Below are 54,009 nucleotides of genomic sequence, written 5' to 3'. Positions count from 1 at the left end.
CTGCGCTGAAGGGCGGGATTGCTTTGATCGTGACCTTTGTAGGCCTGTTGGTGACTGATCTGATAACCGCTGGGCTGACCGTAGGTGGAGTTGCGAACCTGTTGGGAGCAACGCTGTTGGTCTGGCTGGGGGCGCTGATCGCCAGCGTTGTGCTGCCGATCTACGTGTTCAAAGAACTGCGCGAAGCCAAGAAGTAATCACAGCGCGTTCAGGCTGGCCTCGATGGCTTGCCACAGTTCTTCTACAGGTTCGCATCCGACGGACAGGCGGATGAAGGCGGGATCGACATCGTCGCCCCATCGCGCGCGACGTTCGGCTGAACTGTGGACCCCTCCGAAAGAAGTGGCGGGGCGCAGAAGGGGGCAAGCGTTGATGAAGGCTTCGGCTTTCTCTTCACTTTCCAGTGTCAGGGACAGCAGAAACCCGAAGCGTGCCGTCTGTGACTGTGCCAGTTTGTGGGATGGATCGCCCGGCAGACCTGGATAGCGGACCTGTTTCACTGTGGGATGTGACGCCAAACGTTCGGCCAACACCTGCGCCGAGCTGCACATACGGTCAAAGCGTACATCCAGCGTTTCCAGCCCGCGATGCAGCAGCCACGCCTCATGCGGTCCGGGGATTGATCCGGACACTTTTCGCCATTCCTCGACCCGTTCCATGATATCGTTGTTGCGGCTGGCCACATGGCCCATCAGCATGTCGGAATGCCCGCCCATCGCCTTGGTATCTGACGATACAACCACATCGATGCCCAGTTCCAGTGGGCGTTGACCCAGCGGGGTCATCGTCGTGTTGTCGGCAATGGTCACTCCCCCGGCTGCGCGCGCCTGTTCAGCAACCGCTGCCAGATCGATCATATCCAAACCGGGGTTCGAGGGGCTTTCTACAAAGACAACATCGAACCCGTCAAAACCGCCGTTGGTAAAGGCGGCAGTGGGTCGTTCCTCAACGGTCACGCCCAGACCTGAAAGGAAACGATCCGCCAGCAGGCGTGTCACGTAGTACCCGTCCGACGGGATCAGCAGGCGTGATCCGGCCTTCAGGGTCGCGAACAACGCTGCCGAGATCGCTGCCATCCCCGAAGGGAATGTCAGGCAGGGTGCGTCCTCCAGATGGGCCAGAACATGTTCCAGATGCTCCCAGGTTGGGTTGTCGACGCGGCCATAGGTGCGCAAACCTTCCGTCACGCCGGGCAGGTGGTACATGCTGCTTTGGGTCAGTGGCAGGGTTACCGGCTCACCGGCGTTCAACGCGTTGCCGCGCAGGTGCAGCATCTCTCCGGTTTTAGAAGCCATAGCTCAGCGCCCCGGAATTTCGTCGCGGGGCGGGGCGGGTTCCCAGTTCTCGATGATCTCGACCGCCTCTTGCGCGGTGTCGACGAACCGGAACAGGTCGAGGTCTTCTTCCGAGATGGTGCCGGCATCGGCCAGCGCTTCCCAATTGATGACCTTTTCCCAGAATTCGCGGCCAAACAGCAGGAAGGGCACGCGGTCCATCCGCCCGGTCTGGATCAGGGTCAGGGATTCGAACAGTTCATCCATGGTGCCAAAACCGCCGGGGAAGATGGTGATGGCGCGGGCGCGCATCAGGAAATGCATCTTGCGAATGGCAAAGTAATGGAAGTTGAAGCTGAGGTCCGGCGTCACATAGAGGTTCGGCGCCTGTTCATGCGGCAGCACGATATTCAAGCCGATCGAACACCCACCCGCGTCCTGCGCGCCACGGTTTCCGGCCTCCATCACACCGGGACCACCGCCGGTGACGATGACGTTCTCACGGCATCCGGTTTCGTTTGACTTTTCGGTCATTAGCCGCGCGAACTCACGCGCCTCATCGTAATATTGTGACAACCCGGCCAAAGTCTCTGTTCGCGCCGTGTGTTTCTGCGACGGTTCCGGAATGCGCGCGCCGCCGAACATCACAATGGTCGAGGTGATCTCGCGCTCGATCATGATCATCTCGGGCTTCAGCAATTCCAGTTGCAGACGCACCGGGCGCAATTCGTCCCGGCACAAGAATTCGTCATCGGCAAAGGCAAGGCGATAGGCAGGTGAACGCGTCTGCGGCGTGTCCGGAACCTCACTCGCGGTCGAGCGGTCGGTCTGCGCGTCGCGGAACGGATTGTGGCGGTCTTCTCTCATAGGTGATCGATCCCTGCTTGCGTGTTCATGAAACAGCTATAGGGTTCGCGATCAGAGCGCCAGTCACGGAAAGACAAGAATGAATTGGAAAAGTGAAATTTCAAAAGCCCGCGACCGTATCGCCGGATATGCACAAGTGACCCCAGTGATGGAAAGCCGCATTCCGGGCTATCCGATCGAGCTAAAACTCGAGCACATGCAGCACACTGGCAGTTTCAAGGCACGGGGCGCGTTCAACACATTGCTCAGCATGGACGTGCCACAGGCAGGCGTTGTGGCCGCGTCCGGGGGCAACCATGGTGCGGCGGCTGCTTATGCTGCGCAGACGCTGGGCTATCCCGCCAAGATATTCGTACCGGAACTGGCAGGTCCGTCGAAAATCGCGCTGATCCGGCAAACTGGCGCGGATCTAAGCGTCGTGTCCGGCGAATACGCCAACGCGCTGACCGCGGCGCAAGAACATGAGGCAGCTACTGGTGCCATGCAAATTCACGCCTATGACGCCCCGGCGACAGTGGCGGGGCAAGGGACCTGTTTTGCCGAATGGGATGCTCAGGGGTTGCAGGCCGATACGGTTCTGGTTGCTGTGGGTGGCGGCGGTCTTATTGCCGGTGCGCTGGCGTGGTTTGACGGCGCGCGCAAGGTCGTTGCAGTCGAACCTGAAACCTCGTGCGCGCTGAACGCTGCGTTACAGGCGGGTAAGCCGGTGGATGTATCTGTCTCGGGTATCGCTGCAAATGCGCTGGGCGCGCGGCGGATCGGACAGATCTGTTTCGATCTGGCGCAAGGCATGAGCTCGGTTCTGGTATCGGATGACGCGATTGCGGATGCGCAAAAGGCGCTTTGGCAGAGCCACCGCATTTTGGTGGAGCCCGCAGGCGCAGCAGCCTTGGCTGCATTGGCGTCGGGTGTCTACCAGCCTGAACCGGATGAGCGTGTTGCCGTTCTGCTGTGCGGCGCAAATATTGCACCGGACCCGTTTGCAGGGTGAATTATCGGCTTGTGAACGGGTAGGGCGGATTTTATCTATAATCCATGTCCGCTACGATTTCCGACACGATCTACCAAAACCTGAGCCAGCAAATCATCACCGGAGAGCTTGAGGCCGGGGAAAAGCTGCGGCAAGACCATATTGCCCGCCAATTTGACACCAGTCACGTCCCTGTACGTGAAGCCCTGTTGCGGCTTGAGGCGCATGGATTGGCCCGGCATGAGCCTCGCCGCGGGATGCGCGTCACCGCGCTGGACCCGGCAGAAGTGCGTGAGGTGATAGAAATGCGAGTGGCGTTAGAGACCCTTGCGTTGCAGCAATCCGTGCAGAACATGTCTCCGGTCGCGTTGGACAAGATCGATCGCGCACGCATCGCCTGTGATGAGGCGCAGACGATGCCGCAATGGGAAGCTTTGAACCGAGCGTTCCATCGTGCCATTCTGACACCTTGTGGCCTACCCCGGCTTTTGCACGCCATTGACGATCTGCATATCGCAAGCGCGCGCCACCTGTTCGCACATTGGCGGTCAAAATGGGTGCAGCAGGTAGACAAGGATCACGCCGCGCTGGTTCAGGCCCTCAGGCGCAGGGATCTGAGCACCGCCAAGGGCATCCTGACCCGCCATATACGCCGCGCAAGCTGACGAAAGGCCGTTTCAGACGCAAAATGATCCATGTTCGTCGCATTGCACCATTGTTTCCACTTGCGTATAGGCCAAACCGACACGAACAGATTCTGTAGGGAGACGCCCCATGTCCAACGCGCAACTGGAAGCCGCCATCGAAGCCGCCTGGGAGGCGCGCGACACAATCACGCCCGCCACCACCGGCGAACAGCGTGAAGCGATCGAGGATACGCTGAACGCGCTGGACAGCGGATCGCTGCGTGTTGCGGAAAAGCTTGAAAATGGCGACTGGCACGTGAACCAGTGGGCCAAGAAAGCGGTTCTGCTGGGCTTTCGCGTCAAGGATATGGAAATCCAGTCCGGTGGTCCGCAGGCTGGCGGCTGGTGGGACAAGGTGGACAGCAAGTTCGCCGGTTGGGACGCAAGCCAATGGCAAGCCGCCGGGTTCCGTGCTGTGCCGAACTGCGTTGTCCGCAAGTCTGCCTATATCGCACCCGGCGCTGTTCTGATGCCGTCTTTTGTGAACCTGGGCGCTTATGTCGATGAAGGCACCATGGTTGATACATGGGCCACCGTTGGATCCTGTGCGCAGATCGGCAAGAACGTTCACCTGTCGGGGGGCGTCGGCATCGGTGGTGTCCTTGAGCCCATGCAGGCCGGACCGACCATCATCGAAGACAATTGCTTTATCGGTGCCCGTTCCGAAGTGGTCGAGGGTTGTATCGTACGCGAAGGTTCGGTTCTGGGCATGGGCGTGTTCATCGGCAAATCCACCAAAATCGTGGACCGTGAAACCGGCGAAGTCACCTATGGCGAAGTGCCGCCCTATTCGGTGGTTGTTGCCGGTTCGATGCCTTCCAAGAACAACATCAGCCTGTACTGTGCCGTGATCGTGAAACGGGTGGATGAAAAGACACGCTCGAAAACCGGCATCAACGAATTGCTGCGCGACTAAATTGCCGTATATCCTCCAAGAAGGGCTGTAGCTTGCGCTGCAGCCCTTTTTTGAGCCTTATGCCTTCACCGGATAGCGGTCTGGTTCTTCAAAAACGTCAATCACACGAGAACCCGCTTTGATCTTGCCACCGTGTTCGACACCCGAAGGGATCGAATAGCTGTCGCCCGGGCGGTATATTCTGGTCTCGGTGCCGATGGTCAGTTCGACCTCACCCTCGACGACAGTGCCCCATTGGGCTTTGTGAGAATGTGCGGGCAGTTCAAAATCCTTGAGAAAAGTAAAAAACGCCACCAGCCCAGCATCCGACCGGATCACAGCGGTCTGAACTACATCTTCGGGGAAAGGGACGTCGAGGCTGGGAAATGCTGTGATGAAATCGGGATATGTCATGAAATGGTCCTGTGTTGTCATGGTTCGGCTGTTTACCGGTACTATGGACGCCAGATTGCCCGTCTGCAATTCTGGGCTTCTTGACCGTCGGCGGGCACGCAGCTATGGCCCTGCGCATGGAAAAGCAAAAGAAACCTTCGCGTCAGCAAGTTTATACTCTTCTGGTCCAGATCGGTCGCAAGGATGGTGACGGGCTGCCCGAAGGGGCGACCGGCGCGGCGTTGATCTGCTATGCCAGCGGAGTCGACGAGGCCGAGGCCGTGCGCGAAACGGTGGCCATTCTGAAGCAAGCCGATACAGCGCCGCTGGATGTCACTGGGTATGGCACTTTGGCGGAACGCGAAGCGCAAGGGCATGACATAGAGCCGGACGAGCGTGCCCTAATGCAACGCGCATTGGACGAAAACGCCGTGATCGTCGCGCAGATGACACCGTTTTATGGCGACGAGGCTGAAGCCTAGTTTCGTGTACCGAACCACTTGCGGTAAATTTCGTCGTAAGTTCCATCTTCGCGCAGTGACAGTAAAGCCTGATTGACGTCCTCGACCAGCGGCGATCCTGTCGGGAATGCGATGCCATAGTTTTCGCGCAGGAAGATGCCGCCTGTCATGGACGCAATACGCCGCCCCTCATGCGAGGCGAAATAGGACAGGACTGGCGCGTCAAATACGACTGCGTCAAGTTCCTCGGCCTTGAAGGCGTCCAGCATCTGCTCCAGTCCGGGATAGCCGGTGAATTCGATCTCACGCCGGTTTAGAAAACTTGCCGCGGTCGAGTTGGAAATGGTGCCGACATTTTTGCCGTAAAGATCGTTGACCGAGTTCACGCTGCCGGTAATCGCGTCTACCGTCATGACCGAGGTTATGCGTGCGGTGAAAACCGACACAATGAACAGCGACGACACAACCAGCACGACCCCCAACATTCGCCCAAATGGGGTGCGGGGCATCCGCTCTTCGAAGCCGCCATTCACAACCAAGTTGAGCGCCCACCAGAATGACGGGAACCAGGCTTCGTTCAGTTTGCGGTCGAAATAAGGTTGGGCGCGGCGCTCAAAGCTCCACATCAACATGCCGCCGCCCAGTAGAATGGCAAAGGCCAGACCGATAGCAATGAAGAGTTCTTTGGACAGCAACGCCTGCAACAGCGAGGGCCGACGAACCGCGTCTGACGGCACCATGATCTGCAGCCCGGCCTCAAAGATCGGCTGACTGAAATCCATCTGTGTTTCACGCATCGCCGTGATCGAGATATTGGCGATGGCTAGGTCGGCAGACCCGTCTTGTACGGCACCCAGCATTTCGGAAAAGGCGTCCACACGGTTGACGGAATAGTCCCAGCCCAGCGACTCGGCCAGTGCCGCAAGCAAGTCCATCGAGAAACCCGTTTCATCCCCGTCCTCGACATAGGAAAACGGGGGGCGTGTCACGGTCGTGACGGAAAGGGTCTGTGCCAGGCTCTGCTGTGCGATGACGGCGAAAGTCAGGCAGATCAGAGCGTAAAACGCGCGTTTCATTTTCTTTTCACCTGTTTCGCGGCCCTGTAACGCGATTGTGTGACACACGGCAAGGTGGTCGCTGGGTAAATTGCCATGTTTTGTTGGGGTCTCGCTTTGACACGTCCGGCGTCGGAAGATTGATTTTTTTGTGGATTGGGGTTGGAAAACCGGGCAATTCGTTGAATCTGTGCGCGAACCCGCGAAAGACAAAGCTCCAGAGGCCTCCGCATGACCGACCCCGTTCAATTGACAGCCGACCTGATTCGTTGCCCATCGGTCACACCGGAAGAGGGCGGCGCGCTTGAATTGCTCGACTCGGTTCTGACTGGCGCGGGCTTTGAGTGCACACGTGTCGACCGTGGCGGCATCAGTAACCTGTTCGCGCGGTGGGGCCAGAAAGGCCACGCGCGCAGCTTCGGGTTCAACGGCCACATAGATGTTGTTCCGGTAGGCGACGAAGAGGCTTGGACGATGCCGCCTTTCGGGGCCGAGGTGCGGGACGGTGTGATGTACGGGCGCGGTACCACCGATATGAAATCCGGGGTCGCGGCGTTTGCTGCGGCTGCGATAGACTTCGTGCGCGACACACCGCCGGACGGGGCCGTCATCCTGGCGATTACCGGCGATGAAGAAGGTGATGCGCTGGATGGCACCACCGCCTTGCTCGACTATATGAGCAGCGCAGATGAGCGCATGTCGGTCTGCCTGGTAGGTGAGCCCACATGCCCGAACACGATGGGCGAGATGATGAAGATCGGCCGTCGCGGTTCGATGACGGCATGGTTCACGATCACTGGCGTTCAGGGGCATTCGGCCTATCCGCATCGGGCTAAGAACCCACTGCCTGCGATGGCGCGGCTGATGGATCGGTTGGCAAGTCACGAACTGGATCAGGGCACGGGTCACTTCGACGCCTCAACTTTGGCAGTGGTCACGATCGACACGGGGAACGCTGCCACCAACGTGATCCCAGCCCGGAGCAGCGGCGCGGTCAATATTCGTTTCAACGATCTGCATTCCGGTGCGAGCCTAAGCGATTGGTTGCAATCAGAGGCGGATCAGGTGGCTGCCGAGTACGGCGTTGAGGTGGACGTAAGAATCAAGATTTCTGGGGAAAGCTTTCTGACCCCGCCGGGGCCACTGTCTGATCTGGTGGCCAAGGCGGTCGAAGCGGAAACCGGTGTCACGCCCGAGTTGTCCACAACAGGAGGCACATCGGATGCGCGTTTCGTCAAAAATCACTGCCCGGTGGTTGAGTTTGGGCTGGTCGGGCGCACCATGCATCAGGTGGATGAATGCGTCGAGGTGGCACAGGTCGAACAGCTCAAGTCGATCTACACGCGCATCCTGACGGAATACTTTGCCTGACCCATGCCGCGCACATTGGTGATCATGGTCAAGGAACCCCATCCGGGTCGGGTGAAAACACGGTTGGGTCGCGACATCGGCATGGTGGGTGCAGCATGGTGGTTCCGGCATCAGACCCGGTCGTTGATCCGGCGTCTGCGGGATCCACGCTGGCAGATCGTATTGGCGGTGTCCCCGGATGCAGAGGGTCTGAACAGTCGGGTCTGGCCGGCTGATTTGCCGCGCGCCGCACAGGGGCGTGGCGATCTGGGGGATCGGATGGGGCGAATGCTGCGGGGCATGCCCAAAGGTCCGGTTTGCCTGATCGGTGCCGATATTCCGGGAATTTCGCGGGCTCACATTGCCAGCGCTTTTGGTGCACTGGGGCGGTCTCAAATGGTCTTTGGCCCTGCACCGGATGGCGGTTACTGGTTGGTTGGCGCGCAACGCTATGCGGCTTTGCCAGCAGGTCTGTTTCGCAATGTGCGCTGGTCGACGGAACACGCTTTGGCGGACACGTTGGCCACGGTTCCCGGCGCGCGGGTCTCGTTGCTGGATCACCTGCGCGATGTGGATACGGTGGCCGATCTGAAAGCCTGAAGTTTTTTTGATCATGACGCGGTCGCAAACGCGTGATAGGCCGAAGATATGACTCGCATCCCCACCAAGCAGGAGGTCCTGGACTGGATCTCGGCGAACCCCACTCTGACGTCGAAACGCGATATTGCCAAGGCCTTTGGCATCAAGGGCGCAGATCGGATTGATCTCAAGCGCATCCTCAAAGAACTTGAGGCCGAAGGGCATCTTGAAAAGCGCAAGCGCAGCTATCGCGACCCGGATCGCCTGCCGCCGGTCAGCGTTTTGCAGGTCAAGGCACCGAACCAAGATGGAGACCTGTTTGCCCGTCCGCTGGAGTGGCATGGTGAGGGGGTCGAGCCCATCGTGCTGATCATTGCCCGCGCCAGTGATCCGGCGCTGGGCGAGGGCGACCGCATTCTGGCGCGTCTGACCGTGGTGCATGAAGAAGATCATAACTATGAAGCTCGCCTGATCCGCCGCATCGGAACCAACCCGCGCAAAATCGTCGGCATCTTCCGCAAGGGCGCCGAAGGGGGGCGGATCGTGCCCATCGACAAGGCCGGATCCACCGAATGGCTGGTTGCCGACGGGGCACTGCTGGGCGCTAAAGACGGCGAATTGGTCGAAGCTGAGCAGGCGGGACCCAAAAATCGCATGGGTCTGCCGCGTGCGCGCATTGTTGAACGTTTGGGTGATCCGACCGCGCCCAAGGCTGTGTCACTGATCGCGATTCATCAGCACGGCATTCCGGATGACTTCCCTGACAAGGTGATTGCCGAGGCGGACAAGGCCAAGCCAGTTGGTTTGAAGGGCCGCGAAGACCTTAGGGAAATGCCTTTGCTCACCATCGACCCTTCGGACGCGCGGGATCATGACGATGCATGCTATGCGCACGCCGATGACGACCCGAAGAACCCGGGCGGGCACGTGATCTGGGTCGCCATTGCAGATGTCGCCGCTTATGTGCAGCCCGGAACTGCCCTGGATCGTGAGGCGCGAAAGCGGGGCAACTCAAGCTATTTTCCTGATCGGGTGGTTCCGATGCTGCCGGATCGTTTGTCGGGCGATTTGTGTTCCCTGCACGAGGGTGTGCCGCGTGCCTGTATCGCTGTGCGGATGCAGATCGACGGAGATGGGAACAAGATTGGACATCGCTTTGTCCGCGGACTGATGCGGTCGGCTGCCTCGCTGAATTACTCAGAAGTACAAGAGGCCATTGACGGCACTCCGAATGATCGCACCGGGCCGTTGCTGGAGCCAGTGTTAAAACCGCTCTATGCCGCGTACGCTGCCTTGAAAAAGGCCCGCGCGGTGCGGCAGCCGCTAGAGCTTGATTTGCCCGAACGTAAGATCGTTCTGTCAGAAACCGGCGAAGTGACGAGCGTGGCGTTCCGCGACCGTTTGGATGCCCATAAGCTGATCGAGGAGTTCATGATCCTCGCCAATGTCGCCGCTGCTGAAACCCTGATTGCCAAGCGCCGCCCGCTATTGTTCCGTGTGCACGAGGAACCCGCGCCTGAGAAGCTTGAAAGCTTGCGGGAAACAGCACAGGCGGCGGGTTTGAACCTGGCCAAGGGGCAGGTATTGCAGACCCGGCATCTGAACGCATTGTTGAACGCGGCTGCGGGGACAGAGGACGCCGAACTCATCAATCTGACCACTCTGCGGTCAATGGCGCAGGCTTATTATAACCCCGAGAACTTCGGGCATTTCGGATTGGCGCTGCGGAACTATGCGCATTTCACATCACCCATCCGCCGCTATGCCGACCTGATCGTACATCGCGCTCTGATCTCGGCCCATGGCTGGGCCAAGGACGGGCTGACTGAAGATGAAATTATGCGCTTGGACGAAATCGCCACGCACATCTCGGACACAGAGCGCCGTTCGATGATGGCGGAACGGGACACAACCGATCGTTATCTGGCCGCCTATCTAAGCGAGCGGGTGGGCAATGAGTTCTCTGGCCGGATCAGCGGCATCGCCCGTTTCGGGGCCTTCGTGAAGATGGACGAAACCGGCGCGGACGGGCTGGTGCCGGTGCGGTCTTTGGGGCGCGAGTTCTTTCATTTCGACCGCGAGGCCGGGACACTGATGGGGTCGGACACCGGCCTGATCATCGCCATCGGTCAGCGTGTCACCGTTCGCTTGACCGAAGCAATACCTGTTACTGGCGGTCTGGAACTGGAACTTTTGTCGATCGACGATCAGGCGCTGCCGCGCGGACGGGGTCATTCCAAGCTGGCGACCCGCCGAAAGGCTGTCAGCACCAAGCGCAAGAAGGACAAGATCAAGCGCAAGGTGGAACGCAAGCGCCGTCAGAGGTGATAGGTCAGCGCCCGGGCGATCAGCCACCCGTGGCGGTTCGGATCTATCTGATGCGGGTCGTCGAACAGAAGGGCACGGGTCCCGTCAATGCGATCTTCATTCGGGAAGGCAGAGGTGAAATCACCCATCAATCGGCTTTGACAATGCACGAACAGTGCAAAACTGGCCGACTTGTGTGCCCCCAGCCGGATCGTTGATCCTTTGGGCGCAAGATACGCAGGTTGGCCCCAGCGCAGCTCCTCTCGCAGCGGGGTGGCCGCGGGCAGAGTTGTTGCCGTATCAATGATCAGGTCACGCAGCGCAAAGGCCCCTGCGCGCGCGGGCGGTGCCAGGGCCTCGAATGCTGCGGCGACTTTGGGGTTATCAAAAGGTTTCAAACGGGTATCGCCTGTTCCATCCGGTCCACGTAACTGTTCAACACCTTATCCTGTTTGATGCGCTGGGTCAGCGGGGTATCCGCAGGCGTTACGCGCATTGCAGCCAGCATCGGACCGACGCTCATATCCGCAGACGTCGGCCTGTCCCCCAGCAAGAACGAGGATTGCCAAAGATAGGCCGAGATCGCTTCAAGATCGCGTTCAACCCTGTCCAACCGTTCGGACAGCGAGAACCGCCCAATCCCTTGAGACGTAATCCCCTTCAGAACAGATTTTCGGATTGCGTTGGACGCAGGCTTGCGGATCAGGGCCGGTATCCCGGTAAAGAAGGTTTCGCGTAGGATCGGCCACACGTCGTCATTGCCCCAACGGTCCAGAACGATGTGAAAATACAGGTGTTCTTCGGCCATGCGTACCAAAGCGCGGGAATGCGCCTTTTCCACATCGGTCAGCCCCTGATCGAAATTTGCGCCGTTGGTTTCCAGCCAGTCGCGGATCAGGTCGCTGTCGGGGATCAGACGCTCGGGTGTGCGCAGAACGGGTAGTTTCTGATGCGGCATCTTTCGGGGATCAAGCATGTCAGAGCGCTGCCATTTCCGGCCGGAATGTTGCAGCATCAAAGCCGTCTTGACGCAGAACGGGCTGGCACTGAACAGGCCGAAGGCAGAAGGATAGGTGAGAAGGGTCAGCATCACTGGGCTCCGTTTGTGGGGATGCTTGATACGTAGTCGGCACTGATGACAGTTTCTGACATTAGGTTTAAGCTAGGGTGCATCATGTCTCGCACCGCCCGACTCTTCCAATTGATGCAGGCCCTGCGTTCTGGCCCGTCGCCCAAAACCTCAGCGCAACTAGCGCAGGATCTGGATGTGTCTGCCCGGACCATCCATCGCGATATCGATGCGCTGCGTGGTCTGGGGGCCGTGATCGACGGCGAAGCGGGGTTTGGGTTTACTCTGATCGAGGATACAACATTGCCCCCGCTGGGCTTCACCGATGATGAGCTTGAGGCGCTGGTTCTGGGCCTGCGTGAAGTTCAGGTTATTGGTGATCCGGCTTTGGCAGAAGCTGCCAATGTTGCCCTTCGAAAGTTGCAGGGCCGCTTGCCCGCGCGTCAGTCGCACCGATTGAGTCACGCAATTTTGGCGGCCACCCGGTTTGACCGACCCCCGGCACCGACGATTGACGCGGCAACACTAAGACAGGCGGCTTGGGATGAGCGTGCAGTAGAGTTTTCGTATGCCGACGCAAAGGGAGAGGCCACGCGGCGGCGCGTAGATCCGCTTAGCATCGTCTATATGGACCGTTCGAACGTGTTACTCAGCTGGTGTCATCTGAGGCAGGATTTCCGCGTTTTTCGCCTCGACCGGATGCAGGATATGTGTGTGACGGATCAAAGCTTTAGGCCAAACCGGGTGCCGATGCTGCGCGATGTGCTGGCCCGCATACGCGCAGACCGGGAAGCACAAGACTGCGAGGCAGGTACCTGAGCGCTTTGTGATTTACCGATTTTGCGCTACCCTAAGGGTGAGCAGTAATCAGGAAAAATCGGTATGCATAAATGCGTAGGCGGCGTCATGACCGTCGCATTATGGGCATCCATGGTGCAGGCGGACACAACAAAAACTGGAAAATGGTCGGGCGGCAATATGCTTGGCGAAACGATACAGCTGGCCTCGGCAGACTTGGCTGTTTCGCTTCGACCCGTTCCGCGACCATCAATCGAGGCGCTGCAGGTGTCTGCGGCTGCGGCAGCGCGGTTTCAGGTTTGGCTGAGCGCGTTTCAGGATAGGGCGCGACAGCAGGGCATATCGCAAGGAACGCTGTCTAAGGTGTTTTCGGACATAACGTTTGACGAAGACATTATCGCGCGGGATCGAAATCAGGCGGAATTCTCGAAACCGATCTGGGAATATCTCGATTCCGCCGTCTCGGATACGCGCCTGTCCAATGGTCGGGCCGCAATGCAACGGCACCGGCAGGTGCTGAAGCAGATCGAGGCTGAATACGGAGTCGAGAAAGAGGTGGTCACGGCAATCTGGGGGCTGGAAACCTCGTTTGGGTCCTACCGTGGCAGTAGCCGCACGCTCAGGTCTTTGGCGACACTGGCTTTTGATGCACGGCGTGCTCAGTTCTTCGAAACTCAGTTAATCGCTGCCCTAAGGATCGTGCAGGCAGGCGACGTAAGCGCTGCAAATATGTTGGGCAGTTGGGCGGGCGCGATGGGCCACACGCAGTTCATGCCGACCTCGTATCTGGATCATGCGGTCGACTTTGACGGAGATGGCCGTCGCGACATTTGGTCAGATGACCCAACGGATGCGCTGGCTTCGGCGGCGTCGTATCTGGCGCAACACGGCTGGACTAAGGGGCAACCTTGGGGTGTCGAAGTGCGATTGCCTGCGGATTTCGATTACGCGTCGGCGCGGCGCGACTTCACCCAGATGCCGTCCGAATGGGCCGCGCAGGGTGTTGTGGGAACCGATGGCAAAGCAGTTCCGGATCACGGTCAGGCCGCGATTCTGCTTCCCGCAGGCGGGCGGGGTGTTGCCTTGATGATCTTCGACAATTTCAAAGTGATCGAGGCGTATAACGGGGCCGACGCGTATGTGATCGGCATCGGGCATCTGTCCGACCGGCTGGCCGGAGGTGTACCGTTTCGATCCGACTGGCCGCGCGCTGACCGCGTGTTGAGTTTCACCGAGAAAAAGGAACTGCAAACCCGCCTGACCAATGCCGGGTTTGATACAAAGGGTATAGATGGGCGCGCTGGGCCAAACACGATCAGCGCGGTGCGCGCATACCAACTGGCGCAAGGTTTGCGGCCAGATGGGTATCCAACTGAGGAATTATTGGAGCGGCTGCGATAAGGCAGTCGTAAAACCCAGGGCCGGCTCAGTTTCAAACGCGGGCGCTGACTGCGTCTTTCACGATTTGGCATTGTGAAGCCTCCCGTCTGCCACCACTCACACGGCAGACAGGAGGTAGACCCTGCGGGATGGCAGGTTGCGATACAGGCCGAGGTAATATTCTTCCGAATCGCATTCGAATATTTGAAGCTGACGTGGGTGAAATCAAGTTTTTTGTCGCGCGTAAACTTATGGTAGCTGTTGGCAAGAGGTCTCGTAACTATTGACGACTGTCTTCTCAAAGGTGGCAACGTGCAGAGTTCTACGTCTGGGTTTGCAGTAAGAAACGTAAGTTTGAAGCCAAATAAGAAAAGGGACGCTGTTCAAAGCGTCCCCTGACTCTATAACTGCGAAATGGCTTACGAGGCCGCTTTCATCAATCCTTGTGCGATGATCTCGGCCTGCGCCTCATCCAGCGATTTGTGGATTCGCACGAACATCTCGTCGATATCTGCGGGGGTCAGGATCAGCGGGGGTGATATGATCATCCGGTCGCCGACATGGCGCATGATCAGGTTGTTGGCAAAGCACCGGTCGCGACAGATATAGCCGACAGTGCCTGGCTCGGACGCGAATTTGGCGCGGCTGGCCTTGTCTGGTGTCAACGCGATTGAGGCCATCATGCCGACAATCTTTGCCTCACCGACCAACGGGTGTTCGGCCAGAGCCTCCCATTTTTCCTTCAGGTAAGGGGCAGCTACATCGCGTACATGCTCGACGATTTTCTCTTCTTCAAGAATGCGCAGATTTTCCAAAGCTACGGCAGCGGCGACCGGATGGCCGGAATAGGTGTAGCCGTGGTTGAACTCGGTGCCGCCGATCACTTGGGCAATCTCGTCGTTCACGATTGATCCACCGATGGGCGCATAACCGGAGCTCAGGCCCTTGGCGATGGTCATGATGTGCGGCTTGATCCCGACGGTTTGCGAACCGAACCAATTGCCGGTACGGCCAAATCCGCAGATGACCTCGTCGGCGATCAAAAGGATGTCGTACTTGTCACAGATACGCTGGATTTCCGGCCAATAAGTATCCGGCGCGACGATCACGCCGCCTGCGCCTTGCACGGGTTCGGCGATAAAGGCTGCAACGCGGTCTTCGCCCAGTTCCAGAATGGCTTCTTCCAGTTCGCGTGCGCGGGCCAGTCCGAATTCTTCGGGCGACATGTCACCACCTTCGGCCCACCAATTGGGTTGGTTGATGTGGTGAATGTTTGGAATCGGGATGCCGCCTTGCGCGTGCATTCCTGCCATACCTCCCAATGAGGCCGAGCCCACGGAAGACCCGTGGTAGGCATTATGGCGGCTAATGATGATGTTCTTATTCGGCTGGCCTTTTTCGGCCCAGTAAGTTCGGACCAGACGGATATTGGTGTCGTTGGCCTCGGACCCGCCCGCCGCAAAGAAGACGTGGTTCAGATCGCCAGGCGCCAACTCGGCAATCTTTGCGGCCAGCGCTATGGCCGGAACGTGGGTCGTTTTGAAAAATGTGTTGTAATAGGGCAGTTCACGCATCTGACGTGCGGCTACTTCGGCCAGTTCGTCGCGACCGTAACCGATATTGACGCACCACAAGCCAGCCATGGCGTCAAGAATCTCTTCGCCCTCGCTGTCGGTCAGATAGACCCCCTTGGCGCGAGTGATCACGCGTGCGCCTTCCTGACCCAGCGCGCCGTTGGCAGAAAATGGATGAAGGTGATGCGCGGCGTCCAGTGCCTGTAGTTCGGCGGTTGGCATATGGTTGGTGATGGTGGACATCTGAGGCTCTCCCACAAAAGCAGTGGTGATCACAATATGATCAAATTTTGGACTGTCAATCGAATCGGACGAAATCAGCCTGATGTGAGCGACTCCGAGATCAATTCCATACCCTGTTCAATGTCCTGAGCGGTAGCTTTTGCCGCCTTTTGAGCGTCTCCGTTTCGTAATGCGCTGATTATATCCTTATGCCGATCAGGCAGGCTTTGCGTGCCAAAGCGACCGCACACCACACGCAGAGACGGGCCAAAACGCAGCCACAGTCTTTCGGCAAGATCACTGAGAATCGCTGCATTGGCGTGGGAATATAGCGATTCATGAAAGGCCTGGTTCAAACGCAGATAGCCCCCAACGTCGCCATCTGCGATCATATGATCCAGCTGTTTGTCGATACGCTCAAGATGATCTATGTCGTCTGCCTGTAAATTCGCAGTGGCGAGTCTGGAAAGCTCTGATTCTATTGAGATTCTGGCGAAAATCATCTGCTCAATGTCGTCGGAGGTCAAAAGCGGAACGCTAACGCGGCGGTTACCTTGAAATACCAAGGCCCCGTCCGAAATCAGCCTACGGATTGCCTCGCGGACCGGGGTCATTCCAACACCCAGCGAATCAGTCAGACCCTGGATTGTGACGGGTTGCCCAGGGACCAATTCCCCAAACAGGATCTGCGACCTGAGGGTTTGATAAACCTGCTCGTGCGCGGGCTGTTTCCCGCTTTCGGCTTGCGGCGAAGATGCCTTATTTTTGATCAAATCCAATTGGTTCATCCTATTTCGACATACCCTGACTTGTCAGGTGACAGACCTCGTGAAACCATACGCTGGATCAGGGAAAAACGCAAAACTTGATCAAATCCAAAAAAACGGGAAAATAGCCGTACACTTGCAGGGAGAAGAATATGACAATCAAAACGCTGACCATGACAGCGGTCATCGCATTGGGGACTTCAGCGGCTTTCGCTGAAGAGGTGCGTGTCTACAACTGGTCCGACTACATCGACGAAGAGCTTCTGAGCAAATTCGAGGAAGAAACTGGTCTGACCCTCATCTACGACGTGTTTGACAGCAACGAGGTTCTGGAAACCAAGATGCTGGCTGGTGGTTCGGGCTATGACGTGGTGGTGCCTTCTGGCACGTTCCTTCAACGTCAAATTCAGGCAGGGGCGTTTCAGGAACTGGATGCGGCCAAATTGTCGAATGCGGGCAACCTTTGGGACGTTATTCAAGAGCGAACTGCTGGATATGACCCAAACAACGCCTATTCGATTAACTATATGTGGGGCACCACGGGCATTGGTGTGAATGTCGACAAGGTCAAAGAAGCCTTGGGCGACGATGTGGCACTGAACAGCATGGATCTGGTTTTGAAGCCAGAGAACATGGAAAAACTGGCGGCGTGTGGTGTTCATTTCCTTGATGCGCCAGCCGAAATGATACCAATGACCTTGCAGTACATCGGTGAGGACCCCGACAGCCACGATCCGGATGTGATCAAAAAAGTTGAAGACGTTCTGACAAGCGTTCGCCCTCATATCCAGAAATTCCACAGTTCGGAATATATCAACGCGCTGGCGAATGGCGATATTTGCGTTGCCGTGGGTTGGTCAGGTGACATCCTGCAGGCACGAGACCGCGCAGCCGAAGCCGAGAACGGTGTGAACATCGAATATCATCCGTTCGCGGAAGGATCGCTGATGTGGTTTGACCAAATGGCGATCCCGGCGGATGCACCGAATCCGGAAGGCGCGCATAAGTTCCTGAATTTCATCCTGGATGCCAACAACATGGCTGCCGCGTCCAATTACGTCTACTACGCCAACGGCAACGAAGCTTCGCAGGAGTTCCTCGAGGAAGACGTGATCGGCGATCCGGCGATTTATCCGGATGAGGCCACGATGCAAAACCTGTACATCACGACGCCATATCCCGCGAAAACGCAGCGCGTCGTGACTCGTCTTTGGACCAAGATCAAGTCAGGTACCTGATCGGAGTGAACAAGCGCGGGGCGGTCAGGAAACCGCCCCGCTGCAATATTGTCCTTTAAGACAAGCGGGGGCTGCCTTGAATTCTGACGTCTTTGCGCCGTGGGATGACCCACAGGCGAAACCCTTGATCCAGTTTCAGAACGTGACCAAGCGCTTCGGTGAGTTCACGGCGATCGACAATCTGTCACTGGATATTTTCGAGCGTGAATTCTTTGCCCTGCTTGGTCCGTCGGGATGCGGCAAGACAACGATGATGCGGATGCTTGCCGGGTTCGAAACCCCAACCGAAGGTCATATCCTGTTGGGCGGTCAGGATATTGACCCTATTCCCCCCAACAAGCGCGCTGTGAACATGATGTTCCAGTCATATGCTCTTTTCCCGCATCTCAGCGTCTGGGAAAACATCGCGTTTGGTCTGCGTCGGGACAATATGCCGAAACACGACCTTGAAGAACGGGTTGAAGAAATGCTGCGCCTGACCCGATTGGAGCAGTTTGCCCGCCGTAAGCCGCATCAGATTTCAGGTGGACAACGACAGCGCGTTGCTTTGGCGCGCTCTTTGGCGAAGGCTCCAAAACTTCTGCTGTTGGATGAACCGCTGGGCGCGCTCGACAAGAAACTGCGCCAAGATACGCAGTTCGAATTGATGGATATTCAAGAGAAAACCGGCACCACATTTGTGATCGTCACCCACGATCAGGAAGAGGCCATGACAGTCGCCAGTCGAGTGGCGGTGATGGATCAGGGACAATTGATGCAGGTTGCCACGCCCGACCGGATCTACGAGAACCCGGCCTCGGTTTATGTCGCTGATTTCATTGGAGATGTGAACATTATCGAAGGACGCGCAGCCCCTTCGGGTGAGGATACTTATCAGATTGATTGGGCCGAAGGTCAGGCTCCTATAACGGCATCATCATCAACGGGCTTCTCAAACGGTCAGTCCTGCCATCTGGCGATCCGCCCCGAGAAGGTGACCATCTCAGCCGAGAGGCCAGCCGATGCGGTCAACGCTGTTCAGGGCAAGGTTCATGACATTGCCTATTTGGGCAATCTGTCCACCTATCACGTCGAATTGGCAAACGGCACAATCATCAAGGCGCAGACGGCCAACACCCGCCGCATCTCGCGCCGTTCGTTCACTTGGGAAGACCCGGTCTGGCTGTCGTGGACAGCGACGGCTGCGGTTTTGCTGGCGAACTGATGCGCCGCGCCGTTCTAATCGCCATCCCTTATGTCTGGTTGCTGGCACTGTTTCTGGTGCCATTCTTCATCGTTCTGAAGATATCGCTGTCAGACACCGCACTTGCCATCCCGCCTTATACTCCGACCCTAGATATGTCCGCCGGCTGGGCGGGGATCAAAGAGTTTTTCAGCGAACTGGATTTTGAGAACTATGTCTGGCTGACCGAGGATGACCTGTATTGGAAAGCCTACCTGTCCAGCGTAAAGATCGCTTTGATCTCGACCTTCTTTACCTTGCTGGTCGGCTATCCCATCGCCTATGGCATGGCCCGCGCGCCTCAGGAATGGCGGCCAACGCTGATGATGCTGGTGATCCTGCCCTTCTGGACCTCATTCTTGATCCGGGTTTACGCGTGGATGGGTATTCTTTCGAACGAAGGGTACCTGAATCAGATTTTGCTTTGGACGGGTCTCATCTCGACCCCGCTGACGATCCTGAACACCTCGACCGCTGTCTATATCGGCATCGTTTACACCTATCTGCCCTTCATGATCCTGCCTATCTACTCGGCTTTGGAGCGCTTAGATGGATCACTGATCGAGGCAGCCGAAGATCTGGGATGTTCCCGTTTGCAAGCGTTCTGGCTGGTGACGATTCCGCTGTCCAAACCCGGAATCATCGCGGGTTGCTTCCTTGTGATGATCCCAGTGATCGGTGAGTTTGTGATCCCCTCGCTTCTGGGCGGTTCAGGTACGCTGATGATTGGTAAGGTTCTGTGGGAGGAGTTCTTCTCGAACCGAGACTGGCCGGTGGCCAGTGCTGTGGCTATCGTGTTGCTGTTGATCCTAGTGATTCCCATTGTGCTGTTCCAGCGGAACCAGCAGAAACAGGCGGAGGCCGACGGATGAACAGATTAAGTTGGTTCAATACGGTTTCGCTGACGTTGGGATTTGCGTTCCTTTACATCCCAATGATCATCCTGATCGTTTTCAGCTTTAATGAAAGCAAGCTGGTCACGGTCTGGGCAGGGTTTTCTACCAAATGGTACGGAGAGCTTCTTCAGAACGAGGCGTTTTTGGATGCTGCCTGGGTCACGATCCGGGTCGCGGTGTTTTCGTCGACACTGGCAACGATTCTGGGAACGGCTGCCGCTTATGTGCTTGTCCGAAGCGGGCGGTTCTTTGGCCGGACGCTGTTTTCCGGCATGATCTATGCACCGTTGGTGATGCCCGAAGTGATCACCGGTCTGTCACTGTTGCTGCTGTTTATCGGGATCGGTCTGGATCGAGGAATCCTGACTATCGTTCTGGCCCATACGACCTTTTCGATGTGTTTCGTTTCGGTTGTTGTGTCCTCGCGCCTCATCACTTTTGATCGCTCGTTAGAGGAAGCTGCGCTGGATTTGGGATGTTCACCGGCGCAGGCGTTCCGCCTTGTCACCCTGCCGATCATCGCACCGGCGGTGATCTCAGGTTGGTTGCTGGCCTTCACCTTGTCGCTGGACGATCTGGTGATTGCCTCTTTCACCTCGGGGCCGTCGGCCACGACATTGCCGATCAAGATCTTCTCGGCCGTGCGCCTTGGCGTCAGTCCGGAAATCAACGCGTTGTCCACGATCATGATTGCCGTGGTGACAGTTGGGGTGATTACGGCCTCGCTTGTGACCAAACGGGCGATGGTCAGGCAGCGGCAGGATGAGATGGCCGCGGCACGCACCGAATGAAGCGAGTTTTTCCCGACTACGCTTATAGCGACGCACCACGCGACGGCTGTTGGTGGGACGAAACAGTGCCTGCCTTGGATTGGCCAGAGTTTCAGGGCAACACGAAGGTGGATGTCGCGGTTGTTGGTGGCGGGTTTACTGGCGTTTCCGCTGCCCTGCATTTGGCTGAAGCCGCTTCAGTTGCGGTCTTCGAAGCTGGTCCGCCGGGGTGGGGTGCATCGGGGCGAAATGGCGGTTTCTGCTGTCTCGGTGGGTCCAAACTGAGCCCAGCGGCAATGGAGCGGCGCTATGGGCGTGATGCAACGCGGGCCTATGCAACTGCGGAAGAGGATGCGGTGAACTTGGTGGCTGATCTGCTTGATCGCCATGGGATCAAAGCGGATAGGCATTCCAGCGGAGAAACCCAATTGGCGCATTCGAACCACGCGATGGACGTGTTGCGCAGAAATCAAGGTGAGATAGGCGTGCTGCATGATGCAGCAGACTTACCCGGGTTGGGACTGGGCGGTCCCTTTTTGGGTGGGTACACGCACCCGGTTGGCTTTGGCCTGAACCCTCGCAAATATTTGTTTGGGCTTGCGAAAGCAGCGGAAGCTTTGGGTGCGCGCGTGTTTCAAAACAGCCCGGTGCAGCGTATCGATAAAACTGCATCAGGATTTGCTTTGAAAACACATACTGGGCAGGTCAACGCAGAAATCGTGCTGATCTGCACCAACGGGTATTCCAGCGAAGACATTCCAGATTGGATGTCGGGTCGGTACATGCCTGCCCAGTCTACGGTTATGGTTACGCGACCGCTCAGCCAGGCCGAGCAAATGGAACAGGGCTGGACGTCGGACCAGATGTGTTACGACACGCGTAACCTTCTGCATTACTTCCGCCTGATGCCGGACGGGCGATTTCTGTTTGGCATGCGGGGCGGTCTGCGGTCCTCAGTGCAGACAGAAGCATCCATACGGGCAAAGGTTCAGCAGGATTTCAAAAAGATGTTTCCGGCCTGGTCACAGGTTGAAGCCACGCATCTTTGGTCCGGATTGGTGTGCATGTCCCGTGCGCTGACGCCTTATGTCGGTCCCATACCTGAGCAGCCGGGCATGTACGCTGGCTTTGCATATCATGGCAACGGCGTCGCTATGGGAACCTATTGTGGCCGAGCCTTGGCAAGGCTGGCCTTGGGGCAGAATGCCGGCTTGCCCACGCTCATGAGTCAAACACCTCAGCGGTTTCCAATGGGACGTTGGCGGCGGGCAATCATGCCGCCAGCCTATGCCCTTATGGCTCTTGCGGATCTTAGATAAAGCCGACGATCACAAAGCAGCCGTTTCCAGCCTCAGACCTTCTGCATAATCGGGCGCGCCATTCTCCGCGCGCCACAGACAATAGCTTGCCATACGCCAGGCGTACCAGGGTTTGAGGTGCTGATATCGGGCTACGATTTCCGCATTATCATAGGCGAACAAAAACTGGTCTTCCTCTGCTTTTGACAGAGGTGCCCCCCGGTACAGCCGTTGCATGGCAGGCGACAGGAACAAGGCAAGGTCTTCGGTTGGGTCGCCACGGGCCGGGCATTGCCAGTCGATCAATGTCAGGCCGTCAGTTGCAACCAAAATGTTGCCTGCAACAGGATCACCATGGATCAAACATGTCCGTTCCGTGGGCGCGACCTCCATCGTTGGTTGCTGTTCAAACAACCTGTGCCGTGCCTCCGAGGTGCAGCCTTTTAGAATGAGACACCCGTGGGCCTTTAGATCGGCACTGCCGTTACATCCGGCCGGGGCCGGGACAGAAAGCACAAGGTCATGCAATCGTCGCAACAACCTGCCAACCGTATCGGTGCCCTTCTTCCAGGGTGTTCCGGGTGCGTGGTCATAAAAAACCCAATGCGCGTCCTTGTGCCGCCCTGCTGCACGCAAACGCGGCACGAAGCCTTCCGGGCCAAGGGTCTCCAGGCACCGCGCCTCGAGTTCAGCGTCATTACGAAACAGCGGATTGCGAAGCGTGGTGCTGTAAAGCTTCAGCACCTTGTCGCCTCCGTCCTCTAGAACTTTCCAAACTTGATTGGTGCGTCCGCCATACAGCGATTCAAAACGCGGGTATGTGCTGACCAGCCCCTGAGCGCAGAGGTGGTCAACCAGATCGCGAGGAGGTGCAGGCGTTTCGGGCAGAGCTTCTGTCACTTTTTTTGGCGAGTCGATTTGCCAAGCTTTGGACGCTCCTGTGCCGCAGATCAAGCACCAGTTCGAACGGCGTTCACCTCGCGTGCGGAAATCACCTGCCAGCTGCTGAGGGTCAATAGCACTGAGTTGCCCCCAACCTGTGCTTCTACAACGCGGTTATAGGCAGCAGCTGGCGTTTGGGTCAGCAGTTCTCCATTCTTGTGGCTTTCCAGCGTAGCAGTGTAGTTGCCGGTGCCTATCGGATCGCCTGATGCGGTCACGCCAGCCCACACAAACTCGGATTGTGCTGGGGACACTGTCATTCTATCGAGAACGGTTCCGTTTTCGTCACGTATTACCAGTTTGGCAGTGTCGGCCTTTGGATCAGCCTGAGCAAACAGTGTCTTGGGCTGACCGTCAAAATGGAAAGCAGATGTTGATCGGACGTCCATACCGACCCAGCTTGCAAGCTCATTCAGATTGACGCTGCCCAAAGTGCCGGCCAAAGACGACAAGTGATCATTGGTTTGAACTTGTTGCTCGACCATCGAGAACTGGGCCAGCTGCGATGCATACTGAGTCGAGTCCATGGGTTCTAACGGATCCTGATTCTGTGCTTGGGCAGTGAGCATTAGCAAGAAGGTCTCAAAGTCAGATGTGATCGCAGAGGTCTGTGTATTCTCTGCGGATTGCTGAAAGGTCGATGCTTGTGTGGTGGTGACGGGAGTGATCATCGGTCAAAACCTCATGTCGATGCCCCGGCCTAGGACCTGAATTTGTTGCCGAGATACGATTTGAGCATCCGAATCGCTTTGCGGGTCACCGAACGCAGATCCGGACTCGGGTGTATCGGTGCCAACCGCCTGGCCATCCGCATCGGAAGATGTGCCCAGATCAAAGTTCAATTCACCGTATCCCAATTTCTGAAACTCTTCCGCAAGTACGGATAAATGGCGTCGCATCAGCTCCAGGGTCTCGGGGCGTTCGGTGGCAATTGTCATATGCATGCCGTCGTCTCGCCCGTTCAGAATAATAGAAACTCGCCCTAATTCTTCAGGGTTCAGCGCAATCTCCATTGCTCCGGAACCTGGACGAGCCTGAATCGACGCCGCAAGTTGACCAGCGATTGCTCGTGCGATTTCGGCGCGGGCAAAAGTTGACTGTCCAGAAAGGTGTTGCGTCGTTTCACGCGGAGCGGTTTGGAGTGGTTCGTCCTTGGCAACAACTTTGGTTTCAGCGCCCTGATCAAGGACTGCGTGTTCCTTCTCGATAATGTCTGCCATCATTTGAAGCTGTGCAACAGGCGGCGCGTGGGCCGGCCTAGCTGGTTTGATTATCACGGGTGTGACCTCAGGCCGTTGAACGGGATCAATGATTTGAGATATTGGGGCGGTTTCCGGTGCGTTGAACTTGTTTTTCCCCTTAGTCAGTTGGTCAATCGGCTGGCTCTCTTCCGCGACCGTAACAGGCGTCACGTGCTGGCGCGAAGCGGGCAATACCTGACCTGTCTCGGGTTGCGCTAAAACGTGTGCAGAAGCATCAACTGGGTCGGGCTGGCTTGTCGTCGATGAAAACTTTGGCCGTTCCGGGTCATTTTCAGCGGATGCTCTTGGATCACCTGCCGATGCGGGTGTGTTACTTGAAAGCCCTCCTTCAGCCACAGGCTGACTATACGCGACATGTGTTGAAGAGCTCATCAGTTCCACGACACGAAGAGGTTCTAAAAGCGGGGCAGCATCGGGTTCCGCCATATCTATGCTTTGTGCTTCTACGTCCGGCGTTTCGATTTCAGGGGCGGCAACGGACAGGTCGGTATCGGGCAGATCGTCGGCTTTTCCATCTTGGCCCAGGATGTCCTCAAAGCGTGTCACCCCGCTGGCCTGCCCCATTTCATTTTGTGACGAGGTCGGTTTTGCAGGGGCTATTGACGCCGTAGTGGCCAGCATAATTGAGTTGGGCATTTTGCTCCGGCTCCGTGCGATTGGCCAGAACTCTGCACTCAGGAAGTTACGTTTATTTTAACTGCTTTCGCTTTTGATCGAGAAAGTTCGAAGCAAATTTCGGAGAAAGCTATGCAAGTTTCCACCCACGCGCAGGCGGGCCAAATTCCTTTGGCCCAGACCCAACTCAAAGAAGCAGTCGTTCAACTGGAGGCGGCCTTTTTAAGCGAAATGCTAAAATCCGCTGGGCTGGGAGAAACGCGCCAGAGTTTTGGCGGTGGGACAGGGGAAGACCAGTTTGGCTCGTTTCTTGTTCAGCATCAGGCGCAGCAACTCGCCCGGTCCGGCGGCGTCGGTCTTTCTGAAATACTGCTCAAGTCGTTGATGGAGAAAGCTGATGACATCTGAGGTCAACATGACGCTGATCAAGTCTTTGGAAGAGGTTCTGGATCTTGAGCGCGCGGCGCTTGTGCAAGGGGATCTTGATCGATTGACACATATTGTTCCGGAAAAAGAGAAGCTGATCGGCGCAATAAATGATCTTCAAGTGCAGGACAGCGACGCATTGATTCGGGTGCAGCAGAAGGTCGCGCGTAATCAGGCCTTGCTGAACAGTGCGGCCGACGGAATCCGCGCCGTGGCCAGCCGCATGGCTGAACTGCGCCGGGTTCGGCAGGAATTCAGTACCTACGGCGCTGATGGTCAGCGCAGCGAATTCGCGATGCGTGGAACAGTGAAATTGGAAAAAAGGGCATAGGCAGGAGTTTGATTCAAATCCGAAATTTCCCGCCTTGAGGTTTTAGCACTCCGTTAGGGGATCTGGTTCAAGAGTGAGGCTGCACCTGAAAATGGCAGGTGGCGCGATTGGCCAAGCGGCGCATCGCATAGGTCAGAACGACACCAATGCCCGCAGGTTTTGCGGGGTGAACACGGGCAAAATGGCTCAAACGGACAAGGATGACAGCAATGTCTAGCATTCTGACAAACAATGGCGCGATGGTTGCGCTGCAGACACTGAAGTCAGTGAACAAAAATCTGGCGATGACGCAGGACGCGACTTCGACCGGTAAGGATGTCGCGACGGCCAAGGACAATTCGGCAGTTTGGGCGATATCCAAAGTGATGGAATCGGATGTCAAAGGCTTCAACGCCATCAAGGACAGCCTGGCGTTGGGGGAATCGACCGTTGCTGTGGCCCGGAACGAGTCGGAAACCGTGACCGATCTGCTGACACAGATGAAGGAAAAGATCGTTGCAGCGCAGGAAGACAACGTTGACCGCGGCAAAATCAACGATGACGTGACTGCCCTGAAAGACCAGATCAACTCGGTTGTCAGCGCCGCGCAGTTCAACGGTCTGAACCTGGTGGACGGCTCTGCAGGCTCTGCGTCGATCCTCGCGTCCTTGGATCGGGACAGCCTTGGCAATGTCACGGCATCGTCGATCACTGTAACAGGTCAGGACTTGTCCACTGGTGGTTACACCGCAGCCCAAGTATTTGACGGTTCAACCGGGGCGTCTACTCGCAATGACCGAGTTGGTGCGACCATCGACAACGGTGCGACTTCAGCAACGGCTCTGGTTACGGATGAATCCAGCGGGGCCTTCGCGGCGGGTGACAAGGTTGTTGTCGCAATTGACGATCAGGTTGTGTCGTACACAGTTTCCGCAGCCGATGCAGCCGCGACCACAACGGGCGACCTGGTTGCCGTGGGTCTGAAAGCAAAGATCGAGGAGTTGGGGATTTCCGGCCTGACTGTTGACTACGATTCTGGCACTCAAGGCACTCTGTCCATCACCAATTCGACCGGCGACGACATCTCGTTCTCGGCTCAATACGTGAACGCTGGTTCGGGTGGTCTGGGTGCGTTGACGGGCATTGACGTCTCGACCGGCGCTGGCGCGACTGCCGCTTTGGCGACGATCGAAACGCTGATCGATACCTCGATTGACGCATCGGCTGCTTTCGGGTCCTCGCAGGGTCGGATCGAGACCCAGAAAGAGTTCATCTCGAACCTGGCTGACTCGTTCAAGTCCGGTATCGGCTCGCTTGTCGATGCGGACATGGAGGAGACTTCTGCGCGGCTGCAGGCGCTGCAGGTACAACAGCAGCTGGCTACTCAGTCGTTGTCGATCGCCAACCAGGCACCACAGTCGATCCTGTCGTTGTTCCGCTAAACCACAAAGCGGGTCGGGGCGTGATTTTCGTGCCCCGACCCTGATCGCCTGACGACGGCCCTTTGGAAGGATTTCAAGTGATACCGCAAACGCTCGCCCACCGCACTTTCGCTCAAACCGCCGCGCCGACACGAACGCCCCGGGATACCGAATATGAGGCAATTTCCAGGATCACGCGGCGTCTTAAGGCCGCAACAGCCCGCAAGGCGACAGATTTCTCGGCGTTTGTTCAGGCCGTTCATGAGAATCGACGGCTTTGGGGGGTGCTGGCAACAGGCGTCGCGGACAAAGCGAACGCTTTGCCAAACGATCTGCGGGCGCGGATATTCTACCTTGCCGAGTTTACCGAACAACACAGCAGTCGTGTGTTGGGAGACGGCGCAACGGTCGAGCCACTGTTGGAAATCAACACGGCCGTATTGCGCGGGCTGCGTCAAATGGGGGCGACCTGATGAGCGGTTTGGTCCTGAAACTTGCCCCGAAAGAAAGAGTACTTATCAACGGCGTGGTTATTGAGAACGGGGATCGTCGGAGCAGGTTTTCAATCATGACGCCACAGGCAAACGTTCTGCGGCTGCGGGATGCGATCCATCCTGACGAAGTTAATACGCCTGTGCGCCGTGTCTGTTATGCCGCGCAGCTGGTTTTGTCAGGTGACATGGAGCCGGATCAGGCACGTCAGCAATTGCTGCGTAGCGTGGAAGAGTTGAGCCAGGTGTTCACGGATGCGGACAGTCGCAAGGTGCTGTCTGAGGCCACAGATGCCTTGGTGGCCGAGCATTACTACAAATGTCTTAAGTCCCTCCGTTCGCTTCTACCACGTGAAGAGCGGCTTATGGCCTATCAGCAATGACCTTTCAGCCAGTTATCCCCACTGGTGGAATTGTGGGCTGGCGGTTTCTTCAGCGTACGTACGACAATCAGTTCCAAAGTTTCTCGTCTTCCTTGGTGAATGAGCGGGAGACGCGGTATTTTCTTGAGAATATCGGCAAGGTGGAATCTGCAGAACAGCTGGTGTCGGATCGCAGGTTGTTGCAGGTCGCCTTGGGCGCGTTTGGATTAGAAGGCGATTTGGACAATCGGTTTTTTGTCCGCAAAATCCTTGAGGACGGAACGCAGGCCAATGACGCTTTGTCCAACCGTCTGGCGGACAAACGGTATCGAGAGTTCTCAGACGCTTTCGGGTTTGGGCCCGGGGACGTTCGTAAAACAGCGTTGAAAACCAACATGGAAAAGATTGCTAAGGCCAATGTGACGACACGGTTTGAAGTCGCCGTAGGCGATTCGGACGAGACAATGCGTATCTCGCTTTACGCGCAGCGCGAGCTGGCCGATTTGGCCAATACGGCGTCAAGCGCAGATACCAAGTGGTTTGAACTGATGGGCCTGCCCCCCCTTGCGCAGCATGATGGAAACAGCGCTTGGCCTGCCTCGGTCCTTTGCTCAGTTGGACATCGACAAACAACTGGTCGAATTCAAGGACCGGCTGTTGCAGCTGACGGGGTCGGAGGATTTGGCTCAGTTTTCGGATCAGAAAGCACTCGAGCAACTGACCGACACTTACTTGGCCCGAAGTCAGGTTGCGCAGCTTCAGAATACGATTTCACCGGGGCAGACGGCTCTGATCCTGCTCGGGGCTGGTTAGAAAAAGTGTTTGACCCAAAGTTGGACCGCCCCATTTCGGATCGGGATCATCTGTCTGTAGACAACATTTTCGCTTGGGTTTTAGTTGTCCAGAATGGCATCCGCCTCCGTACGCAAAGCATATGACACAACAGGTTGAGACACGTTGTGCAGCTCTACCGCACCCAAAGGCAAAGCGTTCGAGCAGGCGGGTTCGATATCTTCGGACACGACAATGCGATGCCCTTTGGTTTTCCCGAACTCTCCTAAACGTGCGGCGATATTAGCGGCTTGACCGATGACTGTGAAATCAAGGCGTTCGCGTGAACCCACATTTCCATAGGTCACGCGCCCGTAGGACACGCCGATCGAACAGTCACAATGCGTGTCAGAGCCGTCCTTACGCAGCTTCCCCAACGTTTCAACGATTTTGACCGCCGATAGTTGTGCGTTCATACGTGCGGTTGCGGCGTTCTCGTCCGCAGCTGGAAAGACGGCCAATACGGCGTCGCCAATAAATTTCAGTACTTCCCCACCGTTTTCATGAACGATACCCGAAACCGTTTCAAAGAACGCATTCAACACATTGATGTAGTCGCTGCGCCCCAGCTTTTCTTCCAGGCTTGTCGAGTTGCGCAGATCGCAGAACATGATCGCCGCGTCGATCTCATCCCCGTCCCCGCGCCGGATCTCTCCTCCTAAAACACGGGCACCCGTGCGTTTGCCGACATATGTTTCCAACAAAACCTGAGCGTTTTCTCGTTGCATGAACACTTCATAGAAGCGCGCGATAACCGAAGAGCACTCGAAAACAAGGCCCAGGTTTTCTGTCGTAAACCCGTCTGGGTGATCGCAGGTCAGTGTCAGTACATTTGTCCGCCCATCGGAAAACGGCAGCGGCATTGCAACGTAATCAGTCGCCCCTTTGGCCCGTAAATCCTCCATGATCGGGAAGCTATTGTGCGGGTTGTCATCGTTCAGCCGTTGCCGCACGCCCCCCAAACCGTTCGAGACGTGGCGCAGCGGGCTGTTTATGAAGGCCGGGTGATCATGGATTTCGTATGTTGGCGCCCGGGTCAGAATCTCTTCTTCGCCTTTTTCCCAGATATAATGCTTGCCCACGATCAAGGGGTGTAGGGACCATGCCAAAATACTCAGACGCTGGATCGCGATACCGTGCTCCAGCATTTTTTCAGCCAAAGCTTCTGTAAAGCTCTCTGGTGTCGTAGCTGTCGACGCACCGCGCATCAGCCAATCAATCAGAGGCCCGCTGATGTTGCCATCGTCAACTTCGCGCAGGCGGTTGTCGCCCAAATCTATCCGTGTATAGGCGCTGGGCGTAAACCCGATGCAGCCTTGTATCGCTTTGCTTTCTGGCAAAGTGTCTTCGTAGGCCCAAACGGAATTGGTCAGTGTTTCACCGGGCAGGCTAATGTCGTGATAAGTGGCCGTGCCTTTGAACGGGCAAAAAGTTTGCAATTCGGTTTCAGCGCTCAGATCTACGCAAACGTCAGCGCGCGGCACATAAACCGTGGGCGGCAGGCGTGTTTCATACATAACCTTGGCATTTGTGCTTTCAGCCAAAAGGACGTCATCGCGGTAAATCGCAATCCTGCCGCTCAGAGGTTCGACAGAGATTCCATATCCATTCAACTTTGGTGCGGCGTGGACGTTCATAAGCGACCTCCCTTGCCTTTGGTATATTCAGAATGGGCGTTCCCATTCCACTTTCCAAGAGGCTGAAACTGGATTTTACCGGACGCGAGCGAGGGCTTCCAAGTGATCAGACCATCTGAATGACGTCTTTTTCTATCGACAGCATATAGCCTTTCTTGGCGATATTCTTGACCAAAAGCTCGCTGACCATTTGATTTCCAAGCGCGTCGCGCAGCCGTTTGATCCGCGTTGCGCCTGCGGCTTCTTCGCAGTCGGCAGCGTCGCGACCGGAAATCATTCCTTCGATCTGGGCACCGGACAGAACCTCGTCATCCAGCCGGGATTCCGCCAGAACGGATAGGGTTTCCATGGCGGCGGGCGTCAGTTTGAAATCCATATTGTTGAGGTAAACGGTGTTTTCTTCGCGACTGATCAGCAGGGATGTCACCTGAATGCCAGTGCGTTCGATCTGAGCCATGCGTCGGTTCAGCAGAACCAGCATCACCAGAAAGACCAGCGCCGAGATCATCATCGCGCTGGCAAAAACCAGTAGTACGTAGATGACCATTCGGTAACTGGACAAGGTGTCGGCAAAGGCGGTGCCGGACTGGGCCAGTATTTCAAGCAACCGGATTTCTGTTTGCGAGGTCAGATCGGCCTCGACAAACAGCCGTTCGACCCGCGCGTTGAAGGCGTTTGCGTCTGGCAGCGTCCAGAACAGGAAAACGGCAGCGGTGATCAGGATAGCAACGATGGCAGCGATGCCCAGCACAACCAGCCGGACGCCCGACCGGCGCGCATCAGAAACGGAGATAGAATTGTCCGGCATTGTCCTTCCTCTGATCCAGCCCTTCTGGCCCAAAAACGGATTGCACCTCCAGCAGTGTCCACCCCGATGCGTTCAGGCGCTGTGCGATTTCAGCCCGGGCCCGACCCTTGTCGCAGGCCGAGACCTGAATGACCCCGTAATGCAGGCGCAGCGGGTTGTCTTTCTTGGCCTTGTAATCCGCATAGCAATCCGCCGCAGACACGGCAGAACCAAGCGATATCAGGGCCGCAAAGGTCAGAGAAGAGAGGATCTGTTTCATAGGTCGCATCCTGCGCATGAGTTGCCGCGATATTCAATAACCCAAGGGGTTTGCGGGCTCTGATATCGGATAACACAGGGCTGTTATTGCCTGTCTGGACCCACCGCCCCCAGTGTCAGGGCAGTCTGGACGCGGTCCGTCATACGGTCGCCCAATCAACGAAAAGGATGCGCATCATGCATAAGAAATTCATCGCTCTGATCATTGCGACCGCTGTTGCCATTACTGGTGTCTCGGCTTCTCAGGCGAAGGCGGCGGATGCCAAGGACATTCTGGGTGGCCTGGCGGCCATCGCGATCATCGGCGCGGGAGTTCATTATTATAACAAAGAAAAGCACAAAGACCGGGCGGCTCGTTATCAGGCATATAACCCGAAACCCTACAAGCCACAGCCCGTGCGCCCGTTGCCGCCGCGCGTGGCGCGGTACGATCTGCCGCAGCGCTGCCTGCGCAAGTATAACGGGTATTCACAGGACCATTTGTTGCTTGGTCCGAAGTGCCTGAAGAAGCACTACAAACATGCCCATAGCCTGCCGAAAGAGTGCAAGGTTGGTTTCTGGAACGGCAAAAAGGTTAAGCGGGCATATGAGCCTGCATGCCTGCGCCAGAAAGGATACCGCGTCGTTTATCAGTAACATCGGTCGAGCAGGAGCGGCGCCCATGAAGCGTCGTGTTAGAGAGGGTGGTTTGGGCCACCCTCTCTTTTTTCTTGCGGTGTCGCGTGAAACACGTTTTTCCAGTGAAATGACAAAGCCGAATTTCGAACTTGAGCAGGCGCTGCTGGAGCGGGGCCATATTCGTATCGCCGGAGTGGATGAGGTCGGGCGTGGCCCTTTGGCCGGGCCTGTTGTGGCTGCAGCCGTGATTCTGAATCCGCAGGATATTCCCGACGGGCTGAATGATTCAAAGAAGCTGACCGCAAAACGCCGGGCCGCACTGGACGCAGAGATTCGCTCCAGCGCTGCATTTGCCATTGCCGAAGCGACCGTTGCCGAGATTGACGAGATTAACATCCTGAGGGCTTCGCATTTGGCGATGGTTCGCGCGGTTGAGGCACTGACACCTGCCCCTGATTTCCTGCTGATCGACGGCAACATGATTCCGCGTGGCATGAAAAACCCGTCGCAGGCCGTCGTGAAGGGGGATGCCCGTTCGGTGTCGATTGCAGCTGCTTCGATCCTTGCGAAAAACTGGCGGGATCAGGTGATGGTGGATTTGGCGCAACAGCATCCGGGTTATGGATGGGAAACCAACGCCGGTTATCCGTCAAAACAACACAAAGAAGCGCTGCAAAATCTTGGCGTGACCCCACACCATAGACGTTCGTTCAAACCGGTGCACAATATCTTGTATCAAGAGTAAATCGTAAGTTGCTGATTCAAAAAAGAAATTGACGGCGAATCGTCTTTGACTCATCCTTGTCTCAACCAAATGAGCGCAAAAGCGCCGTGGATACTTGAGGCAGTGATATGACAACGACCACCAAAAAGGGCGCAAAAGCGCTCCCTTTAAACACGATTCTTTCCGGGGACTGCATCGAAGTGATGAACAGTCTGCCCGAGGCGTCGGTTGACCTGATTTTCGCGGATCCGCCCTATAATCTGCAGTTGAAAGGCCAGTTGCACCGCCCGGATAACTCTCAGGTGGATGCGGTTGATGATCACTGGGATCAGTTTTCCAGCTTTGGGGCCTATGACCAGTTCACGCGCGAATGGCTTAAGGCGGCACACCGTCTGCTGAAGCCAAACGGTGCGATCTGGGTTATTGGATCTTATCACAACATCTTCCGCGTGGGCTCGGCCCTGCAGGACGCGGGGTACTGGATTTTGAACGACGTTGTATGGCGCAAGTCGAATCCCATGCCGAATTTCCGGGGCAAGCGCTTTACCAACGCGCATGAGACTATGATCTGGGCCAGCAAGCTCGAAGGTGCGAAATACACGTTCAACTATGAAGCTTTGAAAGCGCTGAACGAAGGCGTGCAAATGCGCAGCGACTGGGTGCTGCCGATCTGCACCGGGCATGAGCGTCTGAAGGACGAAAACGGCGACAAAGCGCATCCGACGCAAAAGCCGGAGTCGCTGCTGCACCGCGTGTTGATTGGCTCGACCAATCCGGGCGATGTGATTTTGGATCCGTTCTTTGGCACAGGTACAACCGGTGCAGTCGCCAAAATGCTGGGTCGCGAGTTCATCGGAATCGAGCGTGAGGAAAGCTATCGCAAAGTGGCCGCGAAACGCATCGCCAAGGTGCGCAAGTTCGACCGCGAAGCGCTGGAAGTCAGCGCCAGCAAACGCGCCGAACCGCGCGTACCCTTTGGCCAACTGGTCGAGCGTGGAATGCTGAGACCGGGCGAAGAACTCTATTCCATGAACCAGCGCCACAAGGCCAAAGTGCGCGCCGATGGCACGCTGGTCGGTCAAAACGTCAAAGGCTCGATCCATCAGGTTGGCGCACATCTGGAAAACGCTCCATCTTGCAACGGCTGGACATACTGGTGCTTCAAGCGTGATGGAAAAACGGTTCCGATCGACGTTCTGCGTCAGCAGATCCGGGCCGAGATGAACTGATTTCACGAACACCGCCGGTGCCTGTGGCCTGACACAAGGCACTAAGCCTTGCCCCGCCGATCCTACGGCGGGGTCTTTTGTTTTGGCATCAACAGTGGTTGCATGACAGTGACCCTGACACTGCAAGAAAGATCACGGCCATGACCGAGACGACCGCGCAGCCCCGCCGCAGCCTGTTTTTTACACAGCCTGATACATACGATCTGGACAACAAGTATACCGAGGCGGCGTTAGAACGGCACAAGCGCGAAGGGTTGGAACTGGCCGTGCGTGCCCGTTGGGTGGCGATGGCGCTGACTGGGGTTCTTCTGATTTTCCTGAACCCGCAGTGGGAAGTGCTTTGGTATCACTTTATCCTGTTGCTGATCTGCGCCAACGGGTGGCTGATCCGCCGAGCGGGTCGCGTCGGGCAGTCGCGGGTCGAGTTGTTGCTGATCTTTGTCGACCTGCTGATCATGACGCTTGGAATGATTGTGCCTAACCCGTTCAGCGAAGATGTTCGACCGTTGGCGATGCAATATCGGTTCGATAACTTCCAATATTTCTTCATCATTCTTGCTGCTGGGACTCTGGCCTATTCCTGGCGCACGGTGATTGCCATCGGCTCCTGGACCGCGATGATGTGGACGGCGGGCTGGATCATTGCATGGTGGGTGGCCACCCCAATTCCGGGGATCAGCGAAAAGGTTGCGACGGCCTTGCAAGGGTATCCGGATGCGGCGGAATTGCTGGATCCCAACAGTTTCATGGCACCTCAACGTGTTCAGCAGGTGATCGTTTTCATCATGGTTGCGGTGACGCTGGGCATCTCGATGCGGCGCCTCAATCAGCTGCTGATGAGCAATGCCGGTTTGGAACGGGAACGGGCCAACCTGTCGCGATATTTCTCACCTAACGTGGTGGATGAGCTCAGCCAGAATGACGAACCGCTGAAGCAGGTCCGCAAAGAGAACGTGGCGGTCTTGTTCATCGACATCGTGGGTTTCACCAAATACGCCGCCGGGCGTGATCCTTATGAGGTCATCGAGGTGCTGCGAGGTTTCCACGCCCGAATGGAGACTGAGGTGTTCCGGCACCACGGAACCCTGGACAAATACCTAGGCGATGGCTTGATGGCGACTTTTGGTACGCCAGTGCCGACGCCATTGGATGCGAGCAATGCCTTGGGCTGCGCGCGCGCGATGGTGAAGGTGATCGACCGCTGGAATCTGGATCGTCGGCGTGCCGGAGAACCTGAAATCCAAGTTGGGATTGGGGTGCACTATGGCTCGGTCGTTTTGGGGGATATTGGCGCCAACCGGCTGGAATTTGCAGTGATCGGTGATGCGGTCAATGTGGCTGCCAAGCTGGAAGCTCTGACGCGCGAGTTTCAGGCAAACATAGTTGTCAGCGATGCTGTGCGGGAACGGGTGGCCGAAGAAAACCCCACTGTGCCAGGCGCGATGGAAGGTTTCACTGCACATCGCGATCAATCTGTCCGCGGGGTAGAGACGCCGATGAATATCTGGGTGATGAAGAACTGAAACCCTCCCGCCCATCAGAACAGCATCGAAGATGCCGTGCTGACAGTTGGGCCAGACAGCGCGCAGACGCGCGCTGCGGTCACGCTTTGGGCATCGGGTTCAAAGCCTTGTTGTAGGGGTGCCAGTCCTTAATCTCGGGGTAATAATGGCGTCGCCATTCCCGAACACGCGGGTTCATCACCCGCCGCCAAAGCGGAGGGATCATCGCTGCGACTGTCATCACCGGATAGCCATATGGCAATTGCGGGGCTGATTCCGGTCTGTGATGTTGCAACAGCGGAAACCGGCGGTTGGGTTTATAGTGATGGTCGGAATGGCGCTGCAGATTGATCAGCAACCAGTTTGACGCCTTATGCGCCGCATTCCAGGAATGGCGCGGCAAGACATGTTCGTACCGCCCGTCGCCCAGATGTTTTCGGGTCAGGCCGTAGTGTTCGACGTAGTTGACCAGCTCAAGCTGCCAGATCGCGACACCGGCTTGCAGCAGAAACAGGGCCAAACCAGCCCACCCTCCGATCAGCGCAGCCAGCGCCAGCATCGCGCCTTGCAGGGCCCAGTATCGCCAAAACGGGTTGGAACGATCCGTCCATGGCCGGTCTTTGCGAGCCAGCTTGTCGCGTTCGGCGTTGAAGGCTGACATCAGGCATTGCCATAGAACGCGGGGATAAAAGCGGTGGAACCCTTCGTTGTAACGGGCTGTCACCGGATCGCGTGGTGTGCCCACGTAACGGTGATGGACCAGTAGATGTTCGGACCGGAAATGCGAATACAGCACCATGGCAAGAAGGATATCCCCCAGCCATCGCTCGCCCCGACTTTTCTGGTGCATAAGCTCGTGACTGTAGTTGATCCCGATTGTACCGGACAGGACGCCCATACCGAAAAACAGGCCAATCTTTGCGGGCGTCGACAGGTGGTTGGTGTGGGTTGCATACCAGATCAGGCCAAAGAGCGTCAGGAATTGGAGCGGCACCCAAAGCTTGGTCAGCAGGATGTACCAGCGCAACACATCTTCAGATGTCTCCGGATCGGCGTTTTGCTCGTTCAGGCCGGTGATCCGGTCCAGAACCGCAAAAGCCCACCACGTTGAAAGTGGGATCAACAGGACCCACCAGCCTCCGGCAATTGCGGTGAACCAGATCAACGGGATCAACAGCAGGGACACCCAGAAAGGGGAGGCGGATTGCCAGCGGGACAATGTGCCTGTTGCGATCATTTTTTCTGCTCCGACGTTATGGGCCTAGCCTATCCGCGACCCGGCGGATTGCACAGCGGTCTTAACGTTCTCTCCACAGATCGTAGGCTTTGCGCATCACTGTCGGCAGGTCGCTGGGTTTGAAACTGTGCTTGTCTAGCACGGTTAGGTGTTCGGGCACGAATTGATCTTCTAGATCGACAGTCCAAACTCTGAGAATCAAATGGAAATGCGTAAAGGTATGGCGCACTTCTGCGGGCAGGATCGTCCACTCTGCCGGGAACGGGGCGCGTTCGGTTGGGGCATCGTTCCACTCTGATCCGGGCCAGCCTAGCATTCCGCCCAGCAGCCCCTTGTCCGGTCTGCGTTCCAGCACCATGGCCCCGTCTGCCTTACGCGCAATATAGACGTGGCCATAGCGGGTGGGTTTGGGTTTTTTCGGTGTCTTTCGGGGCAAGTCGATCATGGTACCCGCGATGCGGCCCTGACAGGGGTCACGCAACGGACATATGCCGCAGGCCGGAGATTTCGGCGTGCAGATCGTGGCCCCCAGATCCATAACCGCCTGAGCATAGTCACCGGGTCGCGTGGTCGGCGTCAGGGCCTCGGCTTTTTCTTTCAGCAAAGGTTTAGACCCTGGCAAAGGATCGTGGATGTCATAAAACCGGGCCATGACCCGTTCGACATTGCCATCCAGCACTGTTTCGGGCTGATCAAATGCAATGGCCGAGATCGCAGCGGCGGTATAAGGGCCAATGCCGGGAAGTTTCAGCAGCGCATCATGGGAATCAGGAAACTGGCCATCGTGGTCTTGCGCCACAGCACGGGCGCATTTCAACAGGTTGCGGGCGCGGGCATAATATCCAAGCCCAGCCCATTCCCCCATCACCTGTTCATCCGGCGCTGCGGCCAGCGCGTGAACTGTTGGCCAGCGGGTTGTGAAACGCAGGAAGTAGTCCCGCACTGCCGCCACGGTGGTTTGCTGCAACATCACTTCGGATAGCCAGACCCGATAGGGGTCAGGGCGCACCCCGACCGCCCGATCCGCAGGGCTGACGCGCCATGGCATGTCGCGAGCATGGCGGTTATACCACTCCAAAAGCGGGGTGCCGACGGTGAAATCAGGGGAGTCACGCAAGTTTTATTCATCTCCTTGTCGGGTTTCGCTGGCACCCGATGGTCTGCCTATTACAATAGCGGTGTAGGAGTGAGAAACCAGATGCAACGCAGACGTTCCTCGACCCGCGGGTTCAAACGCACCGCGTCCTTGCTGAATGATCAGATCCGGCGCGCCGGTGAAAGCCGTGGCTTTGCCGTGTCGCGGTTGTTGACCCATTGGGCCGAGATTGTAGGTCAGGACACCGCTGCCATCGCGCGTCCGGTCAATGTGGGCTATGGCAAGGGCGGCTTTGGTGCGACCCTGACCGTGCTGACCACCGGCCCGCAGGCACCGATGCTGGAAATGCAGAAGGAACAACTGCGCGGTAAGGTCAACGCGGTTTACGGATACAACGCCATCAGCCGCATCCGCATCACCCAGACCGCTCCGACCGGATTTGCCGAGGGGCAGGCCAGTTTCGACCACAAGCCGAAGCAGGCAAAACACCAGATTGCTCCAGACGTTGCCGCCGAAGCCGACAAAGTGTCACGCGACGTGAATGATGAAGATTTGCGCGCAGCCCTTGAACGTCTCGCTTGCAACGTTTTATCCAAACAGAAACGCTGAGAAAGGGCCGAGAATGAGCCGTATTGCAACCGTAATCTGTGCGGCCGTCGCCGTAGCCGCTGGAGGCTATTGGCTGTCGCTGTCAAATTCCAATTCGTCCAACCTGTTGGTGAGCACTGCTGAGGCGCAGGAGGCTGAGATTGATACCTCGACCGTTATCGAAATGGTGCAGGGTGCCGAAGACGCACCGGTCGAGATCATCGAATATGCTTCTTTCACCTGCCCGCATTGTGCGAGTTTTCATCAGGGCGCGTACAAGCAGCTCAAGAAAGACTTTATCGATACCGGAAAGGTCAAGTTTACCTATCGTGAGGTTTATTTTGACCGCTACGGTCTGTGGGCGTCGATGGTCGCACGCTGCGCCGGACCCGAAAAGTTCTTTGGCCTCACCGACGTGATCTACGAGAAGCAGTCCGATTGGACACGCGCGGGCGGTCCGGCTGAGATCGTTGACGAGCTGCGCAAGATCGGCCGTTTGGCCGGGATCGACGGCGATCAGCTGGAAGCATGTCTGCAAGACGGCACCAAGGCGCGTACACTGGCTGCGTGGTACCAGGAAAACGCTGAGCGTGACGGCATTCAAGCCACCCCGTCCTTCATCGTGAATGGCAAGAAGGTCGACAATCAATCCTACGCGGATTTCAAAAAGCTTATCGAAGCCGAGCTTGGCAGCTGATCTTTTGCCGGTCGGCTCCCGATGGGGTCGGCCGGATCTACTTAGGTGACGGGGCCGCGTTCAACAGCATCTCTTTGAACTTTTCGCCTTCCGGTATCTGAAGCCGGACCGGCAGCGTGATCACCTTACTTCGGAATGCAGGTGGCAGGCGCACGGCGTCTTTTTCTGTGGTCACCATCTGAGCACCCAGAGCGCGTGCGTCGTTTTCCAGCCGGGTCATCAAGCCCTGGGTTAGGGGCTGGTGATCGTCCAATGCTTCGGCCCGAATCAAATCGGCACCCATACGGCGCAGAGTTTGAAAGAACTTTTCCGGGTGTCCGATACCGGCAAAGGCCAGCGCCCGGGTTCCTGTCCAGTCCATACCTGTCTGCAGTGGTTCGATTGCCCCGGTGACATGAGGCACCGTCAGGTGGTCTTGCCATTGTTCAACAAAGGTCTTTTGTGCGGTCTCGTCGCCAAGCGACAAAACCAGATCGGCGCGTTTCAGGCCCACATCCACGGGTTCGCGCAAGGGACCGGCGGGCAGACACAAGCCGTTTCCAAACCCGCGCTGCGCGTCGACGACTATAACCGAGAAATCCTTGCTGACCGAAGGGTTTTGGAACCCGTCATCCAGAACAATCACGGTCGCGCCTGCAGCCGCAGCCGCACGTGCGCCTGCAGCCCGGTCCTTGGCCACCCAAACCTCGCCGAACATTGCCAGCAGCAGCGGCTCATCTCCGACCTCGGCGGCTGTGTGTTTGGCCGGGTCGACCTGCACCGGGCCTTCCAAAGCCCCCCCGTGCCCACGCGTGACGACATGCGGCTCATGCCATGCGTTTCTTAGTTGTTCGAGCGTCCAAATCACCGTGGGAGTCTTGCCGGTACCACCTGCATTTAGGTTGCCGATACAGATCACTGGTACCCCGGGCTGCGCACCAGTTTGCGAAGCGATCCGGCGGGCTGTTGCTGCCGCATAGAGGTGACCGAGCGGCGCCAGAAGGCGCGCTCTCAGATCCCGTTGCTCGGGGGAAGTGTTCCAGAAATCAGGTGCCCGCACGTTCTGCACTCCGTTGATCCAGAATATCCTGCACCATGTCGATCAGGGCGTCCGCCTGCGGCGCGCCTTCGGTTATCATCTGCCATCCCGCCAGCGCCATCCCGGCCGCAAGATCCGGTGCCAAAAGTTCGATAAGCGCATCCCCCAATTCAGTCGCTGTCTTGACCTGTTTCGCAGCGCCCGCCCGCTGCAGCTGAGAATACAGCGCGTCATGGCGGTGCACAAAGGGTCCGTGAATGATGGCTGACCCCAATGCAATAGACTCGGACGGATCACGCCCACCGGCGCCACGTTCCAGAGAGCTGGCCATAAAGGTCACAGCGGATACACGGCACCAAAGGCCCAGGTTTTCTGGGTCAGCGGTCAGGATCACTTGGGTGCTGTCTTCGATTTCGTCGCCGTCGTCCCAATTGACGCAACGCAAATCCATGGTCTCAAGCCGCCGCTTTAGCGGCCCTGCTTCCGTTTCGTCAGCGACATGCAGAACCAGAACAAGACGGTGCAGCATCCGAAGCACCTGCCGATGGGCCGTTAGAACCGAAATGAATTCTTTGTCTTGTACCCAAGCCGCCAGCCAAACCGGACGCCCTGCAAGGGTGTGGTTGGTTTCAATCAACTCGTCTTCGGGCCAGGGTCGCGGGTTCGGGCTGATACGCAGGGGTGGAGCCTCGTGGACCTTGGACGATTGAACACCAAGTCTGCGTATATGGCGTGCAGTCTCTGGCGATGCCGCCATGATTTCTTGAAAACAGTCAAAGGTTGCCCGGGTGATGTCCGGTAACCAACGTGCACTTCGCGGCAAGGAGACGCTGAATTCGGCATCGAATAAAATCAGCGGGATGTCCTGATCACTTGCTCGGATCAAAATGTTGGGCTTCAGATCACCGCCGACCCAAAGACCCATTGTCGGATGCCAATGCTCCAGGAAACCACGCACAGCCCCGCTTTGGTCCTGAGGCAGGTTGGTCAGATGGAAATCACAACCTGGCCAACTGTCCAGATCTGCGTCCGGTGGACCGGTCAGGACAAAGCTCAGTTCGGATCGAACCTGAAGCAAGCGTTGGCAAAAGTCGCTCACAGCGCGCAAGTGACCCGGTGTGGCGACTTGAATCCAGAGCAACTCACCTTCAGGACGAGGCAGGTCGATGCGCTGACCGACGGTGTTGCGCATTCCCCAGGACAGAACCCTGTAGGCCGCCAAGCTCAGGGATCCCGGCTTGCTCATGCCTCAATCCCGGGTCCGCTCGGATCCAGCCGTTTTGAAAGCTCTTCATGCAGCGCCGCGTTCGCTGCGATTACTCCGTTCAGCCGAGGAGTGGCGTTGTTGAACACCAAAGATTGCCCAGCCCGGTCAGTACACACGCCACCGGCCTCTTGGATAATCAGATCACCGGCGGCAATGTCCCATTCCCAGCTTGGGCGCAAAGTCAGCATCGCGTCAAACCGCCCCTGTCCAACCAGAGCCATGCGATAGGCCAGAGACGGGCGATATGCGCGCCCGAAGTCGGGTACATGCCCGTCGCGCCAGTGCCGTGTATCGAGATTCGGCTTAGCTGCCAGAACTTCCGATTGCTGCAAGTCGACATAGGCCGAGGTTTTGATTTCCTCACCATTCAGCGTTGCCCCCATTCCCCGGGCGGCAGCATAAAGCAAATTCCGCATCGGCAAATAGATGACAGCGGCCGTCACTTTGCCTTCATCGGCGACGGCGATCGAATGCGCCCATGTGCGCGCACCCTCGGCAAAGCTGCGAGTGCCGTCAATCGGATCGATGATGAAGGCGTTGCGGCGTTCCAGCCGCTCGGACGTGTCCTCGGACTCCTCGCTCAACCAGCCATACCCCGGTCGTGCGGCACGCAGCCGATCCTCAAGCATTGCGTTCACGGCCAAATCGGCCTCGGTCACTGGACCGGCGCCATCGGGTTTATCCCAGCGCTGCGCTTGCGTCCCGGAATATCGTGTGGCGATCTTGCCGGCCTCGAGTGCTGCGTCAATGAGCAGGGACAGGTCAGTTGCCGGCAAGTGACATTCCTTCGATCAGCAACGAGGGGACCACGCGTGACAGATATGGGCGGGCGTCATTCGCCGGAATAATCCGTCGCAACATGTCGCGCAAATTACCTGCGATAGTGCATTCATTGACCGGATGTTTGATCTCGCCGTTTTCCACCCAGAACCCAGAAGCCCCGCGTGAATAGTCACCGGTGTTGGGGTTGATCGTCGACCCGATCATGGATGTGACCAGCAAGCCGGTACCCATATCACGCACCAGATCAGCGCGGCTTTTGTCGCCCTGCGTCAGGCTGAGGTTCCAGTTGCTGGGAGAAGGCGGGCCGGACACGCCACGGGCAGCGTTGCCTGTCGACACCATGTCCAGCTTGCGCGCGCTGGACAGATCCAGCGTCCACCCGGTGAGGACACCGTTTTCAACAATTGCCCTGCGTTGTGTCGGCAAACCCTCGGCATCAAAAGGGCGAGAGCCAGAGATGCGCGGGCGGTGCGGGTCTTCGATCAGCGACAAATGCGCGGGCAGAACCTCTTGCCCCAAGCAATCCTTGAGCCAAGACGCTCCCCGTGCGATCGCCGCACCATTGCTTGCGGCCAGCAGATGGCCGATCAGTGAAGACGAGATGCGTTCATCGAACAACACAGGGAAACTACCTGTCTCAGGTTTGCGCGCGCCCACCTGCTGCACGGCGCGCTTACCTGCGGTGCGCCCGATCTCAACCGCGCTGCGCAGGTCGGATTGAAACGTCCGACTGTCGCCGTCATATTCCCGTTCCATCCCGGTGCCTTCGCCCGAGATCGCAACGCAAGACACTGACCGGCTGCTGCGCTCATAGCCGCCGGAAAAGCCGTTTGTGGCGGCCAGATGCACGCGGTGGGTTCCATAGCTCGCAGCCGCATCTGAGACCTGAGTGACACCTGATACAGCCAATGCCGCAGCTTCGGCTGCCAGTGCATCCTGCATCAGGGTTTCGGCAGATGGGGCCGGGGTCGGGTCAATGAGTTCCAGTGACTGCGCATCCCAGTTGCTCAGAAGCTGCTCGCGATCAGCCAGTCCAGAATACGGGTCTTCGGGGGCTTCTTTGGCCATGGCAACGGCGCGTTCCGCCATAGCGTGCAGGGTTTCCGGGCGGCTGTCGGAGCTGGACACGATGGCAGACCGTTTACCCAGAAATACCCGCAACCCCAAATCCGTGCCTTCCGAGCGTTCTGCATGTTCCAGCGCGCCGCCCCGCACCTCGACCGCAACCGAGGAGCCGTCAAGCACGATGGTATCCGCCGCCTCTGCGCCTGCTTTGCGGGCCACATCAAGCAATTGCTGGCTGATTTCTTCTGGTGTGCGGGTCATAAGGCCTCCGGGTTTATTTCCAAGGACCTAGCCTTGGACTGCCCGTCTCGCAAGACCCGTGACCGGATTGTGTGATGGGGATTTCGACAGACCCTCCCCGGTTCAGAGATTTGGGCGAGGAACGGTGGAAAGAGGGCCGCGGGATACGCGGCCCTTTTCAAACATTATTTGATGCGCTGGCCATTTGCTAGGATCTGACCATCCTCGGTGAATTCGATGGTCGAATTCAGTGTGTCCGGTTCTTCGCCCGGAACTGCCATCAGGCCCATCATCATCCGAGCACCCAAGGCGTCATTGTCTGAAATGATACCCATGCCGATCAGGGTGTCGATCAACTGGTTGGCACCAACAAGTTCCAGGTTCGCAACGCCGCTTGGGCTGGGCAAGCCATCGAATTCTTCGGTGTTCGAGTTGTCGAACGCAAAATCGCCGTCACCTGTCAGTTTCGTACCGACCAGAGACACCAGCAGTTCATTGATTTTCAGAGAATGCAGCTCACCCGGAGCTTCCTCGGACTCGAGGTCAATTTCCGGGTCGAAGATGTTCATCAGAACCTTTGCCGTGCCGGTGGCATCCAGCGCGATTGTCGCGGGATCACGCGGAAGTGCGCCTGCAGGATCGAATATACCCCACAGTACGTCCGACATCGTGAAATCGGTCAGATTGAACCCCAGACCAAACGGCTGAACTTCGTCCGACTGCTGAACCGGGAACTCAAAGTTAAGCCCGGCATTGGCCATTGAGATTTCAATCGGGAAGGGCAGGTCTGCTGTAGTCACTGCCAGCGTCGTGCTGTTTTGGTCGATGTCATAGACCAGCTTTTCGGCATCGATGGTGGCTGCAAAGCGCCCACCTTCCGAAGTACTGTTCATCGAAAATGCCTGGCCTTCGCTGGTTCCACTCAGATCCGTGTTGCCCGACGCGTAGGTAAAGACTCCGTCGAACGCAAAACCGGCTTCGTAAAAGGACTGAGGGTCAGAAAGATCAATGTCTTTCGGAAACACGTTTTCGCCTTCAAATGCCAATTGGTCCAACTGCCCATTGATCAATCCGGTTTCACCGCTTTCAGGGTCCTGAAAGTTCATGTTGTAGGTCAGGCTGGCTGCGTTGAATGTCTGTGTGAGATCGCGGTTTTCGCCGATCTGCATCCGCGAGCTGCCGTTCAGATCATTCGCCGCGACCGCCAGGTCAAAGACGTCATCCGGAACCGTTTCGCCGTCAACTGCGATCGCGTCCAGTGAAATACTAAGCATATCGGCATTGTAGTCATAGGTCATGTCTTCGGGGGCGCCCGATACGACCATGTTCAATTGGCTATGAGAATAGGTCACCGTAGCTGCAAAGTCGCCTTCTTCGGCCTGACCCGTGATTTTCATGGGAAAGTTCTCGGGTATGCCGACCGACACAGTCCCGTCGCCGTTTTCGGTCAGCGTCATTTCGGGCATGACCATTTGGAATTGCCCTTCCTCTTCGGGCAGTGCCATTGAAAGCGTCATGTTCGAAATCGTGGTCACACCGTCCGCCGAGCTTTCGTCGCCCGTGATGGTATAGCCCATCGAGGTAAAATAGCCTTGCCAGTTGGACCAGACATCATCAGCCGTCAGGTCGGCAAGCGCGCCCTGAGTGGCAACGGCATAAGCCAAAGCTGCACCGCAGCTGCGGCGGAGAAAAACGGACATAAGGTAACCCTTCTTGATCAATTTGTGGCGCATGGTCGGGTTTGTGACGGGTATCGTCAAGGGGGCAAGGGCTGGACCCTTTCCCCGTTTCCGGGCTACGGCTGTAGCCGAAGGCAATTGCAGCGCGTGAGGAGGGGCAGATGCAGGGTAAAACGGTTCTTATTACAGGGGCCAGCCGGGGAATCGGGGCTGAAGCAGGGCGCGTTTTTGCCGCAGCCGGGGCCAATGTGGCTTTGGTGGCGCGCAGCCACGACCAGATCGATGCTTTGGCAGCCGCTTTGGGCGATCAGGCCATCGCTTTGGCGTGTGATGTCAGCGACTTTGCGCAGGTCGAGCAGGCCTTGGCCACCTGTGTCGACCGCTTCGGTGGCTTGGATGTTCTGATCGGAAACGCCGGTGTGATCGATCCGATCTTTCATCTCTCGAACGCCGATACAGAGGCTTGGAGCAAGGCCATCGACATCAACCTCAAGGGTGTCTTTTATGGAATGCGCGCCGCGCTGCCGATCATGCGGGCCGCTGGCGGGGGAAGCATTCTGACCATCTCGTCCGGGGCCGCATCAAACCCGGTTGAGGCATGGAGCCATTATTGCGCGTCCAAGGCCGGGGCCAAAATGCTAACGGAATGTCTGCATTTGGAAGAGGCCCATAACGGTATTCGCGCCATGGGCCTGTCACCGGGGACGGTGGCCACGGATATGCAGCGGTCGATCAAGGCCAGCGGCATCAATCCGGTTAGTCAACTGGATTGGGATGTGCACATTCCCGCAGACTGGCCCGCGCGGGCGCTGCTCTGGATGTGTTCCGATGATGCGAATGAGTTTTTGGGAACCGAAATCTCGCTGCGGTTGGAGGATATTCGCAAACGGGTTGGGCTGATATGATCGATCTGATCAAAGAGGATGGCCTGTGGACAGTCACAATCAATAACCCGGGCAAGGCCAACGCTCTGACCGGGGGCATGATTACCGAACTGGCCGAGATTGCCGAGGCCGCGACCGAGGCGAAGGCGTTGATCCTGACGGGGGCGGGCAAGGTGTTCAGTGCCGGTGCCGATCTTGACGAAGCGCGCGCCGGTCTGGCCACGTCGGATATCTGGGAACGTCTTTCTGGTGCTATTGCGGCTCTGCCCTGCCTGACTGTTGCTGCACTGAACGGAACTCTGGCTGGCGGGGCCAACGGTATGGCCTTGGCCTGCGATTTGCGTATCGCGGTGCCCTCGGCCAAGTTCTTCTATCCGGTGATGAAGCTGGGGTTTCTGCCGCAACCTTCCGACCCCAAGCGGTTGGCGGCTTTGGTGGGACCGGCACGTACCAAGCTTATTCTGATGTCGGGCCAGAAAATCAGCGCACAAGAGGCATATGATTTTGGTTTGGTGGACCGGATTGTCGAACTTGATCACCTGATGCAGACCGCGCGCGATCTGGTGGCCGATAGCGTCAACGCCGACCCGAAGATTGCCGCCGGAATCGCAAGGTTGTGTTCATGAGGCTGTCGGCCCTGCGCCTGCGGGTCGCTGATCCGCTCAATTTGGCGGCCTTTTATCGCGACATTTTGGGCATGTCCGTCAGGGAAGAAGGCGCTAACGTTCGTGTAGGTTATGCGGGCGAGGATGCAGACCTTCTGTTGCTGCCCGGCGGCGGTGGATACACCCATGACCGGGGCCAGCGTTATTGGAAGATCGGCATAACCGTACCGGATGTTGATCTTACTGCGATCCATCTGCGCGCGCGGGATGTTCCGGTGAGTGATCCGAACCAGTTCCTGGATATCGGCTACATGTGTCATCTGGCCGACCCTGAAGGCTTTGTCATCGAGCTGCTGCAACATGATTTCGAAGGCAACCGGCCTCTGCACGCTGCTGATCCCGATGCGCCGTTCGCGCAGGCGCGAATCGGTCAGATCACGTTGCGGACCGGGGACATCGCGGCTGAAGACGAGTTTTGGCGCGCGCAGGGTATGTCATTGTTATCCATGCAAGACCTTGCGCCATATGGATTTGACCTGCATTTCTATGCCTTCACGCAGGAAACGCCTCCATATCCCGATCTATGGTCGGTTGAAAACCGCGAATGGCTTTGGAAACGGCCCTATACAACGCTGGAATTTCAGCACGTTGCGGGGGCTCAGTTCGCGCCTGTACCAGATTATCAGGGCATTGAAATCGAAGGCGTGCCTAAACCTTTGAACGACGCCTTTGGTGATCCGATCCTGCCGGGTTGATTACCGTCCGCGCCGTTTGCCTGGAACCTTTGACCGAAAGCCGGGTGGGCGTTTGCGAACCCAGTTCAGGAACTTTTCAAGCCTTGGATGCGCGCGCAGGGCTTCGACCGTGTTGTAATTGCGCGCCAGTTCGGCCTCGGTCAGTGTGGCATGGACCTCCTTATGGCAGATCTGATGCAAAAGAACGGTTGGCCCGCCCTTGCCTCCTTTGAGTTTTGGGATCAGATGATGCAGGCTGCCGCCTCCGTCGGGGATCGGGCGGTCGCAAAGCGGGCAGATCGGATCGCTGTTCGTCATGATGGTTAGAAACTTGCGCCTGAAAGTGGCGAAGGCAAGAGGATGTGAATGGCGCAGGCAGTGGTAATCGGAGCAGGCCCCGCCGGGTTGATGGCCGCCGAACAACTGGCCGCTGCAGGGCATTCCGTGCTGGTGGCCGAGGCTAAACCGTCAGTCGCGCGTAAGTTCCTGATGGCTGGAAAATCTGGACTGAACCTGACCAAGGAAGAGCCGTTCGATACCTTGATCCGCGCATACGGCGAGGCTGCGGATTGGTTGACTCCGATGGTTTCCGCTTTCGATTCCGATGCGGTTCAACACTGGGCGCGCGATCTGGGTCAGCCGTTGTTTACAGGCTCAACAGGCCGGGTTTTTCCCGAGGTTATGAAAGCCTCCCCCCTATTGCGCGCCTGGCTGGCCCGGTTAGGAAACGCAAGAGTAGAGGTCAATACCCGCTGGCGCTGGACAGGCTGGGAGGGTGAGGCGCTGAAGTTCGACACCCCCGACGGGGTGCGCAGCGTTTCGACTGATGTCACCGTACTGGCGCTGGGCGGGGCAAGTTGGGCGCGCCTTGGCTCGGACGGTCAGTGGACAGAAGCTCTTGCAAGTACAGGTGTGGCTCTGGCTCCATTCGAGCCAGCAAATTCTGCTCTTTCCGTAGATTGGAGCGATCATATGCGACCACACTTTGGGGCCGCGTTGAAATCGGTCCGCTGGATGGCAGGCGATTCTGAAAGTCGAGGCGAAGCCGTAATTTCTGCAAAGGGGCTGGAGGGCGGCGGGCTGTATTCGCTCACCCCAGCCTTGCGTGCCGGGCAGTCGTTGTTTGTGGATTTGGTGCCCGATCTGGATCACAAAACCCTGCACGCGCGCTATGCCGCGAAACGGTCGAAGGTTACACTGTCCCAATGGCTGAGAAAGTCGCTGAACCTGTCGCCTCAAAAAGCCGCAATTTTCCATGAGATGATGAAACGCAGGGGCACAGCTCAACCAGATCAGTTTGCAGTGTTAAAGAAACTGCCCATCCTGTACGCCGGTCTGCACCCGATGGACGAAGCAATCTCGACGGCAGGGGGCGTAAAAAGGGCGTCGTTGGATGGCGGCCTGATGCTGACCGCGTTGCCGGGTGTGTTCTGTGCCGGAGAGATGTTGGATTGGGAGGCCCCGACAGGGGGTTATTTGCTGACAGCCTGTCTGGCTACCGGACGGTGGGCTGGTCTGGCAGCCGCAGATTGGCTGGAAAAGACCCGGTAGTTCAACGTGATCGCGCCAGCATCGCAAGGCGGATCATGGCGCGTTCCACCAAGGCCATAGCGGGTGCCGTTTGACCTGCAGACCTAAGCGATAAATCCGTGTCAGTCAGAACCGTCAGCGCAGTTTCCAGCTTGGGTGCACCCCAGCCCTGTGCTTGTCGCAGAATACGGTCCCGTCGTTTGCCATAAACCGGCGGGCGCAGTTTTCCTATCCCCTGTGCCGCGCCGCCCAGATCTGAGGCGCAGGCGTAAAGCGTGCGAAAATGCCGGGTCGCCCCAATGCACAATGTCACACCATTTGTCCCTTGCGCCTGCAAGCGCCGGATCAGCGGTCCGATCTCGCCCGCGCGGCCTTCGGCTACCACGTTAAGAACATCGTCCAATGCGGCTTCGGTCGAGCGTGGGGCGCAGGCTTCGATGTCTTCGATGGTCAGCTCGGAACTGTCGCCGCGCTTGTAAAGCGACAGTTTCTCAACGGTTTGGGCGAAATCGCCGGGGCTGAGGCTGACGGCCAGCTCGCTAATGGCGGACATGACATCGCGGGGTATGTTCTTCAGGCCTGACTCGGTCAGAATCCGTTCTACTTCGGCGCGGGACGGAGGGTCGTCATAGATGCCAACCGCATAGGCTGCGGGGTGCCCTTCAAACGCTTTGCGAATCTTCGAACTGGGTTTCAGTTGCCCGGCCGTAACGACGATCTGGGCGTCTCCGGGGGTCCAATCTTCAAGTGCGGCCAAAATCGCAGGTGCTGCGGTTTCGGTGGCCTCTTCGACAAATACCGCGCGGGGGCCGGGAAAGAACCCAACGGCCTTGACGGCATCCAGCAACAACGCGGGATCACCTCGCAGATCGCTGCCGGGCAGGCGTGTCAGGCGCATTTCCTCTTCGGCACCGGGGCCAAGCAAAGCTGTCAGAACCTGCTGACGCTTGAGCGCGACCCGCATCGCATCCGCGCCATAGATCAGCAACCCGGTCTTGTCCACGTCCGGCTTGGAGAAATATCCATCAGCCTCGCGCGGGCTCAGCTTCATGTGGCCAGATCCGGTTTTGAATTCAATCGGTTCACGATCTGGCTCGATAGAATCACCATCAGGCGGTCTTTGGCGTCGCGCTCATCAGCCAGGGTGGAAACGGTCGAACCCGCGGCGGAATAGGCCACAAAGTCGGTCGCAGTACCCGAAGCCACGATCTGTCCGGTTGCATTGGACCGCAGCGTATACTGGGCCCGCCCGTCAATCGTGTACCGTTGCGTTTCATTCGTCGTGGTAATCGCTGCCCTACGCGTCACGGTTGTGACCCGCACGTCCAATTTGTACTTGCTGACCGCATCAGCGCTGCGGCCCAGTTGCTGTTCCAGATTCTGGACCAGAAGATAGCTGTCGACATTGTTCGGCTCGGACACAGCAACCTTGCCGTAGAGTTGCGAACCCGTTCCCCCAGGTGCGTAGACCGGTTGGAAGCCACAGGCCGCGCCAAGGAAACAGGCGGCCAGCGGCATCAGCAAAAGGGTTCTGCGGTTAAACAACGACATTCACGATCCGACCTGGAACTACGATCACTTTCTTGGGCGCGTTGCCATCCAGCGCCCTTTGCACAGCTTCGGTGCTGAGCGCGATTTTTTCAACCTCGTCCTTGGCCAGATCCTTGGAGACGCTGATTTCCGCGCGACGCTTGCCGTTGATCTGGATCGGAAGGGTAACGGTGTCATCAACTAGCATCGCCTCATCAGCGACGGGCCAGGCTGCGGTGGCAACCAGACCTTCACCACCCAACATGTTCCAAAGCTCTTCAGACAGGTGCGGTGTCATCGGCGACATCAGCTGTGCCAGCGTTTTGGCGGCTTCGCGTTTGGCCCCAGAGCCTGCCTTGGATTTGGCTAGCGTGTTTGTGAAAGCATACAGTTTGGCGATCGAGGCGTTGAAGCCAAAGGATTCGACGCCGCCCGAGACATCGTGGATCGCCTTGTGCATCTCGCGCAGCAGGGTTTCGTCTTCACCATTGGCCGGAACGTCCGACTCGACGATTTCATAGGTGATGCGATGTACGCGGCTCAGGTGTTTAAAGGCAGCCTCTGCACCCGAAGCAGTCCATTCCACGTCCCGCTCGGGCGGCGAATCGGACAGTACGAACCAGCGCGCGGTGTCGGCTCCGAAGGCCGAGATAATGCTAACTGGGTCCACCACGTTTTTCTTGGATTTCGACATCTTGGCCGAGGGGGTGATCTCGACCTCAGTGCCATCTGCCAGTTTGCCGTCGGTAACGTCCTCGGGCAGGTGATAGACCGGGCGGCCATTCGCGTCTCTGGTCTGGTAGATCTCATGCGTCACCATGCCTTGCGTGAACAGCGCATCGAAGGGCTCGATGGCCTTTTTCGGTAGGTGACCGGTTATGTTCATCGCGCGTGCAAAGAACCGGGAATACAGCAGGTGCAGAATCGCGTGTTCGATGCCACCAATATACTGGTCGACATTCATCCAGTACTCGGCCTCGGCCGGATCGGTGGGCGTTTCGGCCCGTGGCGCGGTGAAGCGGGCGAAATACCACGACGAATCGACAAACGTGTCCATCGTGTCGGTTTCACGCTTGGCCGGAGCCCCACATTTCGGGCAGGCGCAATCCCGCCACGTCGGGTGGCGGTCCAACGGGTTGCCCGGTTTGTCGAATGTGACATCGTCGGGCAGGCGGACTGGCAGGTTTTCTTTTTTCTCGGGCACTACACCGCAGCTGTCGCAGTGCACAACAGGAATCGGACAGCCCCAATACCGCTGGCGGCTGAGGCCCCAGTCACGCAGGCGGTACTTGGTGACACCTTCGCCCCAGCCAGCGCTCTCTGCAAAGTCGACAGTTGCGTTGATCGCCTCGTCGCCGGTTGCCTCGGTCAGGCCCGCGAAATGGTTCACCCAGCGGACTTTTTCGGTTTTCGGCGGAACGAACGCGATCTTGTCGACCGGCGTGTCATCGTCCAGGGCAAAGAAAGTATCGATCACCGGCAGGTCGTATTTGCGGCAGAAATCAAGGTCGCGCTGGTCATGCGCCGGGCAGGCAAAGATCGCGCCCGTGCCGTAATCCATCAGGATGAAGTTCGCGATCCAAACCGGCAGTTCCCAGTTCGGGTCCAGCGTGTGCTTGACGCGAATACCGGTGTCATAGCCCAGCTTTTCGGCGGTCTCGATGGCCTCTTCGGTGGTGCCGCCTTTGCGGCATTCGGCAACGAATTTAGCAACTTCGGGGTTTTCGGCCTCGAGCTGCTTGGCAATCGGGTGATCCGGCGAGATACCAACAAAGGACGCGCCCAGCAGCGTGTCGGGGCGAGTCGTGTAAACCGTGATTGGGTCGCCACCATCGGTGCGTTCGAACCCGAATTGCAGGCCGCGCGACTTGCCGATCCAGTTTTCCTGCATCAGGCGGACCTTGGCGGGCCAATTGTCCAGCGTGTCCAACGCGTCCAGAAGTTCTTCGGAATAGTCGGAAATCTTGAAGAACCACTGCGTCAGTTCGCGTCGTTCCACCAAAGCGCCCGAGCGCCAGCCGCGCCCGTTTTCCACTTGTTCGTTGGCCAGAACGGTCATGTCGACCGGGTCCCAGTTCACCACCGCGTTCTTGCGGTAAACCAGCCCGGCTTCAAGCATGTCCAGGAACAGAGCCTGCTGTTGGCCATAGTATTCAGGGTCACAGGTGGCGAATTCACGAGACCAGTCAATCGACAGACCCAAAGGCTTCATCTGCCCGCGCATGTCGGCGATGTTGCCATAAGTCCAATCTTTCGGATGGCCACCAATAGCCATCGCGGCGTTTTCGGCAGGCATCCCGAAGGCGTCCCATCCCATCGGGTGCAGTACGTTATGCCCTGTCGCCAGCTTGTGACGCGCAATCACGTCACCCATCGTATAGTTGCGCACATGCCCCATATGGATTCGGCCGGACGGGTAAGGGAACATCTCAAGCACATAATACTTTGGCTTGTCCGCCTTGTGGTTGGCGGTGAAGATTCCAGCCTTGTCCCAGGCCTCTTGCCATTTTGCTTCGATTTCGTTGGCCGAATAGCGCGACATTGTGCGGTCCTTCGTGAATGAAAACGCCGGGTAGGAACCCGGCGTGGTATTAGTGTGATTTTCGGCGGGTTGCTAGAACTTGTTGTCCGCAATGCGTAGCTGACGCGCACGAGACAGAATAGCGTCCTCTACAGCGCGGGTCGTTGCAGCGCTTACAGGTGCCCCGCCGTTGGCTTGCAGAGCAACGGACAACGACCTGGCTGCCAGCGCAGGGTCACTGATATGGACAGTAGCCCGGTATGAACGCCCTCCACCCGGCGGTGTGCCGTAACCCGTTACAATGACACCGGTAAACGGATCGACTTCTTGCACGGGCAGGAAACTCAGCACATCAAGTGAAGCCGCCCACAGATAACGATTCACATTGGTCACCTGCTCAGCTGTGCTACGGTCGAAAATGTCCCAAATTGTCGAACGGTTAGGATCGTTCAACTCGCGCTCATCTGAATTGCCGCCGGCGAGGTTGGGCGTATAGGTCGTCGAGGCGCTTTGATTCTGTCCACATGCCGAAACAGCGGCGGTCAGCATGATCAATCCCAAAATCGTCGGCAGGCGCATTGTAAACCGGTCCTGTTTCACTTGTTCTACGATATTCAGGGGATACTCCTAGCCAAGGACCCCCTCTGCAACAACCCTATTCTTCTGAATTCCTGGCGGGTGGCCGGTATTGGGGGGGGAAGCGGACTGTGGCATCCTTGCACCAATCTGATCCCAATGACGCCGCAGCGCTTATGCCAAGCTTGCGCAAAGGGGGCAAAAAGAGCGAAACGGTGTCCGTGCTGAGACATATGCCGAGGCATGTGTCGAGTAGATAACTCTTTTTGAAACCGAGGGAAACAAGATGAAAAAAGTTCTCTTCGCATCGACGGCGCTGATCGCGACCGCAGGCGTTGCAGCAGCTGAAGTTAACTTCAGCGGTTACGGCCGTTTTGGTATTGGGTACGTTGAAGATCGTATCGGTTCCGTTCCGAACGTGAACACAAATGTGACCACAACCACAATTTCGG

59 protein-coding genes and 1 pseudogene (2 of these 60 running past the window's edge) are annotated in these 54,009 nt (G+C 57.4%); 33 read left to right on the top strand and 27 right to left on the bottom strand.

From position 1 onward, the window contains the following. Positions 1-197 carry the 3' portion of a hypothetical protein gene (locus GOV85_RS17150; protein ID WP_171180384.1) on the top strand. The gene continues 187 nt to the left of window position 1, outside the view, so the window shows 197 of its 384 coding nt (coding positions 188-384); the start codon falls outside the window, past its left edge; its stop codon occupies positions 195-197. Here GOV85_RS17150 and GOV85_RS17145 read toward each other — a convergent pair whose 3' ends face one another. Continuing rightward, positions 198-1,295 carry a cystathionine gamma-lyase gene (locus GOV85_RS17145; RefSeq protein WP_171180382.1) on the bottom strand — a complete coding sequence of 366 codons (1,098 nt, stop codon included), beginning with the start codon at positions 1,293-1,295 and terminating at the stop codon, positions 198-200. A gap of 3 nt (positions 1,296-1,298) precedes the next feature. Beyond that, a complete protein-coding gene (locus tag GOV85_RS17140) occupies positions 1,299-2,141 on the bottom strand; it encodes a TIGR00730 family Rossman fold protein (protein WP_171180380.1) in 843 nt (280 codons plus the stop codon). Positions 2,142-2,220: 79 nt separating this feature from the next. Between GOV85_RS17140 and GOV85_RS17135 the strand changes: the two genes are divergently transcribed. From GOV85_RS17135 to dapD, 3 genes are all read left to right on the top strand, one after another. Next, entirely contained in the window at positions 2,221-3,132 is a 912-nt protein-coding gene (locus GOV85_RS17135; RefSeq protein ID WP_171180378.1) for a threonine/serine dehydratase, read from the top strand. 44 nt (positions 3,133-3,176) lie between these two features. After that, entirely contained in the window at positions 3,177-3,776 is a 600-nt protein-coding gene (locus GOV85_RS17130; RefSeq protein ID WP_171180376.1) for a GntR family transcriptional regulator, read from the top strand. 109 nt (positions 3,777-3,885) lie between these two features. Next, entirely contained in the window at positions 3,886-4,713 is an 828-nt protein-coding gene (gene dapD, locus GOV85_RS17125; protein WP_171180374.1) for a 2,3,4,5-tetrahydropyridine-2,6-dicarboxylate N-succinyltransferase, read from the top strand. A gap of 57 nt (positions 4,714-4,770) precedes the next feature. Here dapD and GOV85_RS17120 read toward each other — a convergent pair whose 3' ends face one another. Next, the gene (locus tag GOV85_RS17120; RefSeq protein ID WP_253282882.1) at positions 4,771-5,127 is read right to left on the bottom strand and encodes a cupin domain-containing protein; all 357 of its coding nucleotides are present in this window, start codon (positions 5,125-5,127) and stop codon (positions 4,771-4,773) included. Between the two features lie 95 nt (positions 5,128-5,222). Between GOV85_RS17120 and GOV85_RS17115 the strand changes: the two genes are divergently transcribed. Continuing rightward, a complete protein-coding gene (locus tag GOV85_RS17115) occupies positions 5,223-5,567 on the top strand; it encodes a hypothetical protein (protein WP_171180372.1) in 345 nt (114 codons plus the stop codon). On the opposite strand, the gene GOV85_RS17110 is transcribed toward GOV85_RS17115, so the two are convergent. After that, on the bottom strand, positions 5,564-6,622 hold the full coding sequence (locus tag GOV85_RS17110; RefSeq protein WP_171180370.1) for a transporter substrate-binding domain-containing protein: 1,059 nt from the start codon (positions 6,620-6,622) through the stop codon (positions 5,564-5,566). The two genes, GOV85_RS17115 and GOV85_RS17110, sit on opposite strands and share 4 nt — an antisense overlap. A 210-nt stretch (positions 6,623-6,832) precedes the next feature. Between GOV85_RS17110 and dapE the strand changes: the two genes are divergently transcribed. From dapE to rnr, 3 genes are read left to right on the top strand one after another with little or no spacing between them, the layout of a single operon-like run. Next, on the top strand, positions 6,833-7,972 hold the full coding sequence (gene dapE / locus GOV85_RS17105; protein ID WP_171180368.1) for a succinyl-diaminopimelate desuccinylase: 1,140 nt from the start codon (positions 6,833-6,835) through the stop codon (positions 7,970-7,972). A gap of 3 nt (positions 7,973-7,975) precedes the next feature. Beyond that, complete coding sequence (locus GOV85_RS17100) at positions 7,976-8,551, top strand: TIGR04282 family arsenosugar biosynthesis glycosyltransferase (protein WP_171180366.1); 576 nt, start codon at positions 7,976-7,978, stop codon at positions 8,549-8,551. 48 nt (positions 8,552-8,599) lie between these two features. After that, on the top strand, positions 8,600-10,858 hold the full coding sequence (gene rnr / locus GOV85_RS17095) for a ribonuclease R (protein ID WP_171180364.1): 2,259 nt from the start codon (positions 8,600-8,602) through the stop codon (positions 10,856-10,858). On the opposite strand, the gene GOV85_RS17090 is transcribed toward rnr, so the two are convergent. After that, the gene (locus GOV85_RS17090; RefSeq protein WP_171180361.1) at positions 10,849-11,235 is read right to left on the bottom strand and encodes a DUF1801 domain-containing protein; all 387 of its coding nucleotides are present in this window, start codon (positions 11,233-11,235) and stop codon (positions 10,849-10,851) included. The genes rnr and GOV85_RS17090 overlap by 10 nt on opposite strands. Beyond that, the gene (locus GOV85_RS17085) at positions 11,232-11,927 is read right to left on the bottom strand and encodes a glutathione S-transferase family protein (protein ID WP_171180359.1); all 696 of its coding nucleotides are present in this window, start codon (positions 11,925-11,927) and stop codon (positions 11,232-11,234) included. Before GOV85_RS17085 ends, GOV85_RS17090 begins: the two co-directional genes overlap by 4 nt. Positions 11,928-12,011: 84 nt before the next feature. On the opposite strand from GOV85_RS17085, the gene GOV85_RS17080 reads away from it, so the two are divergent. After that, positions 12,012-12,725, top strand: a complete 714-nt coding sequence (locus tag GOV85_RS17080; RefSeq protein ID WP_171180357.1) for a YafY family protein — start codon at positions 12,012-12,014, stop codon at positions 12,723-12,725. A 63-nt stretch (positions 12,726-12,788) separates the two neighbouring features. Next, the gene (locus tag GOV85_RS17075) at positions 12,789-14,105 is read left to right on the top strand and encodes a lytic murein transglycosylase (RefSeq protein WP_171180355.1); all 1,317 of its coding nucleotides are present in this window, start codon (positions 12,789-12,791) and stop codon (positions 14,103-14,105) included. 398 nt (positions 14,106-14,503) lie between these two features. On the opposite strand, the gene GOV85_RS17070 is transcribed toward GOV85_RS17075, so the two are convergent. Both GOV85_RS17070 and GOV85_RS17065 read right to left on the bottom strand, forming a co-directional pair. Beyond that, positions 14,504-15,901, bottom strand: coding sequence for an aspartate aminotransferase family protein (locus GOV85_RS17070; protein WP_171180353.1), 1,398 nt, complete (start codon positions 15,899-15,901; stop codon positions 14,504-14,506). Positions 15,902-15,975: 74 nt separating this feature from the next. Next, positions 15,976-16,659, bottom strand: coding sequence for a GntR family transcriptional regulator (locus tag GOV85_RS17065; RefSeq protein WP_245222912.1), 684 nt, complete (start codon positions 16,657-16,659; stop codon positions 15,976-15,978). A gap of 140 nt (positions 16,660-16,799) precedes the next feature. On the opposite strand from GOV85_RS17065, the gene GOV85_RS17060 reads away from it, so the two are divergent. From GOV85_RS17060 to GOV85_RS17040, 5 genes are all read left to right on the top strand, one after another. Further along, complete coding sequence (locus GOV85_RS17060) at positions 16,800-17,885, top strand: polyamine ABC transporter substrate-binding protein (RefSeq protein ID WP_171180349.1); 1,086 nt, start codon at positions 16,800-16,802, stop codon at positions 17,883-17,885. A gap of 76 nt (positions 17,886-17,961) precedes the next feature. After that, positions 17,962-19,089, top strand: coding sequence for an ABC transporter ATP-binding protein (locus GOV85_RS17055; protein ID WP_171095765.1), 1,128 nt, complete (start codon positions 17,962-17,964; stop codon positions 19,087-19,089). Continuing rightward, positions 19,089-19,979 carry an ABC transporter permease subunit gene (locus tag GOV85_RS17050; protein ID WP_171180423.1) on the top strand — a complete coding sequence of 297 codons (891 nt, stop codon included), beginning with the start codon at positions 19,089-19,091 and terminating at the stop codon, positions 19,977-19,979. The genes GOV85_RS17055 and GOV85_RS17050 overlap by 1 nt, the downstream gene beginning before the upstream one ends. Further along, entirely contained in the window at positions 19,976-20,794 is an 819-nt protein-coding gene (locus tag GOV85_RS17045; protein WP_171180347.1) for an ABC transporter permease, read from the top strand. Before GOV85_RS17050 ends, GOV85_RS17045 begins: the two co-directional genes overlap by 4 nt. Next, the gene (locus GOV85_RS17040) at positions 20,791-22,092 is read left to right on the top strand and encodes an FAD-binding oxidoreductase (RefSeq protein WP_171180345.1); all 1,302 of its coding nucleotides are present in this window, start codon (positions 20,791-20,793) and stop codon (positions 22,090-22,092) included. The genes GOV85_RS17045 and GOV85_RS17040 overlap by 4 nt, the downstream gene beginning before the upstream one ends. Before the next feature lie 9 nt (positions 22,093-22,101). Here GOV85_RS17040 and GOV85_RS17035 read toward each other — a convergent pair whose 3' ends face one another. From GOV85_RS17035 to GOV85_RS17025, 3 genes are read right to left on the bottom strand one after another with little or no spacing between them, the layout of a single operon-like run. Then, positions 22,102-22,971, bottom strand: coding sequence for a phosphotransferase (locus GOV85_RS17035; protein ID WP_348540062.1), 870 nt, complete (start codon positions 22,969-22,971; stop codon positions 22,102-22,104). A gap of 50 nt (positions 22,972-23,021) precedes the next feature. Next, positions 23,022-23,684, bottom strand: coding sequence for a flagellar hook capping FlgD N-terminal domain-containing protein (locus GOV85_RS17030; protein ID WP_171180342.1), 663 nt, complete (start codon positions 23,682-23,684; stop codon positions 23,022-23,024). A 3-nt stretch (positions 23,685-23,687) separates the two neighbouring features. After that, entirely contained in the window at positions 23,688-24,911 is a 1,224-nt protein-coding gene (locus tag GOV85_RS17025; protein ID WP_171180340.1) for a flagellar hook-length control protein FliK, read from the bottom strand. Positions 24,912-25,022: 111 nt separating this feature from the next. Between GOV85_RS17025 and GOV85_RS17020 the strand changes: the two genes are divergently transcribed. Next, the gene (locus GOV85_RS17020; RefSeq protein WP_171180337.1) at positions 25,023-25,298 is read left to right on the top strand and encodes a rod-binding protein; all 276 of its coding nucleotides are present in this window, start codon (positions 25,023-25,025) and stop codon (positions 25,296-25,298) included. Continuing rightward, complete coding sequence (locus GOV85_RS17015) at positions 25,288-25,647, top strand: flagellar export chaperone FlgN (protein ID WP_171180335.1); 360 nt, start codon at positions 25,288-25,290, stop codon at positions 25,645-25,647. The genes GOV85_RS17020 and GOV85_RS17015 overlap by 11 nt, the downstream gene beginning before the upstream one ends. A 67-nt stretch (positions 25,648-25,714) precedes the next feature. Here the strand turns inward: GOV85_RS17015 and GOV85_RS17010 are convergent, their stop codons facing one another. Next, positions 25,715-25,867 carry a hypothetical protein gene (locus GOV85_RS17010; RefSeq protein WP_171180334.1) on the bottom strand — a complete coding sequence of 51 codons (153 nt, stop codon included), beginning with the start codon at positions 25,865-25,867 and terminating at the stop codon, positions 25,715-25,717. Here GOV85_RS17010 and GOV85_RS17005 point away from each other — a divergent pair. The 5 genes and pseudogenes from GOV85_RS17005 (at position 25,857) to GOV85_RS21630 (ending at position 28,713) form a co-directional block, all read left to right on the top strand. Next, on the top strand, positions 25,857-27,068 hold the full coding sequence (locus GOV85_RS17005; RefSeq protein WP_171180332.1) for a flagellin: 1,212 nt from the start codon (positions 25,857-25,859) through the stop codon (positions 27,066-27,068). The genes GOV85_RS17010 and GOV85_RS17005 overlap by 11 nt on opposite strands. Before the next feature lie 77 nt (positions 27,069-27,145). Then, positions 27,146-27,520, top strand: a complete 375-nt coding sequence (gene flaF, locus GOV85_RS17000) for a flagellar biosynthesis regulator FlaF (RefSeq protein ID WP_171180330.1) — start codon at positions 27,146-27,148, stop codon at positions 27,518-27,520. Continuing rightward, on the top strand, positions 27,520-27,921 hold the full coding sequence (gene flbT / locus GOV85_RS16995) for a flagellar biosynthesis repressor FlbT (protein WP_171180328.1): 402 nt from the start codon (positions 27,520-27,522) through the stop codon (positions 27,919-27,921). The genes flaF and flbT overlap by 1 nt, the downstream gene beginning before the upstream one ends. Next, positions 27,918-28,406 (top strand): annotated as a pseudogene (locus GOV85_RS21635) (DUF1217 domain-containing protein); the annotation flags it as partial. The gene flbT and the pseudogene GOV85_RS21635, both read left to right, overlap by 4 nt. A 67-nt stretch (positions 28,407-28,473) precedes the next feature. Further along, positions 28,474-28,713, top strand: a complete 240-nt coding sequence (locus tag GOV85_RS21630; RefSeq protein WP_348540232.1) for a DUF1217 domain-containing protein — start codon at positions 28,474-28,476, stop codon at positions 28,711-28,713. 80 nt (positions 28,714-28,793) lie between these two features. Here the strand turns inward: GOV85_RS21630 and GOV85_RS16985 are convergent, their stop codons facing one another. The 3 genes from GOV85_RS16985 to GOV85_RS16975 form a co-directional block, all read right to left on the bottom strand. Next, positions 28,794-30,368 (bottom strand): DUF427 domain-containing protein, encoded by a 1,575-nt coding sequence (locus tag GOV85_RS16985; protein WP_171180326.1) that lies wholly within the window; start codon positions 30,366-30,368, stop codon positions 28,794-28,796. Between the two features lie 106 nt (positions 30,369-30,474). Then, positions 30,475-31,176, bottom strand: coding sequence for a helix-turn-helix domain-containing protein (locus GOV85_RS16980; protein WP_171180324.1), 702 nt, complete (start codon positions 31,174-31,176; stop codon positions 30,475-30,477). Further along, complete coding sequence (locus tag GOV85_RS16975) at positions 31,148-31,435, bottom strand: hypothetical protein (RefSeq protein WP_171180322.1); 288 nt, start codon at positions 31,433-31,435, stop codon at positions 31,148-31,150. Before GOV85_RS16975 ends, GOV85_RS16980 begins: the two co-directional genes overlap by 29 nt. Before the next feature lie 176 nt (positions 31,436-31,611). On the opposite strand from GOV85_RS16975, the gene GOV85_RS16970 reads away from it, so the two are divergent. From GOV85_RS16970 to GOV85_RS16955, 4 genes are all read left to right on the top strand, one after another. Further along, a complete protein-coding gene (locus GOV85_RS16970) occupies positions 31,612-32,070 on the top strand; it encodes a hypothetical protein (RefSeq protein ID WP_171180321.1) in 459 nt (152 codons plus the stop codon). Between the two features lie 109 nt (positions 32,071-32,179). Continuing rightward, positions 32,180-32,797: a ribonuclease HII gene (locus GOV85_RS16965; RefSeq protein ID WP_171180419.1), complete on the top strand. Its 618-nt coding sequence runs from the start codon at positions 32,180-32,182 to the stop codon at positions 32,795-32,797. A 107-nt stretch (positions 32,798-32,904) separates the two neighbouring features. After that, positions 32,905-34,005 carry a site-specific DNA-methyltransferase gene (locus tag GOV85_RS16960; protein ID WP_171180319.1) on the top strand — a complete coding sequence of 367 codons (1,101 nt, stop codon included), beginning with the start codon at positions 32,905-32,907 and terminating at the stop codon, positions 34,003-34,005. A 140-nt stretch (positions 34,006-34,145) separates the two neighbouring features. After that, positions 34,146-35,528, top strand: a complete 1,383-nt coding sequence (locus GOV85_RS16955; RefSeq protein WP_171180317.1) for an adenylate/guanylate cyclase domain-containing protein — start codon at positions 34,146-34,148, stop codon at positions 35,526-35,528. A gap of 79 nt (positions 35,529-35,607) precedes the next feature. Here the strand turns inward: GOV85_RS16955 and GOV85_RS16950 are convergent, their stop codons facing one another. Both GOV85_RS16950 and mutY read right to left on the bottom strand, forming a co-directional pair. After that, entirely contained in the window at positions 35,608-36,744 is a 1,137-nt protein-coding gene (locus GOV85_RS16950; RefSeq protein ID WP_171180315.1) for an alkane 1-monooxygenase, read from the bottom strand. A gap of 61 nt (positions 36,745-36,805) precedes the next feature. Then, entirely contained in the window at positions 36,806-37,861 is a 1,056-nt protein-coding gene (gene mutY, locus GOV85_RS16945) for an A/G-specific adenine glycosylase (RefSeq protein ID WP_171180313.1), read from the bottom strand. 81 nt (positions 37,862-37,942) lie between these two features. On the opposite strand from mutY, the gene GOV85_RS16940 reads away from it, so the two are divergent. Continuing rightward, positions 37,943-38,449: a DUF721 domain-containing protein gene (locus GOV85_RS16940; protein ID WP_171180311.1), complete on the top strand. Its 507-nt coding sequence runs from the start codon at positions 37,943-37,945 to the stop codon at positions 38,447-38,449. Between the two features lie 13 nt (positions 38,450-38,462). Further along, positions 38,463-39,125: a DsbA family protein gene (locus tag GOV85_RS16935; protein WP_171180309.1), complete on the top strand. Its 663-nt coding sequence runs from the start codon at positions 38,463-38,465 to the stop codon at positions 39,123-39,125. 37 nt (positions 39,126-39,162) lie between these two features. On the opposite strand, the gene lpxK is transcribed toward GOV85_RS16935, so the two are convergent. The 5 genes from lpxK to GOV85_RS16910 all read right to left on the bottom strand — a co-directional run bounded on the left by lpxK (position 39,163) and on the right by GOV85_RS16910 (position 45,198). Further along, on the bottom strand, positions 39,163-40,164 hold the full coding sequence (gene lpxK / locus GOV85_RS16930) for a tetraacyldisaccharide 4'-kinase (protein ID WP_171180307.1): 1,002 nt from the start codon (positions 40,162-40,164) through the stop codon (positions 39,163-39,165). Next, positions 40,151-41,389 carry a 3-deoxy-D-manno-octulosonic acid transferase gene (locus GOV85_RS16925; RefSeq protein ID WP_171180305.1) on the bottom strand — a complete coding sequence of 413 codons (1,239 nt, stop codon included), beginning with the start codon at positions 41,387-41,389 and terminating at the stop codon, positions 40,151-40,153. Before GOV85_RS16925 ends, lpxK begins: the two co-directional genes overlap by 14 nt. Continuing rightward, positions 41,386-42,186 (bottom strand): 3'(2'),5'-bisphosphate nucleotidase CysQ, encoded by an 801-nt coding sequence (locus GOV85_RS16920; protein WP_171180303.1) that lies wholly within the window; start codon positions 42,184-42,186, stop codon positions 41,386-41,388. The genes GOV85_RS16925 and GOV85_RS16920 overlap by 4 nt, the downstream gene beginning before the upstream one ends. After that, the gene (locus GOV85_RS16915; protein WP_171180301.1) at positions 42,173-43,519 is read right to left on the bottom strand and encodes a TldD/PmbA family protein; all 1,347 of its coding nucleotides are present in this window, start codon (positions 43,517-43,519) and stop codon (positions 42,173-42,175) included. Before GOV85_RS16915 ends, GOV85_RS16920 begins: the two co-directional genes overlap by 14 nt. Positions 43,520-43,683: 164 nt before the next feature. Continuing rightward, the gene (locus GOV85_RS16910; RefSeq protein WP_171180299.1) at positions 43,684-45,198 is read right to left on the bottom strand and encodes a DUF2125 domain-containing protein; all 1,515 of its coding nucleotides are present in this window, start codon (positions 45,196-45,198) and stop codon (positions 43,684-43,686) included. Positions 45,199-45,338: 140 nt separating this feature from the next. Here GOV85_RS16910 and GOV85_RS16905 point away from each other — a divergent pair, with 140 nt between their 5' ends. Genes GOV85_RS16905 through GOV85_RS16895 form a run of 3 tightly spaced genes read left to right on the top strand, consistent with a single transcriptional unit; the run spans position 45,339 to position 47,421 of the window. Next, positions 45,339-46,082, top strand: coding sequence for an SDR family oxidoreductase (locus GOV85_RS16905; RefSeq protein WP_171180298.1), 744 nt, complete (start codon positions 45,339-45,341; stop codon positions 46,080-46,082). Beyond that, positions 46,079-46,687 carry an enoyl-CoA hydratase/isomerase family protein gene (locus GOV85_RS16900; RefSeq protein WP_171180296.1) on the top strand — a complete coding sequence of 203 codons (609 nt, stop codon included), beginning with the start codon at positions 46,079-46,081 and terminating at the stop codon, positions 46,685-46,687. The genes GOV85_RS16905 and GOV85_RS16900 overlap by 4 nt, the downstream gene beginning before the upstream one ends. Continuing rightward, positions 46,684-47,421 carry a VOC family protein gene (locus GOV85_RS16895; RefSeq protein WP_171180294.1) on the top strand — a complete coding sequence of 246 codons (738 nt, stop codon included), beginning with the start codon at positions 46,684-46,686 and terminating at the stop codon, positions 47,419-47,421. The genes GOV85_RS16900 and GOV85_RS16895 overlap by 4 nt, the downstream gene beginning before the upstream one ends. Here the strand turns inward: GOV85_RS16895 and GOV85_RS16890 are convergent, their stop codons facing one another. Then, complete coding sequence (locus GOV85_RS16890) at positions 47,422-47,718, bottom strand: HNH endonuclease (RefSeq protein WP_171180292.1); 297 nt, start codon at positions 47,716-47,718, stop codon at positions 47,422-47,424. A 48-nt stretch (positions 47,719-47,766) separates the two neighbouring features. Here GOV85_RS16890 and GOV85_RS16885 point away from each other — a divergent pair, with 48 nt between their 5' ends. After that, complete coding sequence (locus tag GOV85_RS16885; protein ID WP_171180290.1) at positions 47,767-48,951, top strand: TIGR03862 family flavoprotein; 1,185 nt, start codon at positions 47,767-47,769, stop codon at positions 48,949-48,951. Between the two features lies 1 nt (position 48,952). Here GOV85_RS16885 and holA read toward each other — a convergent pair whose 3' ends face one another. The 4 genes from holA to GOV85_RS16865 form a co-directional block, all read right to left on the bottom strand. After that, a complete protein-coding gene (gene holA, locus GOV85_RS16880) occupies positions 48,953-49,981 on the bottom strand; it encodes a DNA polymerase III subunit delta (RefSeq protein ID WP_171180288.1) in 1,029 nt (342 codons plus the stop codon). Then, complete coding sequence (gene lptE, locus GOV85_RS16875) at positions 49,978-50,481, bottom strand: LPS assembly lipoprotein LptE (RefSeq protein WP_171180286.1); 504 nt, start codon at positions 50,479-50,481, stop codon at positions 49,978-49,980. The genes holA and lptE overlap by 4 nt, the downstream gene beginning before the upstream one ends. Then, a complete protein-coding gene (leuS, locus tag GOV85_RS16870) occupies positions 50,468-53,002 on the bottom strand; it encodes a leucine--tRNA ligase (protein ID WP_171180284.1) in 2,535 nt (844 codons plus the stop codon). The genes lptE and leuS overlap by 14 nt, the downstream gene beginning before the upstream one ends. Before the next feature lie 72 nt (positions 53,003-53,074). Then, the gene (locus tag GOV85_RS16865) at positions 53,075-53,560 is read right to left on the bottom strand and encodes a DUF3576 domain-containing protein (protein WP_171180282.1); all 486 of its coding nucleotides are present in this window, start codon (positions 53,558-53,560) and stop codon (positions 53,075-53,077) included. Positions 53,561-53,843: 283 nt separating this feature from the next. Here GOV85_RS16865 and GOV85_RS16860 point away from each other — a divergent pair, with 283 nt between their 5' ends. After that, on the top strand, positions 53,844-54,009 hold the start of the coding sequence (locus tag GOV85_RS16860; RefSeq protein ID WP_171180280.1) for a porin. The gene runs 893 nt beyond the window's last position; only the first 166 of its 1,059 coding nucleotides appear in the window; it begins with the start codon at positions 53,844-53,846; its stop codon lies beyond the right edge, outside the window.

It is taken from the genome of Ruegeria sp. HKCCA4633 (assembly GCF_013034605.1).
Classification (GTDB): domain Bacteria; phylum Pseudomonadota; class Alphaproteobacteria; order Rhodobacterales; family Rhodobacteraceae; genus Ruegeria.
This window is presented reverse-complemented; position numbering and strand designations above follow the sequence as displayed.

What these genes read in the sequence shown, in the direction of transcription:
- GOV85_RS17145 (WP_171180382.1), bottom strand. Translation starts at nt 1,295, where the DNA reads ATGGCTTCTAAAACCGGAGAGATGCTGCACCTGCGCGGCAACGCGTTG.
- GOV85_RS17140 (WP_171180380.1), bottom strand. Translation starts at nt 2,141, where the DNA reads ATGAGAGAAGACCGCCACAATCCGTTCCGCGACGCGCAGACCGACCGC.
- GOV85_RS17135 (WP_171180378.1), top strand. Translation starts at nt 2,221, where the DNA reads ATGAATTGGAAAAGTGAAATTTCAAAAGCCCGCGACCGTATCGCCGGA.
- GOV85_RS17130 (WP_171180376.1), top strand. Translation starts at nt 3,177, where the DNA reads ATGTCCGCTACGATTTCCGACACGATCTACCAAAACCTGAGCCAGCAA.
- dapD (WP_171180374.1), top strand. Translation starts at nt 3,886, where the DNA reads ATGTCCAACGCGCAACTGGAAGCCGCCATCGAAGCCGCCTGGGAGGCG.
- GOV85_RS17120 (WP_253282882.1), bottom strand. Translation starts at nt 5,127, where the DNA reads ATGACAACACAGGACCATTTCATGACATATCCCGATTTCATCACAGCA.
- GOV85_RS17115 (WP_171180372.1), top strand. Translation starts at nt 5,223, where the DNA reads ATGGAAAAGCAAAAGAAACCTTCGCGTCAGCAAGTTTATACTCTTCTG.
- GOV85_RS17110 (WP_171180370.1), bottom strand. Translation starts at nt 6,622, where the DNA reads ATGAAACGCGCGTTTTACGCTCTGATCTGCCTGACTTTCGCCGTCATC.
- dapE (WP_171180368.1), top strand. Translation starts at nt 6,833, where the DNA reads ATGACCGACCCCGTTCAATTGACAGCCGACCTGATTCGTTGCCCATCG.
- GOV85_RS17100 (WP_171180366.1), top strand. Translation starts at nt 7,976, where the DNA reads ATGCCGCGCACATTGGTGATCATGGTCAAGGAACCCCATCCGGGTCGG.
- rnr (WP_171180364.1), top strand. Translation starts at nt 8,600, where the DNA reads ATGACTCGCATCCCCACCAAGCAGGAGGTCCTGGACTGGATCTCGGCG.
- GOV85_RS17085 (WP_171180359.1), bottom strand. Translation starts at nt 11,927, where the DNA reads ATGCTGACCCTTCTCACCTATCCTTCTGCCTTCGGCCTGTTCAGTGCC.
- GOV85_RS17080 (WP_171180357.1), top strand. Translation starts at nt 12,012, where the DNA reads ATGTCTCGCACCGCCCGACTCTTCCAATTGATGCAGGCCCTGCGTTCT.
- GOV85_RS17075 (WP_171180355.1), top strand. Translation starts at nt 12,789, where the DNA reads ATGCATAAATGCGTAGGCGGCGTCATGACCGTCGCATTATGGGCATCC.
- GOV85_RS17070 (WP_171180353.1), bottom strand. Translation starts at nt 15,901, where the DNA reads ATGTCCACCATCACCAACCATATGCCAACCGCCGAACTACAGGCACTG.
- GOV85_RS17060 (WP_171180349.1), top strand. Translation starts at nt 16,800, where the DNA reads ATGACAATCAAAACGCTGACCATGACAGCGGTCATCGCATTGGGGACT.
- GOV85_RS17050 (WP_171180423.1), top strand. Translation starts at nt 19,089, where the DNA reads ATGCGCCGCGCCGTTCTAATCGCCATCCCTTATGTCTGGTTGCTGGCA.
- GOV85_RS17045 (WP_171180347.1), top strand. Translation starts at nt 19,976, where the DNA reads ATGAACAGATTAAGTTGGTTCAATACGGTTTCGCTGACGTTGGGATTT.
- GOV85_RS17040 (WP_171180345.1), top strand. Translation starts at nt 20,791, where the DNA reads ATGAAGCGAGTTTTTCCCGACTACGCTTATAGCGACGCACCACGCGAC.
- GOV85_RS17030 (WP_171180342.1), bottom strand. Translation starts at nt 23,684, where the DNA reads ATGATCACTCCCGTCACCACCACACAAGCATCGACCTTTCAGCAATCC.
- GOV85_RS17025 (WP_171180340.1), bottom strand. Translation starts at nt 24,911, where the DNA reads ATGCCCAACTCAATTATGCTGGCCACTACGGCGTCAATAGCCCCTGCA.
- GOV85_RS17020 (WP_171180337.1), top strand. Translation starts at nt 25,023, where the DNA reads ATGCAAGTTTCCACCCACGCGCAGGCGGGCCAAATTCCTTTGGCCCAG.
- GOV85_RS17015 (WP_171180335.1), top strand. Translation starts at nt 25,288, where the DNA reads ATGACATCTGAGGTCAACATGACGCTGATCAAGTCTTTGGAAGAGGTT.
- GOV85_RS17005 (WP_171180332.1), top strand. Translation starts at nt 25,857, where the DNA reads ATGTCTAGCATTCTGACAAACAATGGCGCGATGGTTGCGCTGCAGACA.
- GOV85_RS17010 (WP_171180334.1), bottom strand. Translation starts at nt 25,867, where the DNA reads ATGCTAGACATTGCTGTCATCCTTGTCCGTTTGAGCCATTTTGCCCGT.
- flbT (WP_171180328.1), top strand. Translation starts at nt 27,520, where the DNA reads ATGAGCGGTTTGGTCCTGAAACTTGCCCCGAAAGAAAGAGTACTTATC.
- GOV85_RS21630 (WP_348540232.1), top strand. Translation starts at nt 28,474, where the DNA reads ATGATGGAAACAGCGCTTGGCCTGCCTCGGTCCTTTGCTCAGTTGGAC.
- GOV85_RS16985 (WP_171180326.1), bottom strand. Translation starts at nt 30,368, where the DNA reads ATGAACGTCCACGCCGCACCAAAGTTGAATGGATATGGAATCTCTGTC.
- GOV85_RS16980 (WP_171180324.1), bottom strand. Translation starts at nt 31,176, where the DNA reads ATGCCGGACAATTCTATCTCCGTTTCTGATGCGCGCCGGTCGGGCGTC.
- GOV85_RS16975 (WP_171180322.1), bottom strand. Translation starts at nt 31,435, where the DNA reads ATGAAACAGATCCTCTCTTCTCTGACCTTTGCGGCCCTGATATCGCTT.
- GOV85_RS16970 (WP_171180321.1), top strand. Translation starts at nt 31,612, where the DNA reads ATGCATAAGAAATTCATCGCTCTGATCATTGCGACCGCTGTTGCCATT.
- GOV85_RS16965 (WP_171180419.1), top strand. Translation starts at nt 32,180, where the DNA reads ATGACAAAGCCGAATTTCGAACTTGAGCAGGCGCTGCTGGAGCGGGGC.
- GOV85_RS16960 (WP_171180319.1), top strand. Translation starts at nt 32,905, where the DNA reads ATGACAACGACCACCAAAAAGGGCGCAAAAGCGCTCCCTTTAAACACG.
- GOV85_RS16955 (WP_171180317.1), top strand. Translation starts at nt 34,146, where the DNA reads ATGACCGAGACGACCGCGCAGCCCCGCCGCAGCCTGTTTTTTACACAG.
- GOV85_RS16950 (WP_171180315.1), bottom strand. Translation starts at nt 36,744, where the DNA reads ATGATCGCAACAGGCACATTGTCCCGCTGGCAATCCGCCTCCCCTTTC.
- GOV85_RS16940 (WP_171180311.1), top strand. Translation starts at nt 37,943, where the DNA reads ATGCAACGCAGACGTTCCTCGACCCGCGGGTTCAAACGCACCGCGTCC.
- GOV85_RS16935 (WP_171180309.1), top strand. Translation starts at nt 38,463, where the DNA reads ATGAGCCGTATTGCAACCGTAATCTGTGCGGCCGTCGCCGTAGCCGCT.
- GOV85_RS16925 (WP_171180305.1), bottom strand. Translation starts at nt 41,389, where the DNA reads ATGAGCAAGCCGGGATCCCTGAGCTTGGCGGCCTACAGGGTTCTGTCC.
- GOV85_RS16915 (WP_171180301.1), bottom strand. Translation starts at nt 43,519, where the DNA reads ATGACCCGCACACCAGAAGAAATCAGCCAGCAATTGCTTGATGTGGCC.
- GOV85_RS16910 (WP_171180299.1), bottom strand. Translation starts at nt 45,198, where the DNA reads ATGTCCGTTTTTCTCCGCCGCAGCTGCGGTGCAGCTTTGGCTTATGCC.
- GOV85_RS16905 (WP_171180298.1), top strand. Translation starts at nt 45,339, where the DNA reads ATGCAGGGTAAAACGGTTCTTATTACAGGGGCCAGCCGGGGAATCGGG.
- GOV85_RS16900 (WP_171180296.1), top strand. Translation starts at nt 46,079, where the DNA reads ATGATCGATCTGATCAAAGAGGATGGCCTGTGGACAGTCACAATCAAT.
- GOV85_RS16895 (WP_171180294.1), top strand. Translation starts at nt 46,684, where the DNA reads ATGAGGCTGTCGGCCCTGCGCCTGCGGGTCGCTGATCCGCTCAATTTG.
- GOV85_RS16890 (WP_171180292.1), bottom strand. Translation starts at nt 47,718, where the DNA reads ATGACGAACAGCGATCCGATCTGCCCGCTTTGCGACCGCCCGATCCCC.
- GOV85_RS16885 (WP_171180290.1), top strand. Translation starts at nt 47,767, where the DNA reads ATGGCGCAGGCAGTGGTAATCGGAGCAGGCCCCGCCGGGTTGATGGCC.
- holA (WP_171180288.1), bottom strand. Translation starts at nt 49,981, where the DNA reads ATGAAGCTGAGCCCGCGCGAGGCTGATGGATATTTCTCCAAGCCGGAC.
- lptE (WP_171180286.1), bottom strand. Translation starts at nt 50,481, where the DNA reads ATGTCGTTGTTTAACCGCAGAACCCTTTTGCTGATGCCGCTGGCCGCC.
- leuS (WP_171180284.1), bottom strand. Translation starts at nt 53,002, where the DNA reads ATGTCGCGCTATTCGGCCAACGAAATCGAAGCAAAATGGCAAGAGGCC.
- GOV85_RS16865 (WP_171180282.1), bottom strand. Translation starts at nt 53,560, where the DNA reads ATGCGCCTGCCGACGATTTTGGGATTGATCATGCTGACCGCCGCTGTT.